General features: G+C 69.7%; 53 protein-coding genes (1 of these 53 cut by a window edge). 23 read left to right on the top strand and 30 right to left on the bottom strand.

Annotation, left to right across the window (positions count from 1 at the left end):
* From H0B56_RS19270 to H0B56_RS19260, 3 genes are all read right to left on the bottom strand, one after another.
* Positions 1-614 carry the 5' portion of a superoxide dismutase gene (locus H0B56_RS19270; protein WP_089301516.1) on the bottom strand. 10 nt of this gene lie to the left of the window's left edge, so the window shows 614 of its 624 coding nt (coding positions 1-614); the start codon lies at positions 612-614; its stop codon lies off the left edge, out of view.
* Positions 615-807: 193 nt separating this feature from the next.
* Positions 808-1,485 (bottom strand): biliverdin-producing heme oxygenase, encoded by a 678-nt coding sequence (locus H0B56_RS19265; RefSeq protein ID WP_180894514.1) that lies wholly within the window; start codon positions 1,483-1,485, stop codon positions 808-810.
* Between the two features lie 249 nt (positions 1,486-1,734).
* The gene (locus tag H0B56_RS19260) at positions 1,735-3,186 is read right to left on the bottom strand and encodes a glutamate-cysteine ligase family protein (protein ID WP_180894706.1); all 1,452 of its coding nucleotides are present in this window, start codon (positions 3,184-3,186) and stop codon (positions 1,735-1,737) included.
* Positions 3,187-3,694: 508 nt separating this feature from the next.
* On the opposite strand from H0B56_RS19260, the gene H0B56_RS19255 reads away from it, so the two are divergent.
* Both H0B56_RS19255 and H0B56_RS19250 read left to right on the top strand, forming a co-directional pair.
* The gene (locus tag H0B56_RS19255; RefSeq protein WP_180894513.1) at positions 3,695-4,564 is read left to right on the top strand and encodes a TrmH family RNA methyltransferase; all 870 of its coding nucleotides are present in this window, start codon (positions 3,695-3,697) and stop codon (positions 4,562-4,564) included.
* Between the two features lie 113 nt (positions 4,565-4,677).
* Complete coding sequence (locus H0B56_RS19250; RefSeq protein ID WP_180894512.1) at positions 4,678-5,340, top strand: DUF2537 domain-containing protein; 663 nt, start codon at positions 4,678-4,680, stop codon at positions 5,338-5,340.
* A gap of 61 nt (positions 5,341-5,401) precedes the next feature.
* On the opposite strand, the gene sepH is transcribed toward H0B56_RS19250, so the two are convergent.
* From sepH to H0B56_RS19230, 4 genes are all read right to left on the bottom strand, one after another.
* Positions 5,402-6,340, bottom strand: a complete 939-nt coding sequence (gene sepH / locus H0B56_RS19245; protein WP_180894511.1) for a septation protein SepH — start codon at positions 6,338-6,340, stop codon at positions 5,402-5,404.
* A gap of 164 nt (positions 6,341-6,504) precedes the next feature.
* Entirely contained in the window at positions 6,505-7,632 is a 1,128-nt protein-coding gene (gene serC, locus H0B56_RS19240; RefSeq protein ID WP_180894510.1) for a phosphoserine transaminase, read from the bottom strand.
* A gap of 12 nt (positions 7,633-7,644) precedes the next feature.
* Positions 7,645-9,036, bottom strand: coding sequence for a serine hydrolase domain-containing protein (locus H0B56_RS19235; RefSeq protein WP_180894509.1), 1,392 nt, complete (start codon positions 9,034-9,036; stop codon positions 7,645-7,647).
* A 113-nt stretch (positions 9,037-9,149) separates the two neighbouring features.
* Positions 9,150-10,283: a citrate synthase 2 gene (locus H0B56_RS19230; protein ID WP_180894508.1), complete on the bottom strand. Its 1,134-nt coding sequence runs from the start codon at positions 10,281-10,283 to the stop codon at positions 9,150-9,152.
* A gap of 277 nt (positions 10,284-10,560) precedes the next feature.
* Here H0B56_RS19230 and pdxH point away from each other — a divergent pair, with 277 nt between their 5' ends.
* Both pdxH and H0B56_RS19220 read left to right on the top strand, forming a co-directional pair.
* Positions 10,561-11,235: a pyridoxamine 5'-phosphate oxidase gene (pdxH, locus tag H0B56_RS19225; RefSeq protein WP_180894507.1), complete on the top strand. Its 675-nt coding sequence runs from the start codon at positions 10,561-10,563 to the stop codon at positions 11,233-11,235.
* Positions 11,236-11,298: 63 nt separating this feature from the next.
* Positions 11,299-12,285 (top strand): 2-hydroxyacid dehydrogenase, encoded by a 987-nt coding sequence (locus tag H0B56_RS19220; protein WP_343063963.1) that lies wholly within the window; start codon positions 11,299-11,301, stop codon positions 12,283-12,285.
* A gap of 260 nt (positions 12,286-12,545) precedes the next feature.
* On the opposite strand, the gene H0B56_RS19215 is transcribed toward H0B56_RS19220, so the two are convergent.
* Entirely contained in the window at positions 12,546-13,544 is a 999-nt protein-coding gene (locus tag H0B56_RS19215; protein ID WP_180894506.1) for a substrate-binding domain-containing protein, read from the bottom strand.
* Between the two features lie 214 nt (positions 13,545-13,758).
* Here H0B56_RS19215 and H0B56_RS19210 point away from each other — a divergent pair, with 214 nt between their 5' ends.
* The 4 genes from H0B56_RS19210 to H0B56_RS19195 are packed head-to-tail and all read left to right on the top strand — an operon-like array spanning position 13,759 to position 18,272.
* The gene (locus H0B56_RS19210) at positions 13,759-14,691 is read left to right on the top strand and encodes a ribokinase (RefSeq protein ID WP_180894505.1); all 933 of its coding nucleotides are present in this window, start codon (positions 13,759-13,761) and stop codon (positions 14,689-14,691) included.
* Between the two features lie 28 nt (positions 14,692-14,719).
* Complete coding sequence (locus H0B56_RS19205) at positions 14,720-15,679, top strand: nucleoside hydrolase (RefSeq protein WP_180894504.1); 960 nt, start codon at positions 14,720-14,722, stop codon at positions 15,677-15,679.
* 33 nt (positions 15,680-15,712) lie between these two features.
* A complete protein-coding gene (locus tag H0B56_RS19200) occupies positions 15,713-17,089 on the top strand; it encodes a NupC/NupG family nucleoside CNT transporter (RefSeq protein WP_180894503.1) in 1,377 nt (458 codons plus the stop codon).
* A 43-nt stretch (positions 17,090-17,132) separates the two neighbouring features.
* Positions 17,133-18,272: an adenosine deaminase gene (locus tag H0B56_RS19195; protein ID WP_180894502.1), complete on the top strand. Its 1,140-nt coding sequence runs from the start codon at positions 17,133-17,135 to the stop codon at positions 18,270-18,272.
* A 22-nt stretch (positions 18,273-18,294) separates the two neighbouring features.
* Here H0B56_RS19195 and H0B56_RS19190 read toward each other — a convergent pair whose 3' ends face one another.
* Both H0B56_RS19190 and H0B56_RS19185 read right to left on the bottom strand, forming a co-directional pair.
* Positions 18,295-18,486, bottom strand: a complete 192-nt coding sequence (locus tag H0B56_RS19190) for a hypothetical protein (protein WP_180894501.1) — start codon at positions 18,484-18,486, stop codon at positions 18,295-18,297.
* An 11-nt stretch (positions 18,487-18,497) separates the two neighbouring features.
* Positions 18,498-18,662, bottom strand: a complete 165-nt coding sequence (locus tag H0B56_RS19185; RefSeq protein ID WP_180894500.1) for a hypothetical protein — start codon at positions 18,660-18,662, stop codon at positions 18,498-18,500.
* Positions 18,663-18,823: 161 nt separating this feature from the next.
* On the opposite strand from H0B56_RS19185, the gene H0B56_RS19180 reads away from it, so the two are divergent.
* A complete protein-coding gene (locus H0B56_RS19180) occupies positions 18,824-19,636 on the top strand; it encodes a helix-turn-helix domain-containing protein (RefSeq protein ID WP_180894499.1) in 813 nt (270 codons plus the stop codon).
* Positions 19,615-19,803: a DUF397 domain-containing protein gene (locus H0B56_RS19175; protein ID WP_180894498.1), complete on the top strand. Its 189-nt coding sequence runs from the start codon at positions 19,615-19,617 to the stop codon at positions 19,801-19,803. Before H0B56_RS19180 ends, H0B56_RS19175 begins: the two co-directional genes overlap by 22 nt.
* Positions 19,804-19,846: 43 nt before the next feature.
* Here H0B56_RS19175 and H0B56_RS19170 read toward each other — a convergent pair whose 3' ends face one another.
* Both H0B56_RS19170 and H0B56_RS19165 read right to left on the bottom strand, forming a co-directional pair.
* The gene (locus H0B56_RS19170) at positions 19,847-20,191 is read right to left on the bottom strand and encodes a type II toxin-antitoxin system PemK/MazF family toxin (protein ID WP_343063962.1); all 345 of its coding nucleotides are present in this window, start codon (positions 20,189-20,191) and stop codon (positions 19,847-19,849) included.
* Positions 20,188-20,433 carry a type II toxin-antitoxin system HicB family antitoxin gene (locus H0B56_RS19165; protein WP_180894497.1) on the bottom strand — a complete coding sequence of 82 codons (246 nt, stop codon included), beginning with the start codon at positions 20,431-20,433 and terminating at the stop codon, positions 20,188-20,190. The genes H0B56_RS19170 and H0B56_RS19165 overlap by 4 nt, the downstream gene beginning before the upstream one ends.
* 216 nt (positions 20,434-20,649) lie before the next feature.
* Here H0B56_RS19165 and H0B56_RS19160 point away from each other — a divergent pair, with 216 nt between their 5' ends.
* Positions 20,650-21,579, top strand: a complete 930-nt coding sequence (locus H0B56_RS19160) for an MBL fold metallo-hydrolase (protein ID WP_180894496.1) — start codon at positions 20,650-20,652, stop codon at positions 21,577-21,579.
* 85 nt (positions 21,580-21,664) lie between these two features.
* Entirely contained in the window at positions 21,665-24,061 is a 2,397-nt protein-coding gene (locus H0B56_RS19155; RefSeq protein WP_180894495.1) for a hypothetical protein, read from the top strand.
* Between the two features lie 79 nt (positions 24,062-24,140).
* Here H0B56_RS19155 and ehuA read toward each other — a convergent pair whose 3' ends face one another.
* From ehuA to merA, 6 genes are all read right to left on the bottom strand, one after another.
* Positions 24,141-24,899, bottom strand: a complete 759-nt coding sequence (gene ehuA / locus H0B56_RS19150; RefSeq protein WP_180894703.1) for an ectoine/hydroxyectoine ABC transporter ATP-binding protein EhuA — start codon at positions 24,897-24,899, stop codon at positions 24,141-24,143.
* A gap of 37 nt (positions 24,900-24,936) precedes the next feature.
* Positions 24,937-25,593, bottom strand: coding sequence for an ectoine/hydroxyectoine ABC transporter permease subunit EhuD (ehuD, locus tag H0B56_RS19145; RefSeq protein ID WP_180894494.1), 657 nt, complete (start codon positions 25,591-25,593; stop codon positions 24,937-24,939).
* Positions 25,590-26,297 (bottom strand): ectoine/hydroxyectoine ABC transporter permease subunit EhuC, encoded by a 708-nt coding sequence (ehuC, locus tag H0B56_RS19140; RefSeq protein ID WP_180894493.1) that lies wholly within the window; start codon positions 26,295-26,297, stop codon positions 25,590-25,592. The genes ehuD and ehuC overlap by 4 nt, the downstream gene beginning before the upstream one ends.
* Before the next feature lie 35 nt (positions 26,298-26,332).
* A complete protein-coding gene (gene ehuB, locus H0B56_RS19135) occupies positions 26,333-27,229 on the bottom strand; it encodes an ectoine/hydroxyectoine ABC transporter substrate-binding protein EhuB (protein WP_180894492.1) in 897 nt (298 codons plus the stop codon).
* 221 nt (positions 27,230-27,450) lie between these two features.
* On the bottom strand, positions 27,451-28,077 hold the full coding sequence (merB, locus tag H0B56_RS19130; protein ID WP_180894491.1) for an organomercurial lyase MerB: 627 nt from the start codon (positions 28,075-28,077) through the stop codon (positions 27,451-27,453).
* A 28-nt stretch (positions 28,078-28,105) separates the two neighbouring features.
* The gene (merA, locus tag H0B56_RS19125; RefSeq protein WP_180894490.1) at positions 28,106-29,521 is read right to left on the bottom strand and encodes a mercury(II) reductase; all 1,416 of its coding nucleotides are present in this window, start codon (positions 29,519-29,521) and stop codon (positions 28,106-28,108) included.
* A gap of 118 nt (positions 29,522-29,639) precedes the next feature.
* Between merA and H0B56_RS19120 the strand changes: the two genes are divergently transcribed.
* Positions 29,640-30,014 (top strand): ArsR/SmtB family transcription factor, encoded by a 375-nt coding sequence (locus H0B56_RS19120; RefSeq protein ID WP_180894489.1) that lies wholly within the window; start codon positions 29,640-29,642, stop codon positions 30,012-30,014.
* Positions 30,015-30,054: 40 nt separating this feature from the next.
* On the opposite strand, the gene H0B56_RS19115 is transcribed toward H0B56_RS19120, so the two are convergent.
* Positions 30,055-30,639, bottom strand: a complete 585-nt coding sequence (locus H0B56_RS19115) for a helix-turn-helix domain-containing protein (protein WP_180894488.1) — start codon at positions 30,637-30,639, stop codon at positions 30,055-30,057.
* Between the two features lie 78 nt (positions 30,640-30,717).
* Here H0B56_RS19115 and H0B56_RS19110 point away from each other — a divergent pair, with 78 nt between their 5' ends.
* Positions 30,718-31,644 carry an NAD(P)/FAD-dependent oxidoreductase gene (locus H0B56_RS19110; RefSeq protein ID WP_180894487.1) on the top strand — a complete coding sequence of 309 codons (927 nt, stop codon included), beginning with the start codon at positions 30,718-30,720 and terminating at the stop codon, positions 31,642-31,644.
* Positions 31,645-31,720: 76 nt separating this feature from the next.
* Complete coding sequence (locus H0B56_RS19105) at positions 31,721-32,449, top strand: YwaF family protein (protein ID WP_180894486.1); 729 nt, start codon at positions 31,721-31,723, stop codon at positions 32,447-32,449.
* Positions 32,450-32,470: 21 nt separating this feature from the next.
* On the opposite strand, the gene H0B56_RS19100 is transcribed toward H0B56_RS19105, so the two are convergent.
* The 3 genes from H0B56_RS19100 to H0B56_RS19090 form a co-directional block, all read right to left on the bottom strand.
* Entirely contained in the window at positions 32,471-33,106 is a 636-nt protein-coding gene (locus H0B56_RS19100) for a class I SAM-dependent methyltransferase (protein ID WP_180894485.1), read from the bottom strand.
* Positions 33,107-33,336: 230 nt separating this feature from the next.
* Positions 33,337-34,257: a F510_1955 family glycosylhydrolase gene (locus tag H0B56_RS19095; protein WP_180894484.1), complete on the bottom strand. Its 921-nt coding sequence runs from the start codon at positions 34,255-34,257 to the stop codon at positions 33,337-33,339.
* A gap of 85 nt (positions 34,258-34,342) precedes the next feature.
* Positions 34,343-36,970 carry an efflux RND transporter permease subunit gene (locus H0B56_RS19090; protein ID WP_180894483.1) on the bottom strand — a complete coding sequence of 876 codons (2,628 nt, stop codon included), beginning with the start codon at positions 36,968-36,970 and terminating at the stop codon, positions 34,343-34,345.
* An 89-nt stretch (positions 36,971-37,059) separates the two neighbouring features.
* Between H0B56_RS19090 and H0B56_RS19085 the strand changes: the two genes are divergently transcribed.
* Positions 37,060-37,803: a TetR/AcrR family transcriptional regulator gene (locus tag H0B56_RS19085; RefSeq protein WP_180894482.1), complete on the top strand. Its 744-nt coding sequence runs from the start codon at positions 37,060-37,062 to the stop codon at positions 37,801-37,803.
* Between the two features lie 8 nt (positions 37,804-37,811).
* On the opposite strand, the gene H0B56_RS19080 is transcribed toward H0B56_RS19085, so the two are convergent.
* Positions 37,812-39,350, bottom strand: coding sequence for a lysyl oxidase family protein (locus H0B56_RS19080; RefSeq protein WP_180894481.1), 1,539 nt, complete (start codon positions 39,348-39,350; stop codon positions 37,812-37,814).
* Between the two features lie 57 nt (positions 39,351-39,407).
* Positions 39,408-39,845 carry a TIGR03667 family PPOX class F420-dependent oxidoreductase gene (locus H0B56_RS19075; protein WP_180894480.1) on the bottom strand — a complete coding sequence of 146 codons (438 nt, stop codon included), beginning with the start codon at positions 39,843-39,845 and terminating at the stop codon, positions 39,408-39,410.
* Positions 39,846-40,062: 217 nt separating this feature from the next.
* On the opposite strand from H0B56_RS19075, the gene H0B56_RS19070 reads away from it, so the two are divergent.
* Together H0B56_RS19070 and H0B56_RS19065 are read left to right on the top strand one after the other, a co-directional pair.
* Positions 40,063-41,145, top strand: a complete 1,083-nt coding sequence (locus H0B56_RS19070) for a Glu/Leu/Phe/Val dehydrogenase (protein WP_180894479.1) — start codon at positions 40,063-40,065, stop codon at positions 41,143-41,145.
* A gap of 173 nt (positions 41,146-41,318) precedes the next feature.
* Positions 41,319-41,786: a pyridoxamine 5'-phosphate oxidase family protein gene (locus H0B56_RS19065; RefSeq protein ID WP_180894478.1), complete on the top strand. Its 468-nt coding sequence runs from the start codon at positions 41,319-41,321 to the stop codon at positions 41,784-41,786.
* 135 nt (positions 41,787-41,921) lie between these two features.
* Here the strand turns inward: H0B56_RS19065 and H0B56_RS19060 are convergent, their stop codons facing one another.
* A complete protein-coding gene (locus tag H0B56_RS19060; protein WP_180894477.1) occupies positions 41,922-42,908 on the bottom strand; it encodes an acyltransferase family protein in 987 nt (328 codons plus the stop codon).
* Between the two features lie 508 nt (positions 42,909-43,416).
* Here H0B56_RS19060 and H0B56_RS19055 point away from each other — a divergent pair.
* On the top strand, positions 43,417-43,674 hold the full coding sequence (locus H0B56_RS19055; RefSeq protein ID WP_246361344.1) for a hypothetical protein: 258 nt from the start codon (positions 43,417-43,419) through the stop codon (positions 43,672-43,674).
* A gap of 128 nt (positions 43,675-43,802) precedes the next feature.
* Positions 43,803-45,017: an amidohydrolase gene (locus tag H0B56_RS19050; RefSeq protein WP_180894475.1), complete on the top strand. Its 1,215-nt coding sequence runs from the start codon at positions 43,803-43,805 to the stop codon at positions 45,015-45,017.
* A 12-nt stretch (positions 45,018-45,029) separates the two neighbouring features.
* On the opposite strand, the gene putP is transcribed toward H0B56_RS19050, so the two are convergent.
* Positions 45,030-46,610: a sodium/proline symporter PutP gene (gene putP / locus H0B56_RS19045; protein WP_180894474.1), complete on the bottom strand. Its 1,581-nt coding sequence runs from the start codon at positions 46,608-46,610 to the stop codon at positions 45,030-45,032.
* 116 nt (positions 46,611-46,726) lie between these two features.
* Entirely contained in the window at positions 46,727-47,872 is a 1,146-nt protein-coding gene (locus H0B56_RS19040; RefSeq protein WP_180894473.1) for an acyl-CoA dehydrogenase family protein, read from the bottom strand.
* A gap of 85 nt (positions 47,873-47,957) precedes the next feature.
* On the opposite strand from H0B56_RS19040, the gene H0B56_RS19035 reads away from it, so the two are divergent.
* Positions 47,958-48,602, top strand: a complete 645-nt coding sequence (locus H0B56_RS19035) for a TetR/AcrR family transcriptional regulator (RefSeq protein ID WP_180894472.1) — start codon at positions 47,958-47,960, stop codon at positions 48,600-48,602.
* Positions 48,603-48,831: 229 nt separating this feature from the next.
* Complete coding sequence (locus H0B56_RS19030; protein WP_180894471.1) at positions 48,832-50,160, top strand: citrate synthase; 1,329 nt, start codon at positions 48,832-48,834, stop codon at positions 50,158-50,160.
* Between the two features lie 90 nt (positions 50,161-50,250).
* Here the strand turns inward: H0B56_RS19030 and H0B56_RS19025 are convergent, their stop codons facing one another.
* The 3 genes from H0B56_RS19025 to H0B56_RS19015 form a co-directional block, all read right to left on the bottom strand.
* Complete coding sequence (locus H0B56_RS19025; RefSeq protein ID WP_180894470.1) at positions 50,251-51,474, bottom strand: ABC transporter permease; 1,224 nt, start codon at positions 51,472-51,474, stop codon at positions 50,251-50,253.
* Positions 51,471-52,382, bottom strand: coding sequence for an ATP-binding cassette domain-containing protein (locus H0B56_RS19020; RefSeq protein WP_180894469.1), 912 nt, complete (start codon positions 52,380-52,382; stop codon positions 51,471-51,473). Before H0B56_RS19020 ends, H0B56_RS19025 begins: the two co-directional genes overlap by 4 nt.
* 124 nt (positions 52,383-52,506) lie before the next feature.
* Entirely contained in the window at positions 52,507-54,132 is a 1,626-nt protein-coding gene (locus tag H0B56_RS19015; RefSeq protein ID WP_180894468.1) for a long-chain fatty acid--CoA ligase, read from the bottom strand.
* A gap of 285 nt (positions 54,133-54,417) precedes the next feature.
* On the opposite strand from H0B56_RS19015, the gene mihF reads away from it, so the two are divergent.
* Positions 54,418-54,729 (top strand): integration host factor, actinobacterial type, encoded by a 312-nt coding sequence (mihF, locus tag H0B56_RS19010; protein ID WP_089301549.1) that lies wholly within the window; start codon positions 54,418-54,420, stop codon positions 54,727-54,729.
* The last annotated feature ends 262 nt before the right edge of the window (positions 54,730-54,991 follow it).

The following is a 54,991-nucleotide window of genomic DNA, read 5'->3' as shown; positions in this document are numbered from 1 at the left end:
AGCAGGCCGTTACCGCCGTTGCGGGCGTTGTCGAAGCGGCGCCCGATCTCCGCCCAGTTGTAGACGTTCCACAGCGCCTTGACGTAGTCCGCCTTCACGTTCTTGTACTGCAGGTAGAACGCGTGCTCCCACACGTCGGTCATCATGATCGGCACGGTCGGCAGCGCCAGGTTGTTGTGGTGGTCACGCAGCTGCTGGATGATCAGCTTCTTGCCGATCGGGTCCCAGGACAGCGCGGCCCAGCCGTTGCCCTGGATGGTGGTGGCAGCGGCGTTGTAGTGTGCCTGGAACTTGTCGAAGGAGCCGAAGCTCTCGTCGATCGCGGCCGCGAGCTCACCCGTGGGCTTGTCGCCGCCTTCCGGGTGCAGGATCTTCCACCACACGACGTGGTTGGCGTGCCCGGCCAGGTTGAAGGCCAGCGTGGTCTCCAGGCCGACGATGGAGCCGTAGTCACCCGCCTCGCGGGCGGCCTCGAGCTTCTCCATCGTGTCGTTGGCACCCTTGACGTAGGTCGCGTGGTGCTTGCTGTGGTGCAGCTCGTTGATCTCGCCGGAAATGTGCGGTTCGAGCGCACCGTAGTCGTAGTCGAGTTCAGGAAGCTCGTACAGGGCCATGCGCCCTCCTTGGGTCCGGTTGTGTCACTGTACCGATGACGTTCGCTTACCAAACCTAGTAGTGCGCGTGGTAGCGGGCGAACGGGGTGCACCGGTGATCGTCCGGAACCAGCTTGCTCCTTCGAGCACGCTCGAAGTCAACGCGCGTGTTGCGGGAACCACATCGCGCTTATCGATATATCGACAAATTCCCCTACGCTGCCTGGAGTTCGGGAATGTCGTCGGCGAGCTCGCCGAGGACCGCGATGTTCAGCTCGTAGGCCAGCAACGACTCCTCCACGATGGACCGTCGCTCGCGGTCGGTCCACGGCGAACTGTCCAGGAGCGCGCGATAGGTGGTGCGGAACGCGTGCGGGTTCGTGATGCGGTCGAACCGGTAGAAGAGCGCACCGTCGTCCGTGATGCCGTAGGTGTCGCGCAACAGCCGCCGCACGACCTGGCCACCGGCGAGGTCGCCGAGGTAGCGCGTGTAGTGGTGCGCGACCAGCCCGGCCGGGCTGTCGAACGCGACCGCGCGCATCCGCTTGCAGTACCTGCGCGTGGCCGGTAGCGGGTCGATCGCCGTGCGCCACCCGGGGCCGAGCAGGTAGGCGAGGTCCGCGGAGAGTGCCGGCAGCCGGGTGAGCTCGTCGAGCGCGAAACGCCCCCCGAGTGGGTGGTGGCGCATCGCGCGGGTGGCCTCCTCCAGCGTGTGGTACACGAAGTAGTACTGGCCCGCCAGCTGGGCGTAGCTCTCGATGCTCAGCGACCCCGCGAGCAGCTCGGTCATGTACCGCGACCGGTGCGCGCGGTCGTGCGCCTCGCTCGTGGCGCTCCGCAGCGCCTGGGACAGCGAAACCAGGTCCGTCGGGTGCTGCGGTGCGTGCGCCATGAATGACTCCGTTCCGTGTTCGAAACGTCACAAGCCGTCAGTGCGAGCTTAAAGTACACGCACGTCCGGGACCACCCCCTAGGCCGTGTCTCTCGATCCCACTTGCCTGCTGCGCGGGGCCAGCGCGGCGGCTGGCGGCGTTCTCGTCGCCACCGATAGGGACCACTACCGGCGGCTCCTCCAAGCGCGACCCGATGCCAGCCACCACGCTGATCCCCGCTCGCGACGGAGGGGATCAAGAGACACGGCCTAGAGCAGGCTCCATTCGTGTACCGGCGCGCCGTCCACAGCGCGGTCGATGTAGCCGGCGAGCATCCGGTTCAACGCCTCGCGCCGGTCGAAACCGCGCGCCTCGAGCCGCATCACCGACTCGCGCTGCCAGTCCGAGCCGTTGCGCCGGGCGATGCACCGCTGCCGCAGCACATCGAGGTAGTAGTCGGCGAGCGCCGCGGGGACGCCGGAGGACCGCAGGCCCTCGTGCGCCAGCGGGATCAGCACCCGCAGGGCGAGCTCGTCCGGGGGGACCCACCCGATACCCGGCCAGTACAGATCCGCGTGCATCCCGTGCCGCGCGCCCGCGTAGAGGTTCTCCTCCGCTGCCTGGAAGGACATCTGTGTCCAGACCGGTCGCTCGGCGTCGGCGAGAGCGCGCTGCGCGCCGTAGAAGAACGCCGCGTTGGCGAGCATGTCGATCACCGTAGGTCCCGCGGGCAGCACGCGGTTCTCGATGCGCAGGTGGGGAGTGCCGTCCACGACGTCGTAGACAGGGCGGTTCCAGCGCCAGACGGTGCCGTTGTGCATGCGCAGCTCGGACAGCTGCGGTGCCGACCCGGCCTCCAGGGTCTCCAGCGGGTCCTCGGCATCGGTCTCGGGCAGCAGGCCGGGGAAGTACCGGACGTTCTCCTCGAACAGGTCGAAGATCGAGGTGACCCACCTCTCGCCGAACCACACCCTCGGCCGTACCCCCTGCGTCTTCAGCTCCTCCGGCCGGGTATCGGTGGCCTGCAGGAACAGCGGGACCCGTGTCTCGTGCCAGAGGGCCTTGCCGAGCAGGAACGGCGAGTTGGCGCCGATCGCGAGCTGCACGCCTGCCAGGCACTGGGCCGCGTTCCAGTGCGTGGCGAAGTCCTCCGGCCCTACCTGCAGATGCAGCTGAGCCGAGGTACACGCCGCCTCGGGAAGGATCGTGTCGGCGTAGCTGTGCAGCCGGTCGGGCGAGCTTCCCAGCAGCGGAGCCCCGTCCATCTGGAGAAGGGTCCGTTCGCCACGCGCCGCCAGGATCTCGTTGTTGAGCAGGCAGTACCGCTGGTTGTCGGTCAGCCACTCGGAGCGGAAGTGCTCGCTCGTCAGCGTGGGCAGGATGCCGATGACCACCAGATCCCCGCAGGCATCGCGGGCCGTCGATGCGGCCCCCGCGAGGTAGCCGTGCAGCTCTCGCTCCAGCTCGCCGAGGGAGTCGCCTGCGAGCGGCCGGGGGCGCACGTTGAGCTCGAGGTTGTGCTTGCCGAGCTCCGTGGTGAACACCGGGTCGCCCAGCCGCTCGAGCATCAGCGTATTGCTCATCGACGGGCGCAACGCCCGGTCCACGAGGTTCAGCTCGAGCTCGAGGCCGATGCGCTTGTGCGGGAAGGAGAAGCTGCCGTCGGCGAGCATCCGCTCGAGTGCGTCCAGGCAGCGCTGCACCTTGTGGCGGTACGGCATCCGGTCGCGCGGGCTGAGCGGTTCGGCCGAGGTATCCGTCCCGGCTGTCGCGACACCCACGTCGCCGTGCCCGGCACCGGTCTGGTGCGGGATGTGCGCGTAGCTCTGCTCGGAATCTTCGCTACCGGCAGTCCAGGCGCGGCTCTCCGGGACGCTGACAGGTTCCGCCTGCGCATCCGTTGCTGCGCCACAGCTTGTTGTCACCACTCACCTCGACCATCACTCTCTCGATCGCACGCACTCCTTGATGGCACACCTGTGGCGGACCCCGACGGCTCACCGTGACACAGCATCTCCGCGGCCTGCTAGCGGCCAAATTGGTGCACCCGTGCGGGAATCTGATCACTCTGCGCATTGTCAGCGGGGAGTTTTGCGCACGACGGCGAGTATTCGAGTGAATTCGCCGGGATCGGGCCGCCGTCCGGGGCCGTGCTCGTGCACGGTGCGGACGGCACGTGGCATCGGTGCGTGGCTCGTGGCCCGCCAGGCGGGTGGCACACTCTGAAGGATGGCCGAGGTGATCCGCGTCGCCAGCAGTACCGACCGGAGGGTCGACGACTTCCGCGACCTCGCCAGGGCGGACCGCAGGCCGGACCGCCCTGGCGGGCGGGGACTGGTGATCGCGGAGGGAACCGTGGTCGTGCGGCGTATGCTCGCCTCGCCGTACCCGATCCGGGCCGTGCTCGGGGTACAGCGCCGGGTGACCGAGCTGGCCGACGATCTCGACGGAACGGACGTGCCGGTGTATGTCGCCGACGCGGAGACCATGGCGGAGGTCGTCGGGTTCCACCTCAACAGGGGCGTACTCGCGGTCGCCGACCGTGCCCGGCTTCCGGACGCGGAGGCCGTCGCGCGACAGGCGTCGACGGTCGCGGTGCTGGAAGGCGTCGGTGACCACGAGAACCTCGGAGCGCTGTTCCGTAACGTCGCCGCACTCGGCGTGGGTGGCGTCCTGCTGGGGCCGGGGTGTTCCGACCCGCTGTACCGCCGCAGCGTGCGGGTGTCCATGGGGACGGTGCTGCGGGTACCGTTCGCGCCGCTCACGCCGTGGCCGGAGGGCGTCTCCCTGCTGCGCGGGTACGGCTTTCACGTCGCGGCACTCACGCCGTCCGCGGGCTCGCAGGACCTCGCCGGGTTCGCGGGGCGCGGTCACGGGCGTGTGGCCCTGCTGCTCGGCTCGGAAGGTCACGGGCTGTCCCGGGAGGCCATCGACGCGGCGGACACTGCCGTGCACATCCCCATGGCGGACGGGGTGGACTCGCTCAACATCGCAACCGCGGGCGCGGTCGCGTTCTACGAGCTGACCAACAGGGCCGCGCACGAACCGGACAGGGATGGTTCGCCGCCGGACCACCCGGTGCCCACCGAGGGCTGGTGACGGCGGGATCGTGCGGGGGTCGCGTACGTGGCTGATGTATGAGCCCGCAGGATCCGGCGGGAACGGCAGGCTACCGTGAATGCACCGATCCTGGGCTGACGAGGAGGTGCGGGGTGGAGCTGCGGATCCACGACGGGCGCGCGGTGCTGGCTGAACGCGACGGCACCGGCGGTGAGGACGCGGCTCGGGAGGTTCAGCCCGAGCAGCTCCCGCTCGGCGCGGAGCTGGCCGCGGCACTGCACGAGTGGGCGCGGGTGGGCAGCGCGGTGCAGCAGGCGCGGGACGGCCGTGAGGCAGGGCTCAGTGAGCCCGGCCAGGATGCGATGGGTCTGATCACCCAGCGCGGACGCCAGCTCGCCGGCAGGGTGGCCACGCAGCTACGCAGGCCCGTGCACGTGATCGACCCGGTGACCGGGGCAGCCAGCGTCGCGGTCCCCGATCCCGCGAGCGAGCAGGGCGGCCCCCGGCACGCCAGCCCGCACGGGACGCGACTGTTCCGCAGATCCCCCGGGGAGCCGACCCCGTGGGGATCCGGGCTGGCCGTGTCCGCGTTCACGGGGGTCTTCGTCTTCGTCGGGCTGCTCGCGCTTGGAAGGGCAACCGGTGACGACTCCGGCGGCAGCTGGCACTCGCTGGCCGCGGCGCTGCTGGTCACGCTCGGCCTCGCGCCGTCCCTCTGGCTGGGGCGCCGGGTGCCCGTGCTGCGCTGGGTGTGCTTCGGGGCTGCCGCCGGGCTCGTGGCGTCCTGGACGGCATTGCTGATCACCTGGCTGTAGCCGCTACTCCCCCAGGGTTCGAGCCCGCGTCAGCGGGGCGGTACGGGGCGGTCGCCAGGGCTCAGCTGCCGCGCTGGGAACGGACGCCGAGCAGCACATCCTCCCAGGCAGGCACCACCGGATGGTGTTTCCTGCGCCGCACGCCGGACCCGTCGGCGCTGTCCGGACCCGCGGGAACGGTTGGCAGCTCGGTGGTGTCGTCGTCGGGTTCCGGTACTGGCGCGTCCGCACCGGTCATGCCGGTACCAGGGGGCTCGGTGCCGTGCGTGCCGGGTGGGGTGTCGCCGTGCGGTAGCTGCCCGTTGTGCGCGTGGTAGCTCTCGCCGTCACCGGAGGAGTCGAGCGTGGGCTGCTCGGTCCCGGCCGCCGTACGGGCAGCGGAGATCGGCTCCACCGGGCGCAGCGTGCGCGGGGCGCGGTGCGCGTGCGGGTTGAGCATCTCCTCGGCATCGGCGTCGAGGTCGGTGACGGTGCCGCCGTGCGAACCCGAGGTGAACACCCAGTGCGCGGTGTTGTCCGAACGACCGGCCGTCCACCGTAGCTGGATGACCCACTTGCCGTCCTCGCCGCGCCACGCGTCCCAGCCTGCCTTGGTGTAGTCCTGACCGCGCACCCCGAAAGCGTGCGCGACCACTTCACCGAGCGTGCGGACATCCGGCCCGTCCTCCCGCACCGGGTGCGCTTGCTGGGCGAGCTCGGCGACGCGGGCGCGCTCGAGCAGCACGGGGTGGGCGTACCGCTCGACTCGCTGCATGGGGATGCCGGCGCTGGTCGCCACGTGCTCGACGGACTCCCCGCCCCGGATCCGCGCCTGGATCTCGCGTGGCCGCATGTGGCTCTCCAACTCGATCTGGATCTGTCCAAGCCGCGTGATGTCGCCGCGGGCGGCCGCGCGTAGCCGGTCGTCGGCGGGGATCTGGAACTGTTCGCCGGTGTCGGGATGCTCGCAGACGACGGACGTGCCGTCCTCTCCCAGCCCGACAACCCTCAGCGTGCGCATCTCCCGCCTCCCACGACGTAACGTACTGCGCGCTCAGGATAGTTCGGCGAGTCGGCTTGACCCCGCAGGCACGCCGAGTCGTGAGTGATCTTGTCGCGAACGACAGCGTGGTGGTCACCCGTTCGGGGTGACCACCACGCGTGGTTCGATCGGTTTGCCGAGTATTACGAGGTGCGCTCGACGATCCAGTCGACGCACTGGATCAGGGCGCTGATGTCGTCCGGCTCGATGGCCGGGAACATGCCGACGCGGAGCTGGTTACGACCCAGCTTGCGGTACGGCTCGACGTCGATGATGCCGTTGGCACGCAGCGTGGCAGCGAGCTGAGTGGCATCGACCTCGTCGGAGAAGTCGATGGTGCCGACCACGTGCGAGCGCAGCTCGGCCTCGGAGACGTAGGGGCTGGTGTAGCTGGTCTTCTCGGCCCACTCGTACAACCGGCGCGCGGACTCCGCCGTGCGCTTGGTCGTCCACTCCAGCCCGCCGCCTTCGAGCATCCACTCGATCTGGTCGGCGAGCAGCAGGAGCGTGCCCACGGCAGGGGTGTTGTACGTCTGGTTCTTGCGCGAGTTGTCCAGTGCCGTGGTCAGCGAGAGGAACTCGGGAACCCACCTGCCGGAGTTGCCGATCTCCTCGATGCGTTCGACGGCGGCGGGGGAGGCCAGTGCCACCCAGAGCCCGCCGTCCGACGCGAAGCACTTCTGCGGGGCGAAGTAGTAGACGTCGAAGTCCTCGGCGGCCACGGGCAGCCCGCCCGCACCACTGGTGGCGTCGATCGTGACGAGCGCGCCCTCGCTGCCCGCGGGACGTCGCACGGGCACGGCGACGCCGGTGGAGGTCTCGTTGTGCGCCCAGCCGATGATGTCGGCGCCGGGCTGGTAGGTGATCTCCGGGGCCGTGCCCGGTTCGGAGGAGACCACGATCGGGTCGGACAGGAAGGGCGCGCCCTCGGTGACCTTGGCGAACTTCGAGGAGAACTCGCCGTAGGTGAACAGTTGGGCGCGTTCACGGACCAGACCGAAGGCCGCGGCATCCCAGAACGCCGTTGTTCCGCCGTTGCCGAGCAGCACTTCGTACCCGTCGGGCAGGTTGAACAGGTCTCGCAGCCCCGTGCGCACGCGACCCACGAGGTCCTTGACCGGCTTCTGCCGGTGCGAGGTGCCCATCACGGCCGCGCCCTCGCTCGCGAGGTGCGCGAGCTGCTCGGTGCGGACCTTGGAAGGGCCACAGCCGAACCGCCCGTCGGCTGGTTTGATGTCGTCGGGAAGTGTCAAATCAGCGGCATCGGTCATGGGGACAGTCTGTCACGCGCGCCAACCGCGCTCGTCGACACCGCCGGGGATCGGGGCCTTCGGATCATAGGGAGTGCGCGTGAAGACGAAAGTCGCCAGCTCCAGGTGCCGGGGTGTGCCGTCCGTGCCACGGCCGACACGTAGCGTCTCGCCGGAGTAGTACCCGTCGAGCCCTTCCCAGCGGTCCTGGCCAAGCGGGCGGAACCGGGACGCCCGGCCCTTGCCGGATGCCGGGTAGAGGTCCAGCCACCCGTCGGGGAGCGCCCGCACGTGGAACGGGGTGGGGCCCCAGTGCCACAGGCCGGTGAGTTCGAGCAGCGCCGGGTCGACGTGCGCGGGCTGCCACGGCACGGGGAGCGCCGGCTCGTGCTCGTCGGCCAGCCCGATGAGGTCGAGGACGAGACCGAGTATCGCCGGGCCCGAGGTGGTGTTGGCCATCGCCAGCGCGCCGGTCCCCGTCGCCGGGTCGATCATCGCCGAGGCGAGGAACCCGGGCATCGAACCGGTGTGCCCGGCCAGGACGCGCCCCTGGTGGCGTACCAGCTGGAAACCGAGGCCGTAGCCTGCGACCCAGGCGTCGCTGCTGTCCACGGCCGCCACCTCGCGCATCGCGGCGACGGTGTCGGGGCGCAGGATGCCGCCGGTGTGCCCGCCGACGAGCGCGACGAAACGCGCGAGGTCGGTGACGGTCGACCACAGCTGCCCGGCGGGAGCCATGGCCCCCGCGTCGTGCGCGGGCTCGGGCAGCACGACGTCGGCGAACGGGTGCACGGCCCACCCCGTGGCGTGGCGCCCCTGCGGGTGCGCGCTCGTCCGGTGCATGCCGAGGGGGTTGAGGATCTCGGTGCGCAGCGCGTCCAGCCAGCTCGTGCCGCGGTGCCGGGCGACCAGCTCACCGAGGGTGCCGTAACCGACGTTGGAGTAGTGGAAGCGCCCGCCCGGCCGGAGCTTGACGGAGTCGCTGTCCAGGCGGGAGGCGAGCCCGGGCCAGTCGGTGCCGGGGCTGCGTTCCCACCATTCGCCGGGGGACTCCGCGGTCAGGCCCGAGGTGTGGGACAGCAGCTGGGCGATGGTCAGGTGACCGAGCTCGGTGCCCGGCAGGTGCCGTTCCAGCGGGTCGTTCAGCTCCAGCGCCCCTTCGTCGCGCAGGCGCAGCACCAGCAGGGCGATGAACGGCTTGGTGATCGAGCCGATGCGGTACTGCGTGTCGTTGTCCGGCTCGATCCGCTGGGCCGCGCCGGTGCCGGCGCCGGACCCGTCGCTGGGGCTGTCCAGGTAGCCACGCGCGCCGGACCAGGTGATCTTCCCGTCCCGCACGACGGCAGCGACAAGGGAGGGCGCGCGCCCGGTGGCCTGCTCGGTCGCGATGCGCCGCAGGAGCGCGAACTCGGTCGTCGGTAGCATGCGCGCCATTCTGCCGCCCGAGCATTGTGCCGCCCGCCACACCCCGACCCGGGTTGTGCTGAATGACGCTTTCAGCTCGCGCGGTGGACTGAAAGCGTCATTCGGCTCGCATCCTAGGGTGGGGTGACGGCCTGCCAGCCGTCCACCGCGTCCGGGTGGCGCGGCCCGGGGCCGACGTAGGTGGCCGAGGGGCGGACCAGGCGACCGGTGCGCTTCTGCTCCAGGATGTGGGCGCACCAGCCCGCAGTCCGGGCGCAGGTGAATATCGCAGGCATCATGTGCGTAGGGACCTCGGCGAAGTCCAGGACCAGCGCCGCCCAGAACTCGACGTTGGTCTCGATCGGCCGGTCCGGCCGCCGCTCGCGCAGCTCGGTGAGCGCGGCCTGCTCCAGAGCCTCCGCTGCCTCGAACCTGGGTGCCCCGAGCTCCTTGGCTGTGCGGCGCAGCACCCGTGCACGTGGGTCCTCGGCCCGGTACACGCGGTGCCCGAAGCCCATCAGCCGCTCGTTGCGGTCCAGGATGCCGCGCACCACCCCGCGGGCGTCTCCGGTTCGTTCGACCTCGTCGACCATCGGCAGCACCCGCGCGGGCGCGCCCCCGTGCAGCGGACCGGACATGGCGCCGATGGCGCCGGACAGCGCCGCCGCCACATCGGCCCCGGTGGAGGTGATCACCCGTGCGGTGAACGTGGAGGCGTTCATGCCGTGTTCGGCCGCCGAGACCAGGTAGGCGTCGATCGCCTTCACGTGCGCCGGGTCCGGGTCGCCGCGCCACCGGGTCATGAACCGCTCGGCGATCGTCGACGCCTCGTCCACCCGCGCCTGCGGTACCGCGGGCTGGTGGATGCCGCGCGCCGACTGGGCCACGTAGGACAGCGCCATCACCGCGGCGCGCGCCAGCTGCTCGCGGGCCTGCTCGTCGCTGATGTCCAGCACCGGCTCGTAGCCCCAGATGGGCGCGAGCATCGCCAGCGCTGCCTGCACGTCGACCCGCACGTCGCCGGAGTGCACGGGCAGCGGGAACGGTTCGGCAGGCGGCAGGCCCTGCCCGAAGGAGCCGTCCACGAGCAGTGCCCAGACGTCGCCGAAGGTGACCTTGCCCGCGAGGTCCTCGATGTCGACCCCGCGGTAACGCAGCGCACCGCCGTCCCGGTCGGGTTCGGCGATCTCGGTGCGAAACGCGACCACACCTTCCAGTCCCGGCCGGAAGCCGTCGTCGTGATTCTGCTCCTGTGCCGGCTGTGTCATAGCGACTCCTCACCTTGCCTGATTAGCGGGTGCTGATCGCTCGCATGGCGGAAGGTGGACGCCACGCTGCGTTAGCTGCGCTTACTGTGCACTGCCCCTCGGGGGTGGGGCAATCGGCCGTGCGGTGTGATCGGTCACGTCTACCGAGCATCGTAGAGTGCCGGACCGCACGCCGGGGAGGATTCGGCGGTGCGATGGGCTCGAAAGGGCTCTTTCGTGACCGTGCCGGCACCCACTACCGTCGGTACGTTCGTCTTCGTGCGGGAGGGTGGCCGATATGACCGAGTTCGCAGCGGACAGCAAGAACGCCGGGGTAGTTCTGCCCGCTATGCGGGTGTCGTACGAGGGGACGTCGCTCGACGTGTCCGATCTGGCCGATACCTGGACCGAGCAGCTCCAGCGCTGGCTGGACGAAGCGGTCGCGGCGGGGGTGCCCGAGCCGAACGCGATGGTGCTGGCCACTGCCGACGACGATGGCAAACCCTCCTCTCGCACGGTGCTGTGCAAGGGCCTGAGCGAGCGCGGCATCGCCTTCTACACCAACTACACCTCCGCGAAGAGCCACCACCTCAGCGGCGTGCGGTACGCCTCGGTGACGTTCCCGTGGTACGGGCTGCACCGGCAGGTGAACCTGCGCGGGGAGGTGGAGAAGGTCGGCGCCGCCGAGACCGCGGAGTACTGGGCTTCCCGGCCGCGCGGGTCCCAGCTCGGCGCGTGGGCCTCGCCGCAGTCCGGGGTCGTGCCCGACCGCAGGAACCTGGAGAACGCGCTGCAGGTCGTGGAGCGCCGTTTCGCCGACACCGACGAGATCCCGCCCCCGCCGCACTGGGGCGGATGGCGGATCCGGCCGGAGACGGTGGAGTTCTGGCAGGGCCGCGAGAACCGTATGCACGACCGGCTGCGCTACGTCCGCCACGACGGCGAGTGGCGGATCGAGCGGCTCGCCCCGTAACCACACAGCACGACACCGGCAGGGGACGGGTACCGCGCGCGGCGCACCGGTAGCCTGCCTGGCGTGAGTCACGGGCATGTTCTGGTCACGCGAGAGCTGACGGACGCGGCCATGGCCGCGGCGCGGGAGCTGGGTCGTGAGGTCGTCGTCGGAGGTGCCGGTCCCCCGGAGCGCGGGTGGCTGGTCGAAGCGGCGCGCGGTGCGAGCGCGATCGTGTGCACGCTGACCGAGCGGATCGATGCGGAGGTGCTCGACGCCGCGGGGGCCGGGCTGCGCGTGGTGGCGAACGTGGCCGTCGGCTACGACAACGTGGATGTGCCCGCCGCCCGCGAGCGTGGGGTCACGGTGACCAACACGCCGGGAGTGCTCGACGCGGCAACCGCCGACCTGACCATGGCCCTGCTGCTCGACCTGGCGCGCAGGGTGTCGGAGGGCGACCGGTTCCTGCGCGACGGTACGCCGTGGATCTGGGGCCCGCGCATGTTCGTGGGGCTGGATGTCTCGGCGGGCTGCACGCTGGGCATCGTGGGTTACGGGCGGATCGGCCGGGCGGTGGCTCGCCGGGCGCGCGCGTTCGACATGCGGGTACTTGCCTTCAGCCCGAGCCTGCCACGTTCCGGAAGCGACGCGGACGGTGTGGAGTACGCCGAGCTGTCCACAGTGCTCGAGTCCAGCGACATCGTGTCATTGCACACGCCGCTGACGTCCGGGACCAGGCACCTCGTGGACGCCGTGGCACTGGCCTCCATGCGAGAGCACGCGCTGCTGGTCAACACGGCGCGTGGCGGCGTGGTGGACACCGACGCGCTGGTGGCCGCGCTACGGGCGGGGGAGATCGGGGGTGCGGCGCTGGACGTGTTCGAGCACGAGCCCCGGGTGGACCCGCGGCTGCTCGAACTCGACAACGTGGTTCTCACGCCCCATATCGCCAGCGCGGGACAGTCGACCCGCGACCGCATGGGCACGCTGGCCGTCGACAACGCTGCCGCCGTGCTCGCCGGTGCGGCACCGCCGACGCCGGTGGTGGACTGGTCGCCCGCGGGTTCGTAGCGGGCGTGCTGGTGCCCGGTGTGCGCTGCGTCTGCCACATCTCGGAGGTGTATCGCGCGGGTGCCGCGCGGAGGGGCCGACGGCGCCGGACGGCTCGCACACCGCGGGAACCGTGTCCGTGTAGATCAGCGGGACGGTGACGGCGATGATGGCGACGGGGAGTCCGAACAGGACCCGGTAGTGCCGGAACGGTCCGCACCCGGTGCCAGGCGACCGGATGGCTCAGGTGCGCGGCGTGGCGACCGCAGGCGGCTGCCAGCTCACTCGCTTGCCGTGGAGGCGCGCACGATCAGCTCGGGGACGACGGCGACCCGCCTGGTGCTCTCGGTGGCCCCGGAGAGCTGGTCGGTGAGCATCCGCACCACCTCGGCTGCCATGTGCCGCTGCGGCTGGCGGATCGTGGTAAGCGGTGGTTCGGCGAGCTCGGCGTAAGCGATGTCGTCGAACCCGGTGACCTGCACGTCGTCCGGTACCCGGACACCGCGCCGGGTCAGCGCGCGTAGCACGCCGAGGGCGATCGTGTCGTTGCCGCAGACGATCGCGTCGGGCAGGTCGTCCCCGTCCAGCAGGCGCGTGGCCGCCTCCTGGCCCCATTCGATGGTGAAGTCGCCGAGCAGCACCGGCCCGTGTGGACCGTCGAGGCGCGTAGCCGCGCGCCGGTAGCTGTCCAGGCGTTCCTGGGAGGACGAGTCGGAGGGCGATGCGCCGACGAAGGCCAGGCTCCGCGCGCCCCCGGCGAGGACGTGTTCGATGACCTGCACGATGCCGGCATCGTTGTCGACCCCGACCCATCCGCTGACGTTTCCCTCCAGCCGGAGGTCCAGCTGGACGGTCGGGACCCTTGTCGAGGCGAGCTGGGTCGCCGACGCGCTGCGCTCGCGGTGGCACGGGATCGTGATCAGCGCGTCGACACGCCGGTCCAGCAGGGCCTGGATCTGCCGCAGCTCGACATCGGGGTCGTAGTGCGACGTGCCGAGCAGGAGGCTGCGCTGCCCCTCCTGGAGCTGCTGCTCGATGGCCTCGACCATGGTGGCGAAGAACGGGTTCGAGATGCGGGGCACGACCATGCCGATGGTGTGTGTCGTCCTGCTCCGCAGGGCGGCCGCGACGGCGTTCGGTTCGTAGTTCAGCTCGCGCGCCGCGGCGAGTACCCGCTCGTGGTTCTCCGGCCGGACACCTCGCTTACCCGACAGCGATCGGGACGCTGTGGCGACCGAGACCCCCGCTCGAGCCGCGACGTCGTGAATCGTGGCGCCCACGGGTCGTCCTCCCCAGTACCGCGTTTCCGTAATCGGTTTCCGTCATCGTACACACTATTGATGCGGTGTCCGCTACGCAATGGTTTCCACGTGCGGGGCGATATCTCGTCGTATGCCCGCCGTAGTAGCCCCTTGACAATCGAGGCCGTTCGCCCGACAGTGTTGTGCATCACGGTAATCGATTTCCGTCAGCTGATCGGTAGGAGGCAACCGCATGGACGTCGGCACCAGCCACCCGGAGGTGGTCGTCGTCGGGTCACTCAACATGGACGACGTCGTCCCGGTCGCGCAGCTTCCGGGGCCGGGCGAGACGCTCCTCGGGGGCGAGGTCCACGAGTCCGTGGGAGGCAAGGGAGCCAACCAGGCGATCGCCGCGGCACGCCTCGGCAGGACCGTCGCCTGTGTCGGTCTGGTAGGTGCCGACAGCGCCGGTGCGGCGATCCGCGGGCGGTTGCGGGACGAAGGGGTCGCGGTCGAGGCCATCGGCACGGACGGGCACGCCCGCACCGGCAAGGCCTACGTGTTCGTCGAGAGCGCCGGGGAGAACACCATCGTGGTCAGCCCCGGAGCCAACGGCCTGCTCGGCGCGGAACAGGTGTACGCGGCACGCGAGATGCTGTCCCGTGCCTCCGCCGTCATCGTCCAGATGGAGATCCCGGACGAGGCCATCGCCGAGGCGATCCGGCTCGCGGGCGGCACCGTGATCCTCAATCCCGCACCGGCGCGGCCCGTGCCCGCGAAGATCCTCCGGCAGGTGGACGTGCTCGTGCCCAACCGTTCCGAGCTCGGCGTGCTGACCGGGGAGGACGAACCGCACACGGTTGCCAGAGCCGGTGAGCTGGCGCTGCGCGTGACGGATCCCGGTGCGGTGGCGGTGACCCTCGGCGAGCGCGGGGCACTGCTGATCCGCGACGGGGCACCAGTGCACGTCCCTGCCGCCGAGGTGCCGGTCGTCGACTCGACGGGAGCCGGCGACACCTTCTGTGGCGCGCTCGCCGATGCCCTCGTGCGGGGCGAGGACCTGCCAGCGGCCGTGGAATGGGCCGTACGAGCCTCCGCGTACGCGGTCTCGGCGGTCGGGGCCCAGTCCGCGATGCCGTTCCGCGCTCAACTCTGCGAACCCCGTACCCGAGCCAGTTGTGCCTGAACCGACACCGAGAAGGAAGTAGCGAGCGATGGACGTAATACTCGATGTCGACACCGGAGTCGACGACGCGCTGGCGTTGTTGCTGGCGCTACGGGCGCCCGACGTGAACGTCCGGGCGATCACCTGCGTGGACGGCAACGTCGACGTGGACAGCGTGGTCACCAACACCCTCGCGGTGCTGGACGCGGCGCGGGCACCGCAGATCCCGGTCGCTCGCGGTTGCCCCCAGCCGCTCGCGGCGGAGCGCATCCACGCGCAGCAGGTGCACGGCTGCGACGGCCTCGGCGGGGTGCGGCTTGCCGATCCCGGGCGCGAGCCGGTCGAGGCGCACGCGGTGGAGGTGCTCCGCCGCACCCTGCTCGACTCCGCGAAGCCGCTCACCGTCGTCACACTCGCCCCGCTCACCAACGTGGCTGTCCTGCTGACCTGCTACCCCGAGCTGGCCGATCGGATCGATCGCATGGTGGTCATGGGCGGCTCGGCCGGGTTCGGCGGGAACGACAGTGTCGCGGCGGAGTTCAACCTGTTGCACGACCCGGAGGCGGCGGACATCGTATTCCGCAGCGGCGTACCGATCACCATGTACGGGCTGGATGCCTTCTACGAGGTCACAGTGGACACCGAGACGGCGCACGGGCTGTCCGGCTCCACCGACCCCGCGGGCGCGCTGGCCGGGAGCCTGCTGCTCGCGCAGGCACAGCGGTTCGCGACGCGGGAGGTCACGATCGGGGACGCGGGCGCGGTGGCGGCCGCGATCTGGCCGGAGCATATCGACACGGACCCGCATCACGTCCGTATCGAGCTGCACGGTGCGCATACCCGGGGTAGCACGGTCGTCGACCAGCGTGCGCGCAGGGGCATCCTCGCGGGGCGCGCCAGCGGGGCGCACAACGCGCGCGTGGTGTGGTCGGTCGACGAGGCGGCGCTGCGCGAGACGTTCCTGACGGCGGTGTCCCGTCACGCCCAACCCGTCTCCACGGTGGCCTGAGCCCCGCGGACAACGACCGGAAAGGAGATGGGTATGCAGGTGTTGTGGGGTGCGGGCGGGATGCTCGCGATCCTGGCGATCGCCTTCGCGCTGTCCACCGACCGCCGTGCGATCCGCCCGCGAACCATCCTCGCGGCGCTGGCGATCCAGATCGGGATCGGCGTGGTCGTGTTGTACTGGGAACACGGCGAGCGGGCACTGCTCGCGCTGGCGAACGGCGTCGAGGTCGGCGTCGGCAGCGCGAACGAGGGCATCGACTTCCTGTTCGGTCCGATACTCCCGGACAACGAGATGGTCTTCGCCTTCCAGGTGCTGCCCATCATCGTGTTCATCGCCTCGGTCACCGCCGTGCTGTACCACTGGAACATCCTGCAGTGGGTGGTACGCATCGTCGGCGGGGCGCTGCGGTTGGTACTCGGCACGAGCCGCCCGGAGTCGATGGCCGCCACGGCGAACGTCGTCCTGGGGCAGACGGAGTCACCGCTTGTGGTGCGGCCCTACCTGGCCCGGATGAGCCGGTCCGAGTTCTTCGCCGTGATGGTCTGCGGTCTGTCCACTGTCGCGGGAACGGTACTCGTCGGGTACTCCATGCTCGGCGCGCGGATGGAGTACCTGCTCGCCGCCGCGTTCATGGCCGCGCCCGCGGGCCTGCTGATGGCGAAGATCATCGTGCCCGAGCCGCGCGGGGTCGCGCCGGAGCAGAGCGAGCGTTCCGGCAGTGAGGTGCTCGTGCCCGCGGGCGTGGGCGGTGACAGCGAGACGGCGGACCGGGTCGGCAGCGGCACCGGGCGTGCCGGTGAGCGTTCCGCGCCGGTGTCCGGCGGTGCCGGGTCCGGGGGTGACGAGGGTGGGGACGACGGCCCGCTCGACGACGCCCCGGACAACGGTGGCGGCAAGCACCGCAACGTCATCGACGCCGCCGCGGGAGGTGCCTCCGAAGGGCTGAAGCTTGCGCTGAACATCGGCGCCATGCTGCTCGCGTTCATCTCGCTGATCGCCTTGCTCAACATGCTTCTCGGCACGATCGGTGGGCTGTTCGGGGTCCCGGACCTGAGCTTCCAGCAGATCCTCGGGTACGTGTTCGCGCCTGTCATGTCCGTGATCGGCGTACCGTGGGAGGAGGCCGTCAGTGCGGGAAGCTATCTGGGGCAGAAGATCGTGCTCAACGAGTTCGTCGCGTTCGCCGAGTTCGCGCCGAACGCCGCTGAGTTCTCCGACAAGACCGTCACCATCACGACGTTCGCGCTGACGGGATTCGCCAACTTCGGTTCCCTGGCGATCCTGCTGGGCGGGTTGGGCAGCCTGGTGCCGCACCGGCGCCCCGAGATCGCGCAGCTCGGCGTCCGCGCGATCCTCGCGGGGACGCTCGCGAACCTGCTCAGCGCCACTATCGCGGGAGTCCTCGTCTGATGATGTCGATGCGTGGCGGTCACACGAATACGAGGAGGTGCGCATGCACGACGAACTGAATATCGCTACACCCGACCGTATCCGGCGGGCACCCAAGGTGCTCCTGCACGATCACCTCGACGGTGGCCTGCGCCCGTCCACGGTGATCGAGCTGGCCGAGGCGCACGGGTACCGCGAGCTGCCGAGTACCGACAGCGAGGAGCTCGGCCGGTGGTTCGTGGACTCGGCCAACTCGGGCTCTCTGGAGCGGTACCTGGAAACGTTCGCGCACACGGTCGGGGTGATGCAGAGCGCGGAGGCGCTGTTCCGGGTCGCGGCCGAGTGCGCCGAGGACCTGGCTGACGACGGCGTGGTCTACGCCGAGGTCCGTTACGCCCCCGAGCTGTTCCAGGAAGGTGGGCTGGAGCTGGCTGAGGTCGTCGAGGCCGTCGAAGCCGGGTTCCGGGAAGGCGAGCGGCGCACGGCGGCCGCCGGCAGGCGGATCCGGGTCGGGACGTTGCTGTGCGCGATGCGGCAGAACGCCAGGGCCGCGGAGATCGCCAAGCTCGCGGTGGACTACCGGGACGACGGCGTGCTGGGCTTCGACATCGCCGGTCCGGAGGCCGGGTTCCCGCCCACCTGGAACCGGGAGACATTCGAGTACCTGCGCAGGCAGAACGCGCACTTCACGATCCACGCGGGTGAGGCCTTCGGGCTGCCCTCGATCTGGGAGGCGATCCAGCACTGCGGCGCCGAACGGCTCGGCCACGGGGTGCGCATCGTCGACGACATCAGCACGACCGGGAGCGGGTCGGTGCGGTTGGGGCGGCTGGCCTCCTACGTGCGGGACCGGAGGATCCCGCTGGAGATGTGCCCGACCTCGAACGTGCAGACGGGCGCCGCGCCGTCGATCGCCGAACACCCCATCGGCCGGTTGCGCAGCCTGTACTTCCGGGTCACGGTCAACACCGACAACCGGCTGATGGGCGGGACCACCATGTCGCACGAGTTCGAGAAGCTGGTCGACACCTTCGGCTACACCCTCGACGACATGCAGTGGTTCACGGTGAACGCGATGAAGTCGGCGTTCCTGCCCTTCGACGAACGGCTCGCGCTGATCAACGATGTGATCAAACCCGGGTACGCCGGTATCCGCGCGGAGCGCCTGTTCACCCAGGCAGGCGGGGAGCGCACGGCCCGCTAGCGTGCGGCGTGGTTCGCCGGGCTCACCGGTGGTGGTCCCGGCACCGGTGGGTGGTCAGCGTGTCGAGCAGGGTCATACGGATGTCGTGACCGTCGACGATGCTGTCGAGCAGCAGCAGGATCTCGCCGACGCGGCCGCTGCGTTCACGCTCGTTGATCGAGCCGTACCAGCCGCGCAGGAACGCGAGCTGGTCGATGAGCTCCTCGCGGGTCATCGGCCGTGGCCCTACAGCCCGCGCTCGGCGCCGTCCCGGACCCGGCCCGGCAGCGGGCGGTGGCGCCCCTGCCGGGGCGGCCGGTGCCAGGCGGGGCGGCGAAGCCGCACGGAGCGCCACGGCACGAGCGTCAGGAAGGGCAGGGCGAACAACAGCAGCAGCCAGATCCAGTACATGGTGTCTTCCCCAAGAGCTACGATGCGTACGGTCCGTAGTTGACGTAGGACCGATGGTGAACGGGTTCGGGCTTCCATACTGGGTGGCCGTGACCGGGCGCGGAAGCACTCGCGCGGTCACGGCCTGGTTGTGACCGGCGGACGAGGGGTTGTGATCCGACGTGAGCGTGTCTCCGCTGCTGCAGTACTTCGCCGACGAGCTACGGATCGCCCGGGAGTCCGCAGGCATGACGCAGGAGCAACTCGCGACGTGTGCCTATGTCAGTAAGTCGACAATCGCGATGGTGGAGACGTGTCAACGTCCGCCCAAAAAGGACCTCACCACCGCGCTCGACAGCACCTTCGACACGGAAGGGCGATTCGAGCGGATGCGGGAGGCACTGCTGAAGGCCGAGGTCGCGCCCGAGTGGTTCCTGCCGTGGCGAGATCGCGAGCGAGAGGCGACGGCCTTGCGCTCGTATCACTCGGGGCTCGTGGAGGGCTTGTTACAGGCGCCGGACTATATCCGGGCGGTTCTGCGGGCTGATGCGTCCTTGACCGACGACGACGTCGATCAGCGTGTGGCCGCCAGGCTTGAACGCCAGTCGATCTTGGCGGTGGAGAACCCGCCGATGCTCATCGCGGTTGTCGATGAAGCTACTCTCCGGCGCCCGGTGGGCGGGCCTCAGGTGATGCACGCCCAGTGCCGGTATCTCCTGGAAGCCAGCCAGCGGCCACGTACGTTGATTCAGGTCATCCCGTTGTCGGCCGGGATGCATCCCGGCCTGGACGGTCCGTTCGTCATCGCCAGCTTCGATGGTGCCGGTGAGGCGGTATACCTCGACGGCCAGCGCGGGTTCATCGTCGATCGGCCGGAGGTAATATCTGCGGTGAAGGCGTCGTGGGAGACGCTGCGGGCGGAGGCGCTCTCGCAACGGCAATCAGCAGACTTGATCGCGGAAGTGGCAGAGTCATGGATCAGCAACGACAGCTAGTGTGGCGCAAGCCCAGCCGATCCGGCAGCAATGGCGGTGGTTGTGTCGAGGTGGCGTTGCCGGGGGCCCGCGCGCTGGTACGAGACACCAAGGACCGTCAGGGTGGCACTCTGACGGTGCCGTTCACCGCGTGGCAGGCGTTCACCGCGCACCTGCACGAGCGATGAGCTCATTCGTTCGCGAGGAGCGGGGCGAACAGCAGCAGTCGGCCTAGCTCAGCCCCAGTACCTGGCGAAGGCCCTGATCAACCTGTTTCACGAGCTCGGTAGGCAGCACGCCCACGGGCCCCGTCAGGTCGTGTTTGTCCACCGTGACGACGGCGGTTACGTTGACAACAGAATCCTTGGGTAAGCCACTCGCAACTGCGGGAACAAAGACGTTGCCGGGCATCGCCGCGAGGCTGGTGTTCGACGTCATGGCTACGGCCAGCGCGGTTGCGAGCTTGCTGGCGTTGTATGGCTCGGACTGGACGATAAGGACCGGGCGTTCCTTGGCGGGGCGGCTGCCTACCTGGTCACCGAGATCTACCCAGTAGACGCCTGCTCGTTGGATCACCAGTCACCTGACGCCTCGGTGAGGCGGGTACGGCCCGCCGTAGCCGCGTTCGTGTTGGAGTCGTCTTCCTCGGCGAGCGATACCGCCTCGTCGATGTGCTGCGCCAGCTCGCTGGACTCGAGTTCCTCGAGGTAGCGCTGCGCTGCACGGGCGTAGAACTCTGACCTGCTCAAATGCATGGCGGCAGCCCGCTTCTCCACACGGTCGAAGGTCGCATCGGGTATCGAGATGGCAGTTTTCATGGTTCGAGTATAACTCAGTATGAACATAACTGGCATGCCCTCTCCTCGCGGCCGGCGCCACGTGTACGCGGACCCGCCCGACGTGCGTGCTGAGCCGCCGGAACCGTACGTGATCCGTGGCAGCGGTATTCCCTGTCCCGATTCGGCAGGACACGCTGCCCGCCGGATGGTGGAATGGTCCCCGTCGAGCTGAGCCGGGAACACAGGGGGCGAGCCATGACGGGCTTCGGTGCACGCACCGATCCGTACACCCAGGAGCTGGCCGAGGGTGTCTTCGCCTACGTGCAGCCGGACGGCTCGTGGTTTCTCAACAACACCGGGATCGTCGTCGGTGACGACTCGGTGGTGATGATCGACCATGCCGGTACCGAGCGGCGTGGCCGTGCCCTGATGGACACGGTCGGTGCGCTCGGCGGGGTGCGCCCGGTGCGGTCGCTTGTCAACACCCATCACCATGCCGACCACACCTTCGGTAACTACCTGGTCCCGCCAGGGACATCGATCATCGGGCACGAGCTGTGCCGGGAGGAGGTCGTCGCGGCCGGAACCGCGGTGACCGGGTTCTTCGACGGCCCCGACTGGGGCGACATCCGGATCCGGCCACCCGAGGTCACCTTCACCGGCGCCCTGACCCTGCGGTGCGGCTCCACCCGCATCGAGCTGCGCCACTTCGGCATCCCGGCGCATACCACCAACGATGTGGTGGCCCACCTGCCCGACCAGGGCATCGCCTTCTGCGGTGACCTGCTCTTCACCGGTGGTACCCCGTTCGCCGTGCAGGGCAGCATCGGCGGCTGGCTCGCGGCGCTGGATCACCTGGAAAGGCTGAACGCGCCGTGCCTGGTCCCCGGGCACGGCCCGGTCGGCGGGGTCGAGCAGATCGCGGCGGTCCGGAACTACCTCGAGTTCGTCGCCGACTCCGCCGCCTCGGCGCACCGGAGGGGGATGTCTCCGCTGGAGGCCGCGCGCGAGCTGGATCTCGGGGAGTTCGCGGGGCTGACGGATGCGGAACGCATCGTGGGGAACCTGCACAGGGCCTACGTCGAGATCGACGATCCCGGCCACCTCGGCACGCCGCTTCCCGTGGCCGAGGTGTTCGGTGACATGCGGGCGTACCTCGGCGGCCCGCTGATCTCGAAGGCCTGACGGCGATCGAGGCCCGCGCGTCGCCGGGGTCGGTTGCTCCGATCGGACCTTTGCGGGAGCGCCTACGTGTGTTTGGATGCCCGCCATGCGCTGCTCCCGTGCCGTCACCGCCTCGCTCGCCGCGCTGCTCGCGGCGTCCGTGGCCACCCCGGTCGCCGCCGCCGAGCCCCCGGCTGAGGGTTCCGCCGGGGGCTCCGCCACCGGGAACGACGGCTCGTCACCGGGCGTCGCCACCGACGTCGCCGACTCGCTGCCATCGGTCGGTAGTGGCGCGCTGCCTGGGCCGGATGTGCTCTACGACGAGGCCCCCGAGGCACCGCAGCTGCAGAATCGCGACCCGCGCATCGCGGCAGAGCCGCTGCTTGTCTCGGGCACGGAAGCCTATGTGGACGGTGAGTATCTCTACCAGGACCACATCTTCGACGACTACGGTGCCGACACCGACGGCGCGGGCGCCGACCCGACCTCCGCAAGGCACGGAGACTTCGACTACCCGACCGACAGGGAACGCTACGCGGGTAACGCCGCCGACCTCGTGGAGTTCCGGGCCGTACCCTCCGCCGACGAGGTCGTCTACCGCGTCACCCTGAACACGCTGCTCGAGGCCGACTCGACGATCGTGGCGATCGCGTTCGACACCGACGGCGACGAGGCGACGGGCAGTGACACGCTGCCGCGCGACCCCGGTGCGCCGCTGCCCGGCACCGACGAGGTCGTCACGGCGTGGGGAACCGGCGCCGAGCACACCCGCTTCGGCCCCGGCGGTGCGGAAGAGACAACCCCGGTCGAGGTCGAGACCGACCTGGAGGCCGCCCAGCTGACCGTCACCGTCCCACGCGAGGTATCCGACCCGTCCGGATCGTGGCGGGCCACGGTCGCCACCGGCCTGTACGACGCAGGCACCGGCGGGTGGATGCTCCCCGGTGGTAGCGCCGACGGCGGCTCCGCCGGTGGCGCGGGGCCGCTGAACCCGGAGCCGTCCGGCATCGTCAACTTGGCCTTCCGGTTCGACGAACCGGTCCTCGAGCGGAACACCCCGCCCGACACGGCGCAGGCCGAAGCCCTGCGGGATGGCGAGCCCACCCGGTTCGCCCACGAGATCGACTTCGCCGCGCTGGCCGCGGGGGAGAACCGGTCCACCGTGCCCGAGCACGGCACGATGGTGCGGATCTTCCCCAGCAGGCTCGACGTGGGTGAGGGGCAGCTGCTCAGCGACAGCCCCGCCGACACCGACCAGGAGTCCGGCACGTTCCCGGCCTACCGCAGCCGGCTGCAGCCCTACTCGCTGTACGTGCCGGGCGGGGACGGGCCGCACGGGTTCACCTTCGACCTGCACTCCCTGGGGCAGCATCACTGGCAGTACAACGGGACGGCCGGTATCCAGCAGATCGGCGAGGGACGCGGCCATGTCGTCGCCACGCCGCTGGCGCGCGGCACCGACGGGTGGTACCAGAACGAGGCGTCCTACGATGTCTTCGAGGTGTGGAACGACGTCGCCCGGCGCTACGACCTCGATCCCGGGCAGGCCGCCAGCGCCGGGTACTCGATGGGTGGCTACGGCACCTACCGGCTGGCGACCCGGTTCCCCGACCTGTTCGGCGCCGCGTTCACCACGGTCGGGCCGCCCGGGGACGGGATCTGGCTACCTCCGGCGCCACCGACGGGCGGTGCGGAGACGCTGACGAACTCGTGGCTGGCCAACGCCAGGAACGTGCCGTTCCTCAACGTCGTCGCGGGCGCGGACGAGCTCGTGCCGATCGTCGGGCCCCGGGCGCAGAACCTCGGCGCCCCCGAGTTCGGCATCGACGGGTTCGACCAGCTCGGCTACCGCTTCCGCTTCGTGACCTACCCCGCGGCCGACCACCTCACACTCGCCGTGCTGGGCTACGACGTACCGATGGCCACAGACTTCCTGGGTGCGGCCACGGTCGACCGCGACCCGCCGCACGTGACGTTCGCGGCTGTGCCTGCCGCGGACGATCGCGATCTCGGCCTGGTCGCCGACCACGCGTACTGGGTGTCGGACGTGACGGTGGCCGGGGACGCGGGCGGTGAGCTCGCCACCGGAACCGTCGACGCGGTCAGCCGCGGGTTCGGGGTCGGTGAGCCGGAAACCGTGCGGGAGACCGACGCCGGGGTCGGCCCCCTGCCGTACACCGAGGTCGGCCGGTCCTGGCAGGAGCGCCCGGAGATCCCGGTCGAGAACCGCATGGACGTGACCTTCTCCGGCGTCGAGACCGCCACGATCGACACCGGCCGCGCCCGGCTGGACCCGGCGGCGTTGCTGACCGTGGACCTCGAGGCCGATCGTGCGGGGGAGCTGGTGCTCGACGGCGAGTTCCCCCAGGGCACCCGGATCTTCCGGGACGGGAAGCGGGTCGGCATGGCCGGGCGGGACGGTGCCGTCGTGCCCGTGGTGCCCGGTGAGTCGGAGGTCGTCCTCGTCCCGCCACACGAGTCGAGCGAGTGGGCCCGGCGCTGACGTCCCCGGTGCGTGCTCACGGCCCGCCGTGAGACATACCGGTCGCCGGGGTGACCGTTTCGCCACACGCCCCTGCGCGTCAGTGCTCCAGGACGGCGTGCAGGAACCGCCTGGTGCGCTCGTTCTCCGGGGCGCGCAGCACCTGCTGCGGGGGTCCCTGCTCGATGGCCGTTCCGTTGTCGAACATCACCACCCGGTCGGAGATCTCCTCCGCGAACCGCATCTCGTGGGTGACCATCAGCATCGTCATGTCCGTGCTCGTGGCGAGGTCGCGGATGACGCCCAGTACCTCACCGATCAGCTCGGGGTCGAGCGCCGATGTGACCTCGTCGAGCAGTAGCACCTTCGGGCGCATGGCCATGGCCCGCGCGATGGCGACCCGCTGTTGCTGCCCGCCGGAGAGCCGGTGCGGTTTGTGGTCGAGGTGCTTGTCGAGGCCCACCATGTCGAGCAGGCCCTTCGCGCGCTCGCGCGCCTCCTCCTTCGACATGCCGAGAACCTGGACAGGGGCCTCCATGACGTTCTCGATCGCCGTCAGGTGCGGGAAGAGGTTGAACTGCTGGAACACCATGCCGATCTTGCGCCGGGTGAGCTTCATCTGCTTGCTCTCCCGCCGGATACGGCGCCCGCGAGTGACGTTCCACAGCTCGTCCCCGTCGACGGTCACCACGCCCTCGTCCGGATGCTCGAGTGTCATGAGGATCCGCAGGATCGTCGTCTTCCCCGAGCCGGAGGCACCGATGATCGATACCTTCTCGGCCGGTTTCACGTGGAAGTTCAGGTGCTTCAGGACGTGGTTGTCGCCCCAGCTCTTGTCGACGTTCTCGAACGAGATCATCACGTCCGAGGCTCGCTCGGACATGTCGGGCCCGAGGTCACGATGTGAGGGCAAGGCGTCGCTCCAATCGCCGGATGAGCACTGCTGCCGGGTAGCTGACCGCGAGGAACAGGATGCCGACAATGGTCAACGGTTCGAGGTAGCGGAACTCGCTCGAACCGATGGTCTGCCCGACGTTCAGCAACTCGTTCATCGTGATCAGGGAAAGGATCGCGGAGTCCTTGAACATCTGGATCCAGTAGTTGCCGAGCATCGGGACGATCGACCGCACCGCCTGCGGCAGCACGATGCGCGTCCAGGTCGGCCGCACGGGCAGACTCAGTGCGGTGGCCGCCTCCCACTGCCCCGTGCCCACGTCCTCGATCCCGGAGCGGTACACCTCAGCCGTGTACGAGCTGTAGTTCACCCCGAGGACGATGATGCCGGTGATGAGCGGGCTCAGCACGATGCCGTAATCGGGCAGGATGTAGAACGCCGCGAAAGCCTGCACCAGCAACGGCGTGCCGCGCACGAACTGCACGTAGAACCCGAAGACGGGGGACAGGACCGGGATCCGCAGGTACCGGATGACCGCCACGATCAGGCCGAGTGCCAGCGCGATCAGGATCCCAGACATGGTGGCCTGGATCGTGACCCACAGGCCGCCCAACAGGTCAGGCAGGATCGACAGCGCGAACTCGTTGTCCCACGTCATGTCGTGCCTCCCCGGCTGATCCCCGGCAGGCTCAACAGCCGCGCACCGTTCGACTTGCCCACCCGGTCGATGGCGAAGTGGCGTTCGGACCACTTCACCAGGAAGGACAGCAGCACGGACAGCACGAAGTAGACGATGAGCAGGGTGGTGAACACCGCGGTGGTCTCACCGGTGATCGCCCTGATCGTCTGTCCCTGGTAGGTCAGGTCGAGCACGGTCACGGCCGACACGAGGGAGGTGTTCTTGAGCAGGTCGACGACGACGTTGCCGAACGCGGGCAGCATCGCCGGGATCGACTGCGGGATCAGGATCCGGCGCATCCTGGTGACCGGTCCGATGCCGAGCGCGATGCACGCCTCGGTCTGCCCGGCGGGCCGGGACTTGATGGCACCGCGCACGACCTCGGCCGCGTACGCGCCCTCGTTGAGCGCGAGCACCAGAACGCCGACGGCGAAGCCCGGAAGCTCGATACCCAGCATGGGCAGCGCGAAGAAGAACCAGAAAAGCTGGACGATCATCGATGTGCCACGGAACACCTCGATGAACACGGCAGCGGGGAACCGGACGAGGAACTGGCGCGACATCCGGGCGAGCCCCGCCGTGAACGCGATGACCAGTGTCAGTACCGAACCGAGGACAAGCAGCTGGAGCGTGACGAGCAGGCCCTCCCACAGGCGCGGGGCGTGCTCGATGATGGTCGACACTTCTCAGCTCCCTTTCCGGTGCGTGCTGGGAAATGTCAGCCTTCGGTCGCGCAGAGTTCCTCGGTGGTTACACCCTCCACATCAGACGCGTTGAAGCCCCACTCCGCGAGGATGTCCGCGTACTCGTCGGACTCCTTCATCTCCGCGAGCGCGGCGTTGTACTCCTCGTGGAACTCGGTGTCGTTCTTGCGGAACGCGTGGCCAGCGCCGGTGACCGGAGCGTCCTCGACCGGGTCGGTCACCTCCATCTCGTCGTCGCCCTCGAGCAGATCGTTGAGGGACAGCGTCGGCAGGAAGAAGGCGTCGGCCCTGCCGGCCTTGACAGCCTCGATGCCGCTGCGACCGTCCTGCACCGGCACGATCTGGTCCTCGGGTACGTCGGCGTCCTGGAGCACCCCCTCCTCGAAGGCCCCGCCGAGTGCCGCCACCTTCACGCCGGAGTTCTCCTTGACCGACGCGACGGTGGTGATCTCCTCCGGGTTGCCCGCGAGCACCGCGAACGACTCCGTCGAGACGATGGTCGGCTCCGAGTACAGCACCTCGGCACACCGCGACTGCTTCATGAACAACCCGGCCGCGACGACATCCCAGCGATTGGCCTGCAGGCCGGGGATCATCTGGTCATAGGGCGTGACTATGCCTTCGATCTCGTCGATGCCGAGTTTCTTCAGTACGGCCCGCAGCACGTCCGGCTCGACACCGGTGACCTCGCCGGAGGCGGTGACCTCGGTGTAGGGCGGCTCGTTGGCGATGCCGACCCGCACCAGTCCCTGTTCGCGAGCCCGCTCGAGGGTGTTGCCGCCGCGCCCGCGCGACTCACCGTTGTCGCCGTCGCCGCAGGCCGACAGCAGCACGGGGCCACCGATGGCCACCGCTCCCGCCGTGGCCGCACGGGTGAAGAACTGCCTGCGTGTCCACCCTCGAGTCACCATCACGAACTCCCCAATCGCCAGAGGCCGCGTCACGAGCCTGTGTAGTGCTCACAACCTAGGTCCCACGCACAACTGTGTTCAAGAGCCGATCACGAACCGCAGAGCGTGGAACGCCCGTACGCCCGCCTGCCGGGTCGCCCGATGGCGTGCGGTGTCCCTCGTCGCGGCCGCCTGACCAGGCAGCTCACCGTGCGTCTCCGTCAGGTCACGATTGCACTACGTCATGCGCATGCGTCACGGAGCGGCCTGCTGAGCCGCTGCGCGAGCGTGTGGGCCTCGGCGACGGGGAGCACGCTGGCTTCGGGGTGCTCGCGGTTCCAGTCCTGAGCGGACGCGGGTTCGGCGAAGAAGTGCACCTGGTCGCAGAAGGCCGTGCGCACCGAGCTCTGCGCCTGTGGGGCGACGATGGAGAGCACGGCGGTGGCAGGCTCTACGTCGCTGATGCCGGCCGGTGTGACGGTGAGCCGTACCGGTGCGCCCGTGGCGCGGCACGGGGACTCCACTCGCGCGGTGCGGTCGAGTACGGCCGGGAAGATCAGGGTGTCCAGCGCGCACCAGGTGTAGAGCGCGACCCCGTCGACGATGAAGCTGTGCGGCGTCGGCCGCTGGGTGAGCCCCCAGCCGACGATCCGCCCGTGCTCGTCGTACTCGGTGTCGGACAACCGTGCCAGCGCCCGCCGCACGTCGGGTTCGGTGCGGCCGGTCGCCGCGGCCAGCCGTGCGACCGGCACGGGGCTGCCTCCGGCAAGGAGCCGCAGGAGCGGCGACCACAGCCAGGACAGCTCGGGATCGGTGAGGTTGGGGCGCAGCGTCTCGCTGAGCCGGTCGGCGAGGTACTCGTCGGTCATGCCTGCTCCCGTGGTCGGTGTGGACTCGTTACGCGGCGCAGCAGGAGAGCGTGGTGATGTCGCGGGTGTAGGTCTGTGCGGCGAGCTTGAGAGCCTCGGCCATGGTCAGGTACGGGCACCACAGCTCGCCGAGCTCGTAGACACTCATGCTGCTGTGCAGCGCATGCACGGCGGTGGCGATGACGTCTCCCGCGCCCTCGGCGAGCATGTGCGCACCGAGCAGGCGGCCCGTCCCGTGCTCGGCGACGAGCTTGACCAGCCCCCTGGTGTCGCGGTTGACCTGTGCGCGGGGCACGTACCGCAGGGGCAGCACGCGGGTGTCGCAGTCGTACCCGGCCTGCTGGGCCTCGGCCTCGGTGAGCCCGGCTGCCGCGATGGCGGGATCGGTGAAGGTCACCCGGGGGAGGTGGTGATAGTCCAGCTCGCGCGCGGCTCCGTGGAAGGCGTTGTCCACCACGAGCGTGCCGTGTGCGCCTGCGACGTAGACGAACTGCGGGTGCCCCGTGACGTCGCCCGCTGCCCAGATCCGGGGGTTGTCGGTGCGCAGCCCCGCGTCGACGGCGACCTCGCCGCTCTCGCCGAGCCGCACGCCGACGGAATCCAGGTCGAGCCCGTCGGTCACGGGAGTGCGGCCGGTGGCCACCAGAAGCTCCTGCGCGCGCAGCTCGTACGAATCCCCATCGGATCCGTGCAGCTCCGCGCGGATCCCCTCGCCATCGCGGTGCACGCCTGCCAGGGTCGTGCCCGCGTGCACCCCGATCTTCTCGTCGCGGAAGACACCGGAGACGGCCTCGGAGATCTCGGGCTCCTCGGTCGGCGCCAGCCGGTCGAGCATCTCCACCACGTCGACCCGCACCCCCAGCCGGGCGAGTAACTGCGCCTGTTCGAGGCCTACGTAGTTGCCGCCGACCACCAGCACCGACTCCGGTAGCTCGGACAGCTCCATCGCTGTGGCCGAGGTGAGGTATCCGGTTGCGGCGATCCCGTCGACCGGTGGCACCGACGGGGTCGACCCGGTCGCGATGAGATAGTGCGCGGCCTCCACGGTGCGCGTGCCACCCTCGTGCAGCTCGACGCGCAACGCGGGGCCCGGCACGAAGCGAGCGGCGCCTGCCAGGATCTCCCAGCCGTGCTCGGTGGCCAGGCCCGTGTACTTCTCGGCCCGCATCCCGGCAACCAGGTCCGCCTTGCCCGCGTTGAGTTCACCGGCGGCGACCTCGCCCGCGCCTGCCCGGATGCCGGGGAACCTCGCGGCGGCCTGCGCCCCGTGCCGGGCCTCCGCCGCCGCGAGCAGCGCCTTCGACGGCACGCACCCGGTGTTCACACACGTCCCACCGACGGTGCCGCGCTCGACCATCACCACCGACAGTCCCTGCCTGCTGGCGGCGATCGCCGCGGCGAACGCGGCGCCTCCCGAGCCGATGATCGCCAGATCGAACTCCATGAGGGGCCTCGATTCCTGCTGTCCGGCGCGCTCTCGCTATCGTATCCGCTAATGCGAATATACTGGCATGATAGTATCCGCATACGCAAATACGTTCGGCTCGCTGGGAGGTAACCCGATGAGCAGCGCCACGGAGCAGGCGGCGACGCTGCTTCCGGACAGCGGGGACCAGGTGGGTGTGCTCGCGAAGTTCTTCCGTGCCCTCGGCGACCCCACGCGCCTGCGACTGCTGGAGTTCCTGCTCGACGGTGAGCACTCGGTCAGCGACTGCGTCGCCCACGTCGGCCTCTCCCAGGGACGGGTGTCCACCCACCTGGCCTGCCTTGCCGACTGCGGCTACGTACGGGCGCGCCGCCACGGCCGCTGGAACTACTACTGCGTCACCGATCCCCGCGTGGCCGAGCTCGTGACGCTGGCCCGCGCGCTGGCCACCGACAACTGTGCCGCGCTGTCCGGCTGCGAGCGCATCGACGCGGCAGGCGACAGCGCCTGAGGCGGTACCGCGTCCGCCGGTCCGGCACGTGCCGGTGATGCTAGGTGTCGCGGGGGCGGGTGCGCAGGTGCATCCGCTCGCCCTGGCGGCCGAAGATGCTGAGCATCTCGACCGGACCGTCCCCCGTGCTGCCGAACCAGTGGGGCAGGCGAGTGTCGAACTCGGCGGCCTCGCCCGGCCGCACGATCACGTCCTGGTCGGCGAGGACGAGGCGTAGTAGTCCACTGAGGACGTAGAACCACTCGTAACCCTCGTGTGGTTGCGGGTCCGGTGTGGTCCTGGTGGCGGGGATGACCGTCTTGAACGCGTGCAGGTTCCCCGGCTGCCGGGACAGCGGGACGATGGTGAGCTCACCGGCGCGTCTCGGTTCGAGCCGGATGCGGGGGTCACCGACGGGCGGGGCGCCGACCAGCTCGTCGAGCGGGACCTGGTGCGCCCGCGCGATGGGCAGGAGCAGCTCGAGGCTGGGTTTGCGCCTGCCGCTCTCCAGGCGCGAGAGCGTGCTCACCGAGATGCCGGTGGCCCTGGCCAGCCCGGCCAGCGTGGACCGGCGATGCTGGCGCAGCCGCTTCAGCCGCGGGCCGACCTCGGCCAGTAGGGCATCCAGCCCCGCATCCTGGTTCATCCATTCATTGCAGTTCCGGCAAAAAGATTTGTCAATACCGCCACTGGTGCAGCAGCGTTGGCCGTGGAGGTGGTCGACATGACCGAACGGCACAACGATGTCGTGATCATTGGTGGTGGCGCGGCCGGGCTGAACGCCGCCCTTGTGCTGGCGCGGGCCCGCAGGCAGGTCCTGGTGGTGGACTCGGAAGCGCCCCGCAATGCCGTCGCCGCGCACATGCACGGGTTCGTCACCCGGGACGGCACGCCGCCCGGCGACCTCCGCGCGATCGGGCGTGCCGAGGTAACCGGCTACGGGGCCGAGATCATGCGGGGGAACGCACGCGAGGTGGAGCGGACCGCGGACGGCTTCGCGCTCCGGCTGCTCGACGGCCGGGTCGTGCGCGGGCGGAGTGTCCTGCTGGCCAGCGGCCTCACCGACGAGCTACCCGAGATCACCGGACTGGCCCAGCGGTGGGGACGTGACGTGGTGACCTGCCCGTACTGCCATGGCTGGGAGGTGCGCCAGCAGCCGCTCGCCGTCCTGGGCACCGGGCCGATGTCGGTGCATCAAGCATTGATGCTGCGCCAGTGGAGTGACGACGTGACGCTGATCCGCAACGGTGCGGGCGAGATCGACGCCGGGCAGACCCGGCGGCTCGACGCGCGGGGCATCCGGGTGGTCGCGGGCACGGTCGACCACGTCGTGGTGGAAGGCGACAGGCTCACGGGGATGGCGCTGGCCGGCGGCAGTGTGGTTCCGTGCTCGGCGGCGTTCGTCGCGACGCGGATGCTCGCCAACGACGAGGCGATCGCCGCATTGGGAGTCGACGTCGAGCAGGACGCGCTCGGCGACCGGGTCGTGACCGATGAGGCAGGGCGCACCAGCGTCGCAGGGGTGTGGGCGGCCGGGAACGTCACCGACCGCTTCGCGTCGGTGATCGTGGCGGCGGCAGGCGGCGCGAAGGTGGCCATGGCGCTCAACGCCGAGCTGGTCGAGGAGGACATCGCCGCAGGCCTCGGGTAGGCGGTGCCGCCGCGGCGTGCCACGATCGTTGCCCGTTCGTGGTCGACGGGGTGGGCAGCTGGGTAACCTCGTGCGTATGGTGCTGCTCGCGCCTGCGCGGGAGTTCTCCGCGTACGGGCTGTCGCACGGGGTCATCCTGCTGCTCTTCGCGGCCGGGGCGGCATCGCTGGTCTGGGCGGGGCGCAGGCACGGTGACTCGGTCACGGCCCGCAACGTCGCGTGCGCGGTCGGTGTGGCGCTGCTGGTGGCCAAACTCGGGCTGATCCTGTCCGAGATGCTGCCTGCCCGGTGGAACGTCGAGGGTTCGCTGCCGTTGCAGCTGTCCGATCTGGCGGGTGTGCTCGCCGCGTACGCGCTGCTGTCCCGACGGCACTGGGCCTGCGCGCTGACCTACTACTGGGGGTTGGTGCTGAGCACGCAGGCCCTGTTCACCCCTGCGCTGCACGCAGGCTTCCCGGCGGCCGCGTTCTTCGAGTTCTGGGGAATGCACCTGTTCGTCATCTGGGTGGCGATCTACCTGACGTGGGGACTGCGGATTCACCCCGACTGGCGTAGCTACGGCATCGTCGTCGCCGTCACGGTCGGCTGGGCCGCGACAGCCTTCACCGTCAACAGCATCGTGGGCAGCAACTACGGTTACCTCAACAGCAAGCCGGGGACGGCGTCGCTGCTGGATGTGCTCGGCCCGTGGCCGTGGTACCTGGTTCCCGTCGCCGCGCTGGTGCTCACGGCGTGGGCGCTGATGACCTGGCCGTGGGTGCGCCTGGATCAGCGCCGCGACGAGCGCGCACGCCCGCTGGCGTGACGCGCCCGGCGGCGCGCGGAATCAGGCGTCGACCGGACGGCGTGCGGTGAGGCGCTCGACGAGGCCGTGCTTGAACCGTTCCCGGTGCTCGATCTCGAACCCGGCCGCACGGACCGTGTTGAACGGCCTGCGCAGGAAGTGCTCGCCGCCGAGCGGGACGGTGACCAGCTCGAGGCCGCGCTGGATGAGGCGCACCGGCCCGGATGCGGCTTCGACATGATCCAGCAGCACCAACCGCCCTCCGGGCCGCGTCACCCGGCGCATCTCGTCGATGGCGGTTCTCTCCTCGGGAATCGTGCACAGGCCCAGCGTGCACACCACGGTGTCGAACGAGGCGTCGGCGAACGGCAGTTCGTGCGCGTTGGCCTGCCGCAGCTCGACCGAGCGGCCGAGCTGCTCCGCCCGCTTGCGGGCGACCTCGAGCATCTCCGCGCTGAGATCGACCCCGGTCAGGGTGACATCGTCGGGATAGGACTCCAGGTTCAACCCGGTACCGATGGCGACCTCGAGCGTATCCCCGGTGGCCTGCTCGCAGGCCCACTGCCGCGATCCCGCGAAGAATATCCGGTCCATGAGCCGCATCTCCCGGTCATAGGTCCGGGCGTGCTTGTCCCAGTAGCGGTGCCACCGCTGGTGTCGATCGCGTTCCGTCGTCATGCGTCCAGTGTCTCCTATCAGCGGTTGAGCGGGACGAGCCGAAGGTCCCCTTGGGTACCACATATGTACCGAGGGGGTCCTTCGGCTCGCTCTGCTTCCATGCCCCTCGCTCCAGTAAACACGCCAGCACGGGCAGGAGCATCAGGGAGATTCCCGGAGAGTGCCCGGAGAGGGTCGTACCCGGTGCGCGCCGCACCGGATCCATCGCGACGGAACGTCACGCCCGGTCGTCAGCCGAGCTCGTGGAAGACGCCGAACGACTCGCCGCCGTCGGTGGAGTGGTAGATGGCGGCGTCGGTGGCGACATAGACCTCCTCGTCACCGTGCACCGCCAGCGCGGCCGGGTTGCCGTCCACGGCGTCGCCCTCGGTCCAGGTGTCACCGCCGTCGGTGCTGGCGTGCACCGTTGCGTCCGCGTCGACACCGACGAGGCTCCCGTTGTCGCGCCAGTCGAGGAACAACAGTTGGGGAGCGCCGCTGATCGGGGTCAGCTCGTTGCCGCCGTCCTCGCTGCGTACCGGACCCTGCTCGGTGGTGGCCACGAGGAGGTCGGGGTCCTCGGGTGAGACGGCGATATCGGCCATCGGGACGTCCGATCGTGGCTCCCACTCCTGCTGATCGGCGCTGACCATGAACCGGCCTGAGACGCCGTCGAAACCGTAGACCTGGTCGTGCGCCGCCTCGAGGGCATGGAAGTCGGCATCGCCGTGCAGCGAGACCGGTTCCCACGACTCGGCCGCGTCGGTGCTCTCGATCAGTCCGAGGTGGGGTGGCTGGTCCGGGTCGTCGGCACCGGGATGGCCGCTGGCAAGAAAGTGGTCCGGCCCGACGATGGTGAACCCCATGACGTCCTGGGTGTGCCCGGCGACCCGGACCGGCTGCTCGCCTTCGGGCAGGTGGAAGACCCCGAAGTGCGTGGCCACGTACAGGTCGTCGTCGGCAGGGTTGATCCCGAGGCCGTGGATGTGCGCCATCTCGGCCCCGCCGGAACCGGTGTCGTGCCCGCCGTCCCCGCCGTGCCCCGTGTGCTCCCCGCCGCCGTCGGTATCGCCCTGGCACGCGCCGGCCAGCAGCACGGCGGCAGCCGCCGGGCCGAGCCACGGCCACCGTAGGGGTGCATGGGCGCGTCGCCGCGCGTACCGCTCGATCACGTCTCGCTCCTCGCTCGGGCTCACCGGAGGCTGGGTAGGTGAGACAGTACTCGTGTCCCGGCACGGCAGCGGGCGGTACCCGGTGCTATGCGGGCCGTCCCGCCGCGACCAAGACACGCGGTGGCCGGGCGGCGGACGGGTCGCGGCTGACGTAGCACAGCAGTCCGGGGAGCACCAGCAGGCAGGACGCGAGCGCCAGCACGATCATCACCGCGGTGAGGAGCCCGAACCCGGCGAACATCGGCATCGGGGCGAAGGACAGGATCACGAAGCCGGCCACACTCGTCACCGCGGAACCGGTCAGGGCGGCACCGGTGCCGCGCGTCGCGGCATGCAGCGCGCTCGAACGGTCAGGGGCCGAGCGCAGCTCCTCCCGGTAACGCATGGTCATGTGCGTGGCGAAGTCGATGCCGATGCCGATGGAGATCGCCCCGATCGTGGCCGTCACGAGGTTGACGTCGAACCCGGCGAGGCTCATGAATCCGTACAGCCAGATCACCACGAGTACGATCGGCGTGACGGTGACCAGGGCGTAGCGCACCGAGCGCAGCGCGACCCACGCGCACACCAGGCAGAGCAGGACCGCGATGGGCAGGGAGACCTGTAGGGAGCGGGTGACGGCGTCGAGGCTGGCCTGCCGCACGATCGGGTCGCCGGTCAGCACCGCCGAGGCGCCGTCGTCGAGCTCGGACAGCTCGGCGTCCAGGTCGGCGACGAGCGGTTCGAGTAGCTCGCGCGCGGCCGCCACGTTCTCCTGCGCGCGGCTGCCCACCAGGCCGACACTGAGCTGGATGGCGGTACGGTCCGACCCGTCCGGCTCCGCGATGACCTGGGACCGCTCGGCGGGGCTGAGCCGGCTCGCGCCGCCGAGCTCGTCGAGTGCCTGCCGGTCGACCGCGACCCGGCCGTCGCGGTCCTGCGCGAGCAGATTGGTGTCCACGGCGGCGAGCCGTTCGGTGAACCTGTCCACGGTGGCCAGTGCGGCCGGGTCGTCGAAGTCGGCCGTGGTCAGTACGACGGCTGGTTCACCGTGCTGGTCGCCGACATGCTCGTCGAGCTTGTCGAGTCCGGTGACGAAGCCGGTGTCCTCGGCGAAGAAGTCCTCCACGTCGAAGCTGGCCGGGACCTGCACGGCGAACACCGCGGCGCCCGCGGTCAACAGCCCCACCAGCGGCAGCACGACCGCCCGGCGTGCTGCGACGGCGACCACGCCGCGCGCGAGGACCGTGAACGGGGCACCAGCCGAGCGGGGTCGGGATGCCCCCGCCGGTTCTGCGGTGCCGCTGCCCCCTCGTCCCGCGAACCAGGCCGGGACCAGCACGAAGGCCAGCAGGTATCCGGCCAGCAGGGCCAGGCCCGCAGGCGGGGACAGGAAGACGAGCAACAGCACGGTGATCATGACCGTCCCGGCGGCAGCGAGGCCGCCGAGCACGGTGAGCGTACGCCCGAAGCGGCGTGTGGCCGTGGTGACGCGCTCCTCGGTGAGGGCCAGCGCGGCGGGAACGACGATGCCGAGCACGAGGAAGGCCGAGACGAGTGCCATCGCCGCGGCGATACCGAACTGCGTGATCGACTCGATGGGGCTGGCTGTGGTCGCGAGGAACGCCAGCGCCCCGGTACCCAGCGCCAGCAACAGGGCCGGACTCACCGCGCCGAGCCCGCGACCGAGCGCGGTGCGGGGTTCGTGACGCGCGGCCCGCTCCTCGCGGTAGCGGCCGACGGAGTGGAAGGCGTAGTCGACCCCGAACGCGATCATCGCGATCGGCACGACGGTGGCGAGGATCTGGTCTTCGGCGAGGCCGGCCAGGTTGGCGAGGCCCTGCAGCCAAACCAGGAGCGCGGCGAGCGCGCCGCCGACGATCGCCAGGATCCAGTAGCTGCGGAACGCCGCCCCCACGACCAGCACGATCGCCAGCACGGTGAAACCGATGTAGGGACCCGCCGCCTGCCCCTGCTCCTCGGCTGTGAGGTTCTGGTCGAGGGCGACGCCGTGCACGTCCAGCTCACCGGTGGCGTCGAGCACGGCGAGGATCTCGCGCCCCAGTTCCTCGACGGCGATGTCACTGCCGAACGCTGCTCCTGCCGAGTCGCTGTCGGCCTCCCCTGGTTCGGCGAGCACGGACAGGCTCATGGCGGGTGCGCGCCACGTTCCGGTGTCCTCGTCCCGGTCGGCAAGCTGCGACAGGTTCACGGCCTCGGCCCCGTGCGAGTCGATCAGCTCGTCCACCGTGGCGCGCACCGCCGCCTCGCTCGCCTGCTCGAGCCCGCCGTGCCCGTCCCGGCGCAAGGTGATGTCCACGGTGTCGGCGAAGGAGGCGATCCCGAGGGTCTCCGCGCCCGTGGTCGGGTCCGTCCGGGCGGTGAGGATGGGGCCGAGCTCGGGGTCCTCGCGCAGCGCCTCGGCGCGCTCGTGTACAGCCAGGAGGGCGTCGGGCTCGAGGATGTCGCCCTCGGCGGCCTCGGCGATGAAGAACCAGCGCTCGACGTCACCGCCGAAGCGTTGCTCGATGGTGTCGCGCGCGTCGAAGGCGGGCCCGTCGGGCTCGGTGGAGGCGAACTGGGTGGGTGCCATCGTCAGCAGCGGTATCGCAAGGGCCGCGGTGAGCAGTACGGCCGTGGTCACGACCGTGCGGGCGTGCCGGGCGGCCCACTCGCCGAGACGCCGGGCGTACGGCGCTGACCGGGGAAGGTTCGTCGGGCTCGGTTCGGACATGGTGCCCCTGTCGTCGCAGCATCTTGACAGTGGATAGATTTTCAGCAGAACTTTCCGCTGTCAAGATGTCGTCTATACTTGCCCGGCACATGCACAGGAGCCTGCGATACGGGTCGCGGCTCGGCGAGGAGGTGCGGGTGAGCGTGGAGCAGGGTCGTTACCACCACGGCGATCTTCCGGCAGCGATGCTGTCGGCGGTACGTGAGATCGTGCGCGAGCAGGGAATCAACGCGGTCACGCTGCGTGCCGCGGCGCGCCGAGCGGGCGTCAGCCACGCCGCGCCCGCGCACCACTTCGGCGACAAGGTGGGGCTGCTGACCGCGTTCGCCACCGAGGGATGCGAGATGCTGCGGGCGCGGCTCCTCGCCGCACGGGACGGTGCGGGGGAGGAGTCCGCGCTACTGGTGATCGGGACGGCGTACGTGCGCTTCGCGCTCGACGAGCCGGAGCACTTCGCCGTGATGTTCCGCGCCGATTACACCCGGCGCGAGGACCCGACCTACCGGCAGGCGCGCGAGGGAGCGTTCGCGGTGTTGCTCGATACGGTCCGCGAGGTCCGGGAGGGTCACCAAGCCGGCGGTGCGGCCGGTGACGACGCCGACGGGGACCGCGAGGCCGAGCAGGACGTCGAGCAGGGCACTGGCGAGGATGCGTTGCTGTGCGCGGCAACGGGCGCCTGGTCGCTGGTGCACGGCATCGCCACCCTGTGGCTGGACGGCAACCTGGACACACGGATCACCGACCGGTCCGCCGAGGATACCGCTGCCGCGCTGATGACGACCCTGGCCGAGACGCTACTCGAAGCGGCAGGCGGTGCACCCACCAGCCAGTGAGCGGGTGCTCAGCGCACCGGAATGTCCTCGGTCTCGAGTAGGTGGTCACCGGAACGCAACGTGGCTACCGCCCGCGCGCCCCGGAGCTCGTCCTCGGTGACGCCGGAGGCGAGCAGGCACGTGTACGGCCTGCCCGCGGGGATCTCGGCCGTACACGAGCCGAGGGACCGACCGTCACCGGCCACCGCCAGATCGACCGTTCCGGAATGCCAGGGGACCGTGCGGGCGAGCAGGTCCCCGTGATGCAGCTCCACCTGCGGCCCGGCCAGTGGCGATCCGTCGGGTTCCGGCAGCGGTGCCGACACGTCCGGCGCGCGGCGCCGCTCGCTGCCGTCCTCGGAGCCGGCCGGCACGCCGTGCGCCGCACCCGATGTCCGGGGCGCCTCCACAGCGCGGGAGGTGGCGCCTGCCCGCTGTCCCGCGCCGGTACCGAGGGGCACCGGAAGTGGCGCCTCGCCGACGTCGAGCGATGCGGTGGCCTCCCGCGGGTTCCTGGGGAACTCGTTGCCCCGCTCCCGTACGGAGAACCGGAAGCTGTCCGGGCCGGAGTATCCGGGGTGCGGGATGTAGGTGACCGAGGACCCGGTGAACCACTCGCCTTCCGTCTTGTCCAGCACCCCGTTCTCGGGTGCCTCCTCGATGCGGAACTGCGGCTCGTCGACGTCACCGTACGATTCCGCCGGAAGCTCCAGCCTGGTCGGCTGGGACCACGAGACCTCACCGGCCAGCGGCCGGGCCACGTACCCGGGCACCACCGTGTCGGCGAACGCAGGCGGGTTGGTCTCGTCTTCCTCGATCACCACGCCCTCGGGGTCGACGTCGGAACGCAGCGCGTACCGGCCGGGCGTGACATCGGAGATGTCCACCCACTGGAACGCCAGGTCCCGGTGGTAGACGTCGCGCCACCCTGGCGAGACACCCATGTCGACCTCGTCCGCCTCGGGGTTGTGCTGCTCGCAGAAGTTCAGCCCGTCGAGCGTGTACCCGGCCTCGTCCGGCCCCCACGGGTCGACGTGCTCGGAGTCGACAAGGCAGAAGCCGACCTTCTGGGACGGCGCCACCTCTTGCGTCCGGTCCTCGTTCCACAGCGAGTACGCGGCGGCGTCGTGCAGGTGCCAGTGGCCGTGGCCGTCGGCGTTCTCGAACAGGATGCGCGGTTCCGGGCTGGTCGTGCGGTCCTCGGAGCCGCCGTCCGAGTCGTAGATCCGCTGGTACACCTCGGTCATCTCGCCGGAGGAACGAGCCGTGCCGTATATCTCCAGCGGGCCGCTGCCCTGGTTGTGCACGTAGCCGTCGAAGCGCAGTAGGGCCCGGGTGCCGGAGGAGTCGGTGTAGGTCGTGGTGATCGCCCTGCCGACCGGGTCGGCCACCAGGTCGGGTAGCTCATCCGTGCCGGCGGCAGGGTCGGCGCCCGCCGTCGTCGCGGTGCTTGCCGCGAGCATCGCCGCGGCGAGCATGATCGCCGGGCAGGTTCGAGCCAGGATCCGGCGGGGACGGCTCGACCGGGGGCGAGTGACCCGGCCTGCGAACGTCGCGGGCTCCGTCATGCGTCACAGGGTGCCCGGTGCGGGCCGGATATGTCACCCCGTGGGGGCGTCGCGGCGCTACTCGACGAAACCGCGTACGCGGGTGACGTCGATGCGCAGCGCGGCCGGGAATTGCGCGCCGAAGGCCTCCGGGCTGCCGCTGATATGGACCATGCCGTCGCGGTACTTCGCCAGGTAACCCGGGTGCTCGTGCGGTGGGGGCACGTCGTCCACCGGGGTGGCCGTGCCGCGCAGCACCACGATGTCGCCGCCGCCTGCGCTGCTGTTGAAGTGCAGGGACACCCGTGGCCGGTGCCGGATGTGGGTCAGGCGGTGCGCGCTCGGGAGGTTGTACACGAGCACGCTGCCGTCCTCCCACAGGAACCACACGGGGTTCGGTTGCGGTGTGCCGTCCTGGCCGACGGTGCTGAGCCAGATCAGGGAGTCGTCGCGGAGCCGCTCGCGGACGCGGCGGCCGAAGGCTGTCTGCGGGTCGGGAAGCACTGCGGGCGACATGAACGCCAGGCTAGCGCGCTCGGAACGGGGCGCGCCCAGCGCAGCTGCCGGACCACTCGGTTCCGCCCCGGCCGTTCGCGCGCGGCCGGGGCGGACAACCCGATGGCATACACCCGAGCGTGCAAGGGGTCCGGCGCGCGATGATGGGGACACAACTCAACTGCATCCCGGCAGGCGGCCACAAGCGGCATGCCGGGCGGACAAAGGAGTCACCACCATGACCCTGGGAGTATTCGAACGAGAAACGGGCCACGAGCAGGTCGTGTTCTGCCACGACCCGGACAGCGGGCTAAAGGCGATCGTCGGGCTCTACTCCACGGCGCTGGGCCCCGGCCTCGGCGGCACGCGCTTCTACCCCTACGGCACCGAGGACGCGGCGATCACCGACGTGCTCAACCTGTCCAAGGGGATGGCCTACAAGAACGCGCTCGCCGGCATCCCGCACGGCGGCGGGAAGGCCGTGATCATCGGCGACCCGAGCGCCGACAAGTCCGACGCGCTGCTGCGCGCGTACGGGCACTTCGTCGACTCGCTCGGTGGTCGTTACATCACCGCGTGTGACATGGGCACCGCCGTGCCGGATATGGACATCATCGCCGGTGTCACCCGGCACGTGACCAGCAAGTCGCCCGCGCTCGGCGGTGGGGGTGACCCGTCGGTGCTGACCGCGTACGGCGTGTTCCGTGGCATGCTCGCCTGTGCCGAGCACCGCTGGGGCAGCGCCTCGCTGTCCGGTAAGCGGGTCGGGATTGCCGGTGTCGGCAAGGTCGGCCACCTGCTGCTGGAACACGTCCTGGACAGCGGGGGCTCGGTGGTGGTGACCGATGTGCGGCAGGAGGCGATCGACAAGGTCCGCACGGCGCACCCGGAGGTCGACGTCGTCGCCGACACCGATGCCCTGATCGGCGCGGACCTCGACGTGTTCGCGCCGTGCGCGCTCGGCGGGGTACTCAACGACGACACCGTGCCGGTGCTACGCGCACCGGTGGTCTGCGGCGCGGCGAACAACCAGCTCGACCACGACGGCCTGGACGCCGAGCTGGCCGCGCGCGGCATCCTTTACGCGCCGGACTACCTCGTCAACGCCGGTGGGGTCATCAACGTCGCCGACGAGCTGCACGGCTACAGCTTCGAACGTGCCAAGGCTCGCGCCGACCGGATCTTCGACACCACCAGGCAGGTGCTCGAACACGCCGCGAGTGAGGGGATCCCGCCTGCCTCCGCGGCCGATCGCATCGCCGAGCAGCGCATGCGCGACGCCGCGAGCCGGAAGGGCTCCGCAGCCGAGCCGGCAGGCTGACCCGGCCGACCCGGCCGGCCGACGCGGCGCACGCGTGCGGTGACGGGCTGCGGTCCGCCTACCCCGCGTGCGGGGACGAGCCGAGGGACCCCCTCGATACATATTGTGTACCCGAGGGGGCCTTCGGCTCGCCCCTGCCGGCTCTGTCGGTGCCCGCTGGTAGAGCTTCCGGTATGGCGACATGGGCAGAGATCGAGAGGGAGGTACCCGAGTTCGCGTCGCGGGTGCGGCAGCGGTTCGACTCGGGTACGCACAAGACCATGGCTACCGTGCGGCCGGACGGGTCGCCGCGCATCAGCGCGATCGAGGCGGCGTTCGCCGACGGCGAGCTGACCCTGGGCATGATGCCGGGGTCGGTGAAGCTCCGGGACGTGCGGCACGATCCACGTATCGCGCTGCACTGCCCCACGGTGGACGCTCCGGACGAGGAGAAGCCGGGCGAGTGGGCGGGGGATGCCAAACTCGCCGGGGTGCTGATCGAGAACGACGAGACCGCCGGTGCCGAGCCGTCCGAGGGCACCGGTTTCGCGATCGACATCCACGAGCTGGTCCTGATCTATGTCGGTGGTGACCCCGCCGACCACCTGGTGATCGAGAGCTGGCACGCCGGAACCGGCTGGCGCAGGCGCACCCGCACGTGAGGGCGGCTGGATCGGCCGGGGCGCGGTCCGCGCTCGTGCACGCCGGCCGCGTGCACGGCTTCCGTTAACGGCCCGCACCTGACGTGGATGCCGGTGCAGGGTGCACCCGGACCGTGGCGCCGCCCGTGCCGCCTGTCAATCGCGGCGGAAGAGCCAGTCCAGGCGCGGTTCGACGAGCGGCCGGAAGAGGGAGCGCACCGGTCCGCTCGCGAGCACGATCGTGAGCACCAGCCCGAGCAGGACCGTCACCGCAACCCCCGACGGCGTGTGGAGCCAGTCCATACGGTCGTACAGGCCGGTGTACTCGGGACCTTTGATCACGTAGCGGTGCAGGAGGTACACGTACAGGCTGCCCGCCCCGAGGGAGGTGAACCACACGTGGCGGCGCGGCACGAGCGCGAAGAACGCGGCGAGCAGGCCGAACGCGCCCACGAGGATGATCGACCTGGCCAGCACGCCCGTCGCGTCGCTGACGCCGAGCGACTCGTAACTGTGGGTGAAGTACAGCCAGTCCAGCGAGTAGGAACGCAGGAACAGGTACGACACAGCGACCGCGCCCGCGAACGTCAGCACCGCCGCGACCCGGGCGGTCGCTGTGTGCAGGAACGCGACGTACCGCTCGACCGGCAGCACCAGGCCGATCACGAAGAACGGCAGGAACCCGAGGGTGCGGTACATGTCCAGCGTCTCGGGCAGCGGCAGGACCGGGGACGATACCGAGATCGCGACAGCGCTGATGACCGCGGCCGCGGGCCTCATCGTGCGCCACAGGGGTGCGGACACCCGCCAGATGAACAGCGCACAGAGGAACCACATCGCGTAGCTCGGGTCGGTCACGTCGATCTCGCCCGGCGCACCGTCCTCGAGGTATGCCTTGAACAGCTCGAACGTCACCTCGAAGACGAGGTACGGAACGACGATCGTGGTGATGACGCGCCGCGACTGTCCCGGTGTGGCGGTGAAGCTGCGGGACAGGTACCCGGCGAGCAGGACGAACGCCGGCATGTGGAACGCGTAGATGGCGATGAACAGCACCGTCGCCATGGACGATCCCTCGGTGAGCGGCTCCACCGCGTGCCCGATCACCACCAGCGCGATGGCCAGGAACTTCGCATTGTCCACGAAACTGTCACGCGAACGGTTTTCCCGTGAATTTCTCGCCGGTTTGTTCCGTAATTCCGGGGTAAAGATACCCGCATCGGAGCGAGCTCGGTTCGCCATGCGGCCGAGTATCGCAGGTCGATAATTTTGCCGGCCGGGCAGACCGCTGTTCCGGAATCCGGATTCGGGCATTCGGAAATCAATGAACATGCTCTCCGTGTGGTGCTCGATATGCGCATTCCGTCTGCCGGACGATGTAGGCGGACCGTCGGGACGTTCCGCTCCACGGCCCCGTTCGCGGCCGTGACCCGCGTCGTTGACCGGTAAAGGGGAGCTCCGGCGGCCTCATTCCTGCGATGCTGGAACGACCTGGCCGGAGAGAGGGTGCTGCCCGTGGCATATCCGGAGCTGCGACACCGCGGGGATGAACAGATATGAATCAGTCGAACCGGCGGGACGCGCGGAATCCTTCGAGGAATCGGAGAGTCGCGCGAGAACCGTTCGTCGGGTCAATGGTCTGGTCACTCTCGTGTGCGGATTGTTCGCCGCGGTGCTCGCTGTGCACATCGTGCTTTTCGTTGCGAACGCGGACTTCGGCAACCCGTTCGCGCATTTCGTGTCCCACTGGGCCAGTGGGGTGTCGCTCGGCCTCGGCGATCTGTTCCTGGCCGGCAACGAGAAGCTGCGGGTCGCACTCAACCAGGGCCTGGCTGCCGTGCTGTGGCTCCTCATCGGCGCGCTCATCACCACGCTCATCTCGCGTGTGGTGCTCCCGCGCGGGAGCTGATGCCGCCACCACCGGCCGGGCTGACCGGCACCCGTCGTCCACACAGTCCTGGCGCCGGGTAGGTGTGCGAGGCATCCGCGTGAATCGTCCCTTCCCCGCGCGTCCCGACTTCGTTAGCGTTGCGAACCATGACGACAGCGATTACTGGTGGATACGTGGTCCCGGTCGACGGTGAACCCATCGACGGCGGGACGGTGCTGATCGACGGCAACACGATCGCCGCGGTCGGCACGGCGACCGATGTGCACATTCCGGACGGTGCCGAGCGTGTGGACGCGAGCGGGCAGTGGGTACTCCCCGGCTTCCTGGACGTGCACGCTCACCTCGGGGTGCACGAGGACGGGGAGGGTTGGTCGGGCGACGACACCAACGAGGCGACGGACGCGAACGGCGCGCGGTTCCGCGCCGTCGACGGCATCGACCCGCACGAGGTCGGTTTCGACGACGCGCTGGCTGGTGGGGTCACCAGCGCGGTGATCAAGCCTGGCTCGGCCAACCCCATCGGCGGCCAGACCGTAGCGGTCAAGACCTGGGGCCGTACCGCGTTCGACATGGTCTTCCGCGATCGGGTCAGTGTGAAGAGCGCGCTCGGCGAGAACCCGAAGCGTGTGTACGGGGAGAAGGACAAGACCCCGTCGACCCGTCTCGGGGTGGCCGCGACCATCAGGGAGGCTTTCACCTCCGCCCGCAACTACACGGCCCGGCGCGAGCAGGCGCGCGCCGAGGGCAAGCCGTTCGACACCGACCTGACCAACGAGACGCTGTCCGCCGTGCTCGACGGGACGCTGCCCTGGGACCAGCACACCCACCGGGCCGACGACATCGTCACCGCCATCCGGCTGGCCGAGGAGTTCGGCTACCGCCTCATCGTCAACCACGGTACCGAAGGGCACCGCATCGCCGACCTGCTCGCCGAGCGGGACGTCCCGGTCATCCTCGGGCCGATCTTCACCACCCGGGCCAAGGTCGAGCTGCGCCACCGATCATTGCGCGCACCGGGCATTCTGGACCGTGCCGGGGTGCGGCTCGCGATCACGACCGACCATCCCGTCGTGCCGATCGACTTCCTCGTCTACCAGGCCATCGTCGCCGTCAAGGAAGGGCTCGCCCCGGCGTCGGCGCTGCGCGCGCTGACCGTCAACCCGGCCGGCATGCTCGGGCTGGCCGACAGGGTGGGCGCGCTCGCACCGGGCCTGGACGCGGACGTGGTGATCTGGTCCGGTGACCCGCTGGACATCACCAGCCGCGCGCTGCGGGTCTACGTGTCCGGCCGCGACGTGTACCGCTTCGACCACGACACCGGCGAGGGTGTCGTGGCCGATCGCGTCTACCGGGAGCGCTGACGCGCGAGTCCATCAGGGCCGGTCCGCGGACGGTGTGCGCGGCTTCGGCTTGGCCATGTCCACGGCCTTGGCGAAGTCGTCGCGCACCGTCTGCGACGGCGTCGGCCCGGCGAAATTGACGATCGCGGCCAGCAGGAACGACACGATCACCGCGGGCACCATCTCGTAGAGTCCGATGTCGAACAGGCCTCCCTCGGTGTCGATGCGCGGCCAGATCAGCACGGTCAGCGCGCCGCCGAGCAGGCCGGCGAGCGCGCCCGCCCAGTTGAACCTGCGCCAGTACAGTGCGAGCAGGATGACCGGCCCGAACGACGCGCCGAATCCCGCCCAGGCGTTGGCTACCAGCTCGAGCACCGTGCCGCCCTGCAGCGCGAGCAGGTAGGCCACCACGGCCACGCCGATGACCGTGGCGCGCCCGATCCACACCAGACGCATCGGCGGTGCGTCCCTGTCGATCCGAGCGCGGTAGATGTCCTCGGTCAGCGACGAGGACGCCACCAGCAGCTGCGAGTCCGCGGTACTCATGATCGCCGCCAGGATCGCGGCCAGCAGGATCCCGGCGAGCCAGGACGGCAGCAGGTCCTGCACCAGCGCGATGAACACGGTCTCCTGCTCGCCGTCCCCGCCGAGTGGGGAGTCGGCGTAGTAGGCGATACCCACGAGGCCGACAGCCACGGCGAACGCCATCGCGGTCGCCGACCAGGTCACGCTGATGCGGCGTGCCAACGGCACGGCCGCCGCCGAACGGATTCCCATGAACCTGGCGAGGATGTGCGGCTGGCCGAAGTACCCGAAGCCCCACGCCAGGCTGGAGATGATGGCGACGGCACCGAGCGTGCCGACCGAGCTCCAGCTCCCGTCGGAGAACGACACCTCGGTGGCCGCGCCGAGCAGGCCCGCTGCCTGGTCGCTGATCTGCTCGATCGTCGATCCCGCCCCTCCGAGGCTGACCATGGCGGTCACCGGGACGACGAGCAGCGCGAACCACATCAGGATGCCCTGCAGCACATCGGTGTAGCTGACGGCGAGGAACCCCCCGAGGAAGGTGTAGCTGACGATGGCGAGCACGCCGATGGTCATGGCCGTCGGCGCGGCGATCCCGAAGAGCTGGTCGAACAGCACCCCGGCGGCCACCAGCATCGAGGAGACGTAGACGCAGTAGAAGACGATGATGACCACGGCCGATGCGGTACGCAGCAGGGCCGTGCGGTCCTCGAAGCGGTGCTCGAAGAACGCCGAGATGGTCAGCGCGTCCGCGGGCCTGCCGGTACCGACGTCGGTGGTGATCTCGGTGTAGGTGCGCAACCGCGCCGCCACGATCAGCCAGCTCAGGTACAGGCCCACCGCGAGGCCCACGCCGATCCATCCCGCTGCCAGCCCGCTGAGGTACGCGGCGCCCGGCAACCCCATCAGCAGCCACGAGCTCATGTCGGAGGCGTTCGCCGACAGCGCGGCGGTCGGGCTGTTCAGTTTGCGTCCACCGAGCACGAAGTCGGACAGCGTGGCGGTATGCCGGTAGACCCATACGCCGATCGCGAGCATGATCGCGAGATAGATGATGAAGGTGACTACGGTGCCGGTCTGGTTTTCCATCGGAACCACCTCGTGGGTGAGCTCGGGAGCAGGGGCACGGCCGGTGCGCCGCTACTCTGCCAGGAGCGTGTAGCCCACGAAAGTCCCAGTAGGACACGGATCTATTGCGATGCGCGTCAACCCCGGCGCAGCTCCCGGGCGATGACCATACGCTGGATCTGGTTGGTGCCCTCGAAGATCTGCGGCACCTTGGCCTCGCGCATGTAGCGTTCCACAGGGAAGTCGCGGGTGTAACCGGCGCCGCCGAGCACCTGCACCGCGTCGGTGGTGACCTTCATCGCGGAGTCGGTGGCGACCAGCTTGGCGATCGAGGCCTGCCTGCCGAACGGCAGCCCCCGGTCCTTGCGGCGTGCGGCCTCCAGGTAGGTCGCGCGGGACGACTCGACCGCGGCTGCCATGTCGGCCAGCAGGAACTCGATGCCCTGGAAATCGATGATCGGGGTGCCGAACTGGGTGCGCTGGGTGGCGTAGGCGACCGCCTCGTCCAGCGCGGCCTGCGCCAGCCCGACCGAGCAGGCCGCGATACCGAGCCTGCCGGATGCCAGCGAGTCGAGTGCGATGCGCAGGCCGCTGCCCTCGTCACCGAGCAGCCGCTCCCGCTCCACGCGGGCATCGCTGAAGACCAGTTGCGCTGTGGTGGACGCGGTCATACCCATCTTCTGCTCGGGCGGCGCCGCGGAAAGGCCTTCGGTTCCCGCGTCGACAAGCAGGCAGCTGATGCCCTTGGAGCCGTCCGGGCTGGTGCGCACCATCGTGGTGTAGTAGTCGGCCTCGCCGCCGTGCGTGATCCAGGCCTTGGTGCCGTTGACGACGTAGTGCTCGCCGTCGCGCTCGGCGCGGGTGGTCAGCGCGGCGGCGTCCGACCCGGCGTGCGGCTCGGACAGCGCGTAGGCACCCAGCAGCTGCCCGGACAGCATGTCCGGCAGCCACCGCTCACGCTGCTGCTCGGTGCCGTAGTAGGCCAGCGCGAAACACGACATGGTGTGCACCGACATACCGACGCCCACCGACATCCACGCGCTCGCGATCTCCTCGAGCACCTGCAGGTACACCTCGTAGGGAACATCCCCGCCGCCCCAGCGCTCGGGGTAGGGCAACCCGAGCAGGCCGCTCTTTCCGAGCAGGCGGAACTGCTCGCGCGGGAAGCGATGGGCCTGTTCGAACTCGCCTGCGACCGGGGCCAGCTCCGCACGCGCGATCTCCCTCGCCAGCGCGATCAGGTCCTCGGCTTCCGTGTTTGGCAGCGTGCGTTCGGCAGGCATGGCTCCTCCAGGGCGCGTCGTGACACCGGACGATACCGATAACGGTACTATAGGTCTTTTTTCAGTACTGTTCTACGGTGGAGGCATGGCCGGCTACGGATCCGCGGGCGCGGAGTCAGCTCCGGCGGCGCGTGTCGCCGTACGCACCCCCGCATCACGGGCGCTGACCAAGCGCCAGCAAGCGCTGCTCGGTGAGCTGGAGGAGCTGTTCCTGACCAAGGGCTTCCTGCAGTTCACGCTCGACGATCTGGCCGCCCAGCTGAGCTGCTCGAAATCGACGCTGTACGCGCTGGCGGCCAGCAAGGAACAGCTCGCCGTACGGGTGGTGCGGCGGTTCTTCGCAGGAGCGGCCGAGGAGATCGAGCGGCGCGTGGCGGGTATCGACGACGCGCGCGTGGTGATCGACACCTACCTCGCCGGAGTCTCCGAGCACCTGGGCAGGGCCTCGGACGTGTTCATGCGGGATGTGGCCGCGTTCGAGCCGGCGCGCGCGGAGTACGAGCGCAACAGCCGCGCGGCCGCTGCGCGCATCCGCACGTTCATCACCTCCGGCGTCGCGGAGGGGGTGTTCCGGGAGGTGCACGCCGACCTGCTCGCCGAGATGGTGGGCGTGCTCATCGAGGCCATCCAGACCGGTGTGATCGGTGAGCGCACGCGGGTCAGCGACGCCGAGTCGTTCGAGGCCCTCGCCGAGCTGCTGCTCGGTGGCCTGCAAACTCCACGCCGGTGAGCGTTGCGAGCCCCACAACAGTGACCTCGTTCAACTGTGAGTATCGTCCCACCGGTTTACCGAGGTCAGGTGTGGTGCTGCGCGGAGCCCCTCTGGTCGACTAGCGTAGAGCTGAACTGACACCCCAGCGGGGCGGTGCGTGGTGCGGGTCCGCGTCTGGCGCGCCGGCGCAACTCGTCGGCGACCTTGGTGCGGCACCACCGTCTCGTACGACCTGAGAGGGACGTGCATGTCCGACGCAGCCACGCCTGCCGGTGCCAAGGGCAACGAAGCCGCAGACACCGTCGCGCTCCGATTGCCAAGCGGCGAGCACGAGTTGCAGGTAATACCCGCGGTCGAGGGGGCCCCTGGTATCCAGCTGGGGAACCTGCTCGCCAAGACGGGCTACATCACCTACGACCCCGGCTTCGTCAATACCGGCTCGGCATCATCGGCAATCACCTACATCGACGGCGACGCGGGTGTGTTGCGTTACCGCGGCTACCCGATCGAGCAGCTGGCGCAGCGGTCGAGCTTCCTCGAGGTCAGCTACCTGCTGATCTACGGTGACCTGCCGTCCAAGGAGCAGCTGTCTGCCTTCGTCGACCGGATCCAGCGGCACACGCTGCTGCACGAGGACCTCAAGCGGTTCTTCGACGGCTTCCCGCGCGACGCGCACCCGATGCCCGTGCTGTCCAGTGCGGTCTCCGCGCTGTCCACCTTCTACCAGGACTCGCTGAACCCCTTCGACCAGACCAGCGTCGAGCTGTCCACCATCCGGCTGCTGGCCAAGGTCCCCACGATCGCGGCGTACGCGTACAAGAAGTCCATCGGCCAGCCGTTCCTCTACCCGGACAACTCGCTCGGCCTTGTGGAGAACTACCTGCGCATGACCTTCGGCCTGCCTGCCGAGCCGTACGAGGTCGACCCGGACATCGCGCGGGCGCTCGACCAGCTGTTCATCCTGCACGCCGATCACGAGCAGAACTGCTCCACCTCCACGGTGCGCATGGTGGGGTCCTCGGAGGCGAACCTGTTCGCCAGTGTCTCGGCAGGGATCAACGCGCTGTTCGGCCCGCTGCACGGTGGGGCGAACGCTGCCGTGCTGGACATGCTCTCCGACATCAAGGCCGACGGCGGCGACGTCGGCAAGTTCGTCGAACGGGTCAAGAACAAGGAAGCCGGCGTGCGGCTGATGGGCTTCGGGCACCGGGTGTACAAGAACTACGACCCGCGCGCGAAGATCATCAAGAAGACGGCCGACGACATCCTGAGCAAGCTCGGCAAGAACGACGAGCTGCTGGACATCGCCAAGAAGCTGGAAGAGACCGCGCTGTCCGACGACTACTTCATCCAGCGCAACCTCTACCCGAACGTCGACTTCTACACCGGGCTCATCTACCGCGCGCTCGGATTCCCCACCGAGTACTTCACCGTGCTGTTCGCCCTCGGCAGGCTGCCGGGCTGGATCGCGCACTGGCGGGAGATGATGACCGACCCGGCCCGCAAGATCGGCAGGCCGCGCCAGGTCTACACCGGTGCCCCGCAGCGCGAGTACACGCCGCTCGACCAGCGCTGAAGCCCGTGCGTGGCCGGGCAGGGGACGCCCGGCCACGCACCGGAGCCGAGCCTGCCTGGTCCGTCCGTGCGGCGGCTGGTTACCGCGCGCTCACACCTTCGACGGGCGCAGCGCCTCAGCGAGCCTGAGCCTGCTGCCCATGTGCAGCACGGCGTTGCGGTAGATCTTGCCGCCGAGCCAGGTGAGCACCAGGATCGTGAGTGCGGTCAGGCCCGCGGCCAGCGCGATCTCCCATCCCGTCACGTCGCTCGCCGCGATCCGGCCCGGCATCAGCATCGGCGCGAAGAAGGGCACCAGCGACATCACCGCGGCTGTCGTGCCGCCCGGGTCGGCCATGGTCACGTTGATGCCGACGACGAACCCGAGTACCAGGATCATCGTCACGGGAGTCACCACCGACTGCATGTCCTCCTGCCGGGATACCAGCGAGCCGGCGCCGGCGAACACGGACGCGTAGAGGAAGAACCCGAGCACGTACCACACCACGCCCCAGGCGAAGGTGGTGTAGGCGACATCGGAGACGGTGAGCACGCCGGATGCCGTGGCCATCGCGAGACCGAGGCCCGCGATGATGACGAGCTGGATCAGCCCGACCAGCCCGAGGCCCGCGACCTTGCCGAGCAGGAGCTGCCACGGCCGCACCGCGGCCAGCAGGATCTCCACGACCCGGCTGGACTTCTCCTCGACGACCCCCTGCGCGACGTAGGCGCCGTAGGTGCTGATGCCGAAGAACAGCAGGAACGCCATGATCGCGCCGACCGCCAGGCGCTGCCCTTCCTCGGGATCGGCGCTTTCCAGCGTGGTCACGCCGATTTCGGCGGCGTTCGCCTCGCCGAGTACCGCGCCGGGATCGTCCACACCGGCCTGTGCCAGAGCGGCCCTGAGTACCTGCTGCTGGGTGATCCCGGTCAGGGCCGCGTGCAACCGCTCGTCCAACTCGGACTCGGTGACTACCTCGAGGTCGGAAGCCGCGCCCGACACGGCGGCATCGAGCTCGCCGCTGTCCACTCGGGACCGGCCTTGTTCGGCGCTCGCCAGCGTCGTGACGTCCGCGTCGAGGCCGAGCTCGCCTGCCGATGCCTCCAGCTGGCTCGCGATGTGCGTGGCCTGCCCGGACACGCCGATCGATGTCGTATCCGAGTCGGAGAACAGGGCGTTGATCAGCAAGAGGTAGATCGCGATACCGGCGACGATCGCGAGGGTGCCGAAGGCGAACGCCTTGGTGCGCAGCCGGGTGGTGATCTCGCGCCGCGCGATGAGCGCGACGATGCGTGCGGGTGCCTGCCCCGCGGTGCCGGGACCGGTCGCGCTCACTGCTGGCTCCCTTCGGTGACGACGTTGCGGAACAATTCGGTCAGCGAGGGGCGCTGCTTGCTGAACTCCGTCACCCGGCCGGTCTCCAGCGCCGCCCGCAGCACCGCCTGCTCATCCGTGCCCGGGTCCAGCTCCAGCACGGTCTGGGAGTCCACCTCCCTGAGCACCCGCACTCCGGCGATGTGACTCGCCCAGCCGGACGGGGCTTCCGGTGCCACGACTCGCAACGTGCCGGACGCGGCCGAGGTCAGCTCGTCGACGGCGCCTTGGGCGACCATCTGCCCGTCGCGAATGATGCCGACCCGGTCGCAGAGGCGCTCGACCAGGTCGAGCTGGTGGCTGGAGAACACCACGGGCACGCCCGCCGCGGCCTTCTCCCGGAGCACGGCACTCATCACGTCCACGGCGACCGGGTCGAGACCGGAGAACGGTTCGTCCAGCACCAGTATGTCGGGGTCGTGTACCAGCGCGGCAGCCAGCTGGACACGCTGCTGGTTGCCGAGGCTGAGCTTCTGTACCTCGTCGTGGCGTCGCTCCCGCAGATCCATGCGGGCCAGCCACCGCTCCGTCCTGGTGTGCGCCTCGTCGGTGGAGCACCCGCGCAGCTGAGCGAGGTACACGAGCTGGTCGAGCACCGGCATCTTCGGGTACAGGCCGCGTTCCTCCGGCATGTACCCGATCCTGGCGCGCATGCTCGAGGTGATCGGTGCGTGACCGACACGCACCTCACCGGAGTCGGCGGCCAGAACGCCGAGGATGATGCGCATGGCGGTGGTCTTGCCGGCTCCGTTGCTGCCGACGAACCCGAACAGCTCGCCGGGCCGCACGGCGAAGCTGACGCGGTCGAGCGCGGTTACGCCCCCGTAGCGCTTGCAGAGTTCGACGACGTTCAGGGTGTTCGCGTCCACAGCCTCCCCCGTGTTCGCCCAGTGTTCCCAGCGGCATCGGCGCCGCCGATGCCGCTGGGGCACATCATGACGCAGGGGTCGTCGCCTCCCCCGAACGGGGGTTGTTACGGGGCCGGTTCACCTGTCACTCCGTCCTGCTGACGTCCAGCTCCCCAGCCGCGAAAGCCGTCCGCAACCGCTTCTTGTCCGCCTTACCGACACTGGTCTTGGGTACCTCGTCGATCACGGCCCAGTTCTCCGGCAGCTGCCAGCGAGCGACCTTGCCGGAGAGGAACTCGCGCAGTTGTTCCGGAGTCGCGTGCTGCTGGTCCTTGAACGAGACCGCCACCAGCGGCCGCTCGTCCCACTTCTCGTCCGGCACCCCGATCACGGCGGCCTCGGCGACCGACTCGTGTGCCATCACGTGGTTCTCCAGCTCGACCGAGGAGATCCACTCGCCGCCGGACTTGATGACGTCCTTGGCGCGGTCGGTCAGCGTGAGGTAGCCGTCCGGCGTGATGTGCCCGACGTCGCCGGTGCGCAACCACCCGTCGTGGAACTTCTCGTCGTCGTCCACGCCGTAGTACTTCGCGGCGATCCAGGGGCCGGTGACCTCCAGCTCGCCGACACTGCGCCCGTCCCAGGGCAGCTCGGCACCGGAGTCGCCGACCAGCCGGGCACGCACGGAAGCGGGGAAGCGACCCTGCGTGTACCGGTATGCCCAGGCCTGCTCCCCGGTCGTGCCCGCGGGCGAGCGTGCCACGCTGCCCAGCGGGGAGGTCTCGGTCATCCCCCAGGCATGCAGCACGGGAACGCCGTAGTTCTCCTCGAATGCGTGCATCAGCGACGGCGGCGCGGCCGAGCCGCCCACCACGACCTCCCGCAGGTGGGAGATGTCTTGCGGGTTCGACTCCAGGTGCAGCAGCAGGCCCTGCCAGATCGTGGGCACCGCGCCCGCGAAGGTGGGCCGTTCCGCGGCGAGGATCTCCGCGATCGCGTCGGGCTGCAGGAACCGGTCCGGCATGATCAGCGAGGCGCCCACCATGAACGCGGCATAGGGCAGTCCCCACGACATGGCGTGGAACTGCGGGACGATCGCCAGCGTGGAGTCGGCTTGGGACAGTGCCATGCTGTCGCTCATGCAGACCTGCATGGAGTGCAGCCAGATGGACCGGTGCGAGTAGACCACGCCCTTGGGGTCACCCGTGGTGCCGGAGGTGTAACACATCGCGGCTGCCGCCCGCTCGTCCACCGCCGGCCACGAGTACTCGGTGGGCTGGTCGGCGAGCAGCCGCTCGTAGGAGTGCGCCTCGATCCCTTCCGGGACCTCGATGTCGCCCGCCTCGCCACCGTTGACGATCACGTGCCGGACGGTGCTCATCTGCGGTAGGTACTTGGACAGCAGCGGGGCCAGGGTGCTGTCCACGATGATGACGTGGTCCTCGGCGTGGTCGGCGATGAACGTGAGTTGTTCCGCCGAGAGCCGGATGTTGAGTGTGTGCAGGACCGCGCCCATCGCCGGGATCGCCAGGTACGCCTCGAGGTGCTCGTTGTTGTTCCACATGAACGTGGCCACGCGCTGGTCGGACGTGACCCCGAGGCCGCGCAGCGCGTGTGCGAGCTGGGCCGCGCGCCTGCCGACCTCGGCGTAGCTGCGTCGCCTGCAGCCCTGGCCGGTCCAGGTGGCTACCTCACTGGTGCCGTGTACTTGCGATCCGTAGCGGAGTAACTGGGCGATCGAGAGCTCGCCGTCCTGCATTGTGCTGTACATGCTGCGAGGCTAACGCGCTCCTGCCCGGTGTGACTCCCCAAGACGGAGGAGGTAACCGGTCGGTTGTGACTGGATCGGGTCAACGAGCAGTGGGATATTCGCTGGTGACTGCGTGTCGGTGCTGCCGAAGTCGCCGTTGTGGCGTTTACTGGTGGCATAGCACCGCACGCGGATGCCGCGTGTGGCGTGGCAGCGAAACCGCCGGGAAGGCTCTCAGGGCCCAGCGTCGTGCTGGTGGTCGTGGTACCCGGCGGGACGGAAGCGGAACAGGAAGGATGACGTACGTTGGCTCTGCCTACGTTGACTCCGGAGCAGCGCGCGGAAGCGCTCGCCAAGGCCGCCGAGGCCCGCAAGGCTCGGTCGGAGCTGCTCGCGTCGATCAAGTCCGGCGAGCAGAGCATCGAGAAGGTGCTCGAGCGCGCCAAGGAGAACAAGACCATCGGCAAGACGAAGGTGTCTGCGCTGCTCAAGGCCGTTCCCGGCCTTGGTGCCGTCAAGGTCGCGAACCTGATGGAGCAGATCGGTATCGACCCGGACCGCCGCGCGGCCGGGCTCGGCGATCGTCAGCGCCGGGCATTGGTCGAAGCGCTGAAGTAAACCCGTGACCGGGGTCCGTGGGTCCTGGCAGGCGCCGTACACCTGCGCCTGCCAGGACGACGAGGCCCCCGGAGGGTCGTTCACAAGCCGGCTGGCGGGGGCTGCCCGCAGGGCAGCTCGTGAGAGCCGGCTGCTGGTGACGCATGTGTGTCGCGGTTGGTTTGTCCGGTGGACGACCCGACCGAGTGGTACTGAGGGTCGTTCACAAGCCGGCTGGCGGGGGCTGCCCGCAGGGCAGCTCGTGAGAGCCGGCTGCTGGTGA

Origin of the sequence: Haloechinothrix aidingensis, assembly GCF_013450155.1 — a bacterium.
In the GTDB taxonomy this organism is placed as follows: domain Bacteria; phylum Actinomycetota; class Actinomycetes; order Mycobacteriales; family Pseudonocardiaceae; genus Haloechinothrix; species Haloechinothrix aidingensis.
Note: the sequence above shows the minus strand (reverse complement) of the source record. Positions and strands in the feature narration are given on the sequence as shown.

Bases quoted from the DNA above. Each gene is read 5' to 3' on its own strand.
- putP (WP_180894474.1), bottom strand. From the start codon at position 46,610: ATGGAAAACCAGACCGGCACCGTAGTCACCTTCATCATCTATCTCGCG.
- H0B56_RS19155 (WP_180894495.1), top strand. From the start codon at position 21,665: ATGCGCTGCTCCCGTGCCGTCACCGCCTCGCTCGCCGCGCTGCTCGCG.
- H0B56_RS19160 (WP_180894496.1), top strand. From the start codon at position 20,650: ATGACGGGCTTCGGTGCACGCACCGATCCGTACACCCAGGAGCTGGCC.
- H0B56_RS19050 (WP_180894475.1), top strand. From the start codon at position 43,803: ATGACGACAGCGATTACTGGTGGATACGTGGTCCCGGTCGACGGTGAA.
- sepH (WP_180894511.1), bottom strand. From the start codon at position 6,340: ATGCGCACGCTGAGGGTTGTCGGGCTGGGAGAGGACGGCACGTCCGTC.
- H0B56_RS19100 (WP_180894485.1), bottom strand. From the start codon at position 33,106: ATGACGACGGAACGCGATCGACACCAGCGGTGGCACCGCTACTGGGAC.
- merA (WP_180894490.1), bottom strand. From the start codon at position 29,521: ATGGAGTTCGATCTGGCGATCATCGGCTCGGGAGGCGCCGCGTTCGCC.
- H0B56_RS19230 (WP_180894508.1), bottom strand. From the start codon at position 10,283: ATGACACAGCCGGCACAGGAGCAGAATCACGACGACGGCTTCCGGCCG.
- H0B56_RS19210 (WP_180894505.1), top strand. From the start codon at position 13,759: ATGGACGTCGGCACCAGCCACCCGGAGGTGGTCGTCGTCGGGTCACTC.
- H0B56_RS19190 (WP_180894501.1), bottom strand. From the start codon at position 18,486: ATGACCCGCGAGGAGCTCATCGACCAGCTCGCGTTCCTGCGCGGCTGG.
- H0B56_RS19260 (WP_180894706.1), bottom strand. From the start codon at position 3,186: ATGCCGTACCGCCACAAGGTGCAGCGCTGCCTGGACGCACTCGAGCGG.
- H0B56_RS19075 (WP_180894480.1), bottom strand. From the start codon at position 39,845: ATGTCGCCCGCAGTGCTTCCCGACCCGCAGACAGCCTTCGGCCGCCGC.
- H0B56_RS19120 (WP_180894489.1), top strand. From the start codon at position 29,640: ATGAGCAGCGCCACGGAGCAGGCGGCGACGCTGCTTCCGGACAGCGGG.
- H0B56_RS19065 (WP_180894478.1), top strand. From the start codon at position 41,319: ATGGCGACATGGGCAGAGATCGAGAGGGAGGTACCCGAGTTCGCGTCG.
- H0B56_RS19165 (WP_180894497.1), bottom strand. From the start codon at position 20,433: ATGAAAACTGCCATCTCGATACCCGATGCGACCTTCGACCGTGTGGAG.
- H0B56_RS19070 (WP_180894479.1), top strand. From the start codon at position 40,063: ATGACCCTGGGAGTATTCGAACGAGAAACGGGCCACGAGCAGGTCGTG.
- H0B56_RS19255 (WP_180894513.1), top strand. From the start codon at position 3,695: ATGGCCGAGGTGATCCGCGTCGCCAGCAGTACCGACCGGAGGGTCGAC.
- merB (WP_180894491.1), bottom strand. From the start codon at position 28,077: ATGACCGACGAGTACCTCGCCGACCGGCTCAGCGAGACGCTGCGCCCC.
- H0B56_RS19195 (WP_180894502.1), top strand. From the start codon at position 17,133: ATGCACGACGAACTGAATATCGCTACACCCGACCGTATCCGGCGGGCA.
- H0B56_RS19185 (WP_180894500.1), bottom strand. From the start codon at position 18,662: ATGTACTGGATCTGGCTGCTGCTGTTGTTCGCCCTGCCCTTCCTGACG.
- H0B56_RS19205 (WP_180894504.1), top strand. From the start codon at position 14,720: ATGGACGTAATACTCGATGTCGACACCGGAGTCGACGACGCGCTGGCG.
- H0B56_RS19175 (WP_180894498.1), top strand. From the start codon at position 19,615: ATGGATCAGCAACGACAGCTAGTGTGGCGCAAGCCCAGCCGATCCGGC.
- H0B56_RS19235 (WP_180894509.1), bottom strand. From the start codon at position 9,036: ATGCTACCGACGACCGAGTTCGCGCTCCTGCGGCGCATCGCGACCGAG.
- H0B56_RS19265 (WP_180894514.1), bottom strand. From the start codon at position 1,485: ATGGCGCACGCACCGCAGCACCCGACGGACCTGGTTTCGCTGTCCCAG.
- ehuA (WP_180894703.1), bottom strand. From the start codon at position 24,899: ATGATCTCGTTCGAGAACGTCGACAAGAGCTGGGGCGACAACCACGTC.
- H0B56_RS19030 (WP_180894471.1), top strand. From the start codon at position 48,832: ATGTCCGACGCAGCCACGCCTGCCGGTGCCAAGGGCAACGAAGCCGCA.
- H0B56_RS19080 (WP_180894481.1), bottom strand. From the start codon at position 39,350: ATGACGGAGCCCGCGACGTTCGCAGGCCGGGTCACTCGCCCCCGGTCG.
- H0B56_RS19200 (WP_180894503.1), top strand. From the start codon at position 15,713: ATGCAGGTGTTGTGGGGTGCGGGCGGGATGCTCGCGATCCTGGCGATC.
- ehuD (WP_180894494.1), bottom strand. From the start codon at position 25,593: ATGACGTGGGACAACGAGTTCGCGCTGTCGATCCTGCCTGACCTGTTG.
- ehuB (WP_180894492.1), bottom strand. From the start codon at position 27,229: ATGGTGACTCGAGGGTGGACACGCAGGCAGTTCTTCACCCGTGCGGCC.
- H0B56_RS19090 (WP_180894483.1), bottom strand. From the start codon at position 36,970: ATGTCCGAACCGAGCCCGACGAACCTTCCCCGGTCAGCGCCGTACGCC.
- H0B56_RS19085 (WP_180894482.1), top strand. From the start codon at position 37,060: ATGCACAGGAGCCTGCGATACGGGTCGCGGCTCGGCGAGGAGGTGCGG.
- H0B56_RS19105 (WP_180894486.1), top strand. From the start codon at position 31,721: ATGGTGCTGCTCGCGCCTGCGCGGGAGTTCTCCGCGTACGGGCTGTCG.
- pdxH (WP_180894507.1), top strand. From the start codon at position 10,561: ATGACCGAGTTCGCAGCGGACAGCAAGAACGCCGGGGTAGTTCTGCCC.
- H0B56_RS19040 (WP_180894473.1), bottom strand. From the start codon at position 47,872: ATGCCTGCCGAACGCACGCTGCCAAACACGGAAGCCGAGGACCTGATC.
- H0B56_RS19115 (WP_180894488.1), bottom strand. From the start codon at position 30,639: ATGAACCAGGATGCGGGGCTGGATGCCCTACTGGCCGAGGTCGGCCCG.
- H0B56_RS19035 (WP_180894472.1), top strand. From the start codon at position 47,958: ATGGCCGGCTACGGATCCGCGGGCGCGGAGTCAGCTCCGGCGGCGCGT.
- H0B56_RS19015 (WP_180894468.1), bottom strand. From the start codon at position 54,132: ATGTACAGCACAATGCAGGACGGCGAGCTCTCGATCGCCCAGTTACTC.
- serC (WP_180894510.1), bottom strand. From the start codon at position 7,632: ATGACCGATGCCGCTGATTTGACACTTCCCGACGACATCAAACCAGCC.
- H0B56_RS19110 (WP_180894487.1), top strand. From the start codon at position 30,718: ATGACCGAACGGCACAACGATGTCGTGATCATTGGTGGTGGCGCGGCC.